Origin of the sequence: Amphibacillus xylanus NBRC 15112 (genome assembly GCF_000307165.1) — a bacterium.
GTDB classification, from domain to species: Bacteria; Bacillota; Bacilli; order Bacillales; family Amphibacillaceae; genus Amphibacillus; species Amphibacillus xylanus.
This window is the reverse complement of the sequence record NC_018704.1, coordinates 2,076,171-2,133,841: the sequence shown is the minus strand read 5'-3', so window position 1 is coordinate 2,133,841 and position 57,671 is coordinate 2,076,171. Positions and strand designations below refer to the sequence as shown.

The 57,671-nt window shown below is 34.4% G+C and carries 50 protein-coding genes and 1 riboswitch (2 of these 51 cut by a window edge); of the genes, 39 read left to right on the top strand and 11 right to left on the bottom strand.

Annotated features, from left to right (window positions below; translation table 11 throughout):
• The 4 genes from AXY_RS12655 to AXY_RS10270 all read left to right on the top strand — a co-directional run.
• Positions 1-85 carry the end of an O-antigen ligase family protein gene (locus AXY_RS12655; RefSeq protein ID WP_015010751.1) on the top strand. The gene continues 2,198 nt to the left of window position 1, outside the view, so the window shows 85 of its 2,283 coding nt (coding positions 2,199-2,283); the start codon falls outside the window, past its left edge; the stop codon is at positions 83-85.
• Entirely contained in the window at positions 82-552 is a 471-nt protein-coding gene (pssD, locus tag AXY_RS10280) for a PssD/Cps14F family polysaccharide biosynthesis glycosyltransferase (RefSeq protein WP_015010750.1), read from the top strand. Before AXY_RS12655 ends, pssD begins: the two co-directional genes overlap by 4 nt.
• Positions 549-1,028, top strand: a complete 480-nt coding sequence (gene pssE, locus AXY_RS10275; RefSeq protein ID WP_015010749.1) for a PssE/Cps14G family polysaccharide biosynthesis glycosyltransferase — start codon at positions 549-551, stop codon at positions 1,026-1,028. Before pssD ends, pssE begins: the two co-directional genes overlap by 4 nt.
• Before the next feature lie 172 nt (positions 1,029-1,200).
• A complete protein-coding gene (locus AXY_RS10270; protein ID WP_015010748.1) occupies positions 1,201-2,241 on the top strand; it encodes a glycosyltransferase family 4 protein in 1,041 nt (346 codons plus the stop codon).
• Between the two features lie 44 nt (positions 2,242-2,285).
• Here the strand turns inward: AXY_RS10270 and AXY_RS10265 are convergent, their stop codons facing one another.
• The gene (locus AXY_RS10265) at positions 2,286-3,443 is read right to left on the bottom strand and encodes a CDP-glycerol glycerophosphotransferase family protein (protein WP_015010747.1); all 1,158 of its coding nucleotides are present in this window, start codon (positions 3,441-3,443) and stop codon (positions 2,286-2,288) included.
• Positions 3,436-3,834, bottom strand: coding sequence for a glycerol-3-phosphate cytidylyltransferase (gene tagD / locus AXY_RS10260; protein WP_015010746.1), 399 nt, complete (start codon positions 3,832-3,834; stop codon positions 3,436-3,438). The genes AXY_RS10265 and tagD overlap by 8 nt, the downstream gene beginning before the upstream one ends.
• Before the next feature lie 1,021 nt (positions 3,835-4,855).
• Between tagD and AXY_RS12335 the strand changes: the two genes are divergently transcribed.
• From AXY_RS12335 to AXY_RS10250, 3 genes are all read left to right on the top strand, one after another.
• Positions 4,856-8,482, top strand: a complete 3,627-nt coding sequence (locus tag AXY_RS12335) for an N-acetylglucosaminidase (protein WP_015010745.1) — start codon at positions 4,856-4,858, stop codon at positions 8,480-8,482.
• Between the two features lie 708 nt (positions 8,483-9,190).
• Positions 9,191-9,379, top strand: coding sequence for an IS3 family transposase (locus AXY_RS13210; protein WP_172635011.1), 189 nt, complete (start codon positions 9,191-9,193; stop codon positions 9,377-9,379).
• A 461-nt stretch (positions 9,380-9,840) separates the two neighbouring features.
• Positions 9,841-12,327 (top strand): glycosyltransferase, encoded by a 2,487-nt coding sequence (locus AXY_RS10250; RefSeq protein WP_015010744.1) that lies wholly within the window; start codon positions 9,841-9,843, stop codon positions 12,325-12,327.
• Positions 12,328-12,375: 48 nt separating this feature from the next.
• Here the strand turns inward: AXY_RS10250 and AXY_RS10245 are convergent, their stop codons facing one another.
• The 3 genes from AXY_RS10245 to AXY_RS12835 all read right to left on the bottom strand — a co-directional run bounded on the left by AXY_RS10245 (position 12,376) and on the right by AXY_RS12835 (position 14,498).
• On the bottom strand, positions 12,376-13,503 hold the full coding sequence (locus AXY_RS10245) for a CDP-glycerol glycerophosphotransferase family protein (RefSeq protein ID WP_015010743.1): 1,128 nt from the start codon (positions 13,501-13,503) through the stop codon (positions 12,376-12,378).
• A gap of 243 nt (positions 13,504-13,746) precedes the next feature.
• Complete coding sequence (locus AXY_RS10240) at positions 13,747-13,989, bottom strand: hypothetical protein (RefSeq protein WP_015010742.1); 243 nt, start codon at positions 13,987-13,989, stop codon at positions 13,747-13,749.
• 305 nt (positions 13,990-14,294) lie between these two features.
• Entirely contained in the window at positions 14,295-14,498 is a 204-nt protein-coding gene (locus AXY_RS12835; protein ID WP_155835496.1) for a hypothetical protein, read from the bottom strand.
• A 222-nt stretch (positions 14,499-14,720) separates the two neighbouring features.
• On the opposite strand from AXY_RS12835, the gene AXY_RS10235 reads away from it, so the two are divergent.
• From AXY_RS10235 to wecB, 5 genes are all read left to right on the top strand, one after another.
• A complete protein-coding gene (locus AXY_RS10235) occupies positions 14,721-15,551 on the top strand; it encodes an ABC transporter permease (protein WP_015010741.1) in 831 nt (276 codons plus the stop codon).
• Positions 15,552-15,567: 16 nt separating this feature from the next.
• Positions 15,568-16,350 (top strand): teichoic acids export ABC transporter ATP-binding subunit TagH, encoded by a 783-nt coding sequence (gene tagH / locus AXY_RS10230; protein WP_015010740.1) that lies wholly within the window; start codon positions 15,568-15,570, stop codon positions 16,348-16,350.
• Between the two features lie 901 nt (positions 16,351-17,251).
• A complete protein-coding gene (locus AXY_RS10225; protein ID WP_231841346.1) occupies positions 17,252-18,448 on the top strand; it encodes a CDP-glycerol glycerophosphotransferase family protein in 1,197 nt (398 codons plus the stop codon).
• A gap of 89 nt (positions 18,449-18,537) precedes the next feature.
• Positions 18,538-19,233, top strand: a complete 696-nt coding sequence (locus AXY_RS10220; RefSeq protein WP_231841345.1) for a WecB/TagA/CpsF family glycosyltransferase — start codon at positions 18,538-18,540, stop codon at positions 19,231-19,233.
• A gap of 134 nt (positions 19,234-19,367) precedes the next feature.
• On the top strand, positions 19,368-20,492 hold the full coding sequence (wecB, locus tag AXY_RS10215) for a non-hydrolyzing UDP-N-acetylglucosamine 2-epimerase (RefSeq protein ID WP_015010737.1): 1,125 nt from the start codon (positions 19,368-19,370) through the stop codon (positions 20,490-20,492).
• A gap of 109 nt (positions 20,493-20,601) precedes the next feature.
• Here wecB and AXY_RS10210 read toward each other — a convergent pair whose 3' ends face one another.
• Positions 20,602-21,639: an LCP family protein gene (locus AXY_RS10210; protein ID WP_015010736.1), complete on the bottom strand. Its 1,038-nt coding sequence runs from the start codon at positions 21,637-21,639 to the stop codon at positions 20,602-20,604.
• Between the two features lie 484 nt (positions 21,640-22,123).
• Here AXY_RS10210 and AXY_RS10205 point away from each other — a divergent pair, with 484 nt between their 5' ends.
• Entirely contained in the window at positions 22,124-23,080 is a 957-nt protein-coding gene (locus tag AXY_RS10205; protein ID WP_015010735.1) for a nuclease-related domain-containing protein, read from the top strand.
• A gap of 311 nt (positions 23,081-23,391) precedes the next feature.
• Here the strand turns inward: AXY_RS10205 and AXY_RS10200 are convergent, their stop codons facing one another.
• On the bottom strand, positions 23,392-24,225 hold the full coding sequence (locus AXY_RS10200; protein ID WP_041450174.1) for a zinc ribbon domain-containing protein: 834 nt from the start codon (positions 24,223-24,225) through the stop codon (positions 23,392-23,394).
• A 71-nt stretch (positions 24,226-24,296) separates the two neighbouring features.
• On the bottom strand, positions 24,297-25,022 hold the full coding sequence (locus AXY_RS10195) for an EAL domain-containing protein (protein ID WP_015010733.1): 726 nt from the start codon (positions 25,020-25,022) through the stop codon (positions 24,297-24,299).
• A gap of 257 nt (positions 25,023-25,279) precedes the next feature.
• On the opposite strand from AXY_RS10195, the gene AXY_RS10190 reads away from it, so the two are divergent.
• The 19 genes from AXY_RS10190 (at position 25,280) to AXY_RS10095 (ending at position 45,987) form a co-directional block, all read left to right on the top strand.
• Entirely contained in the window at positions 25,280-26,026 is a 747-nt protein-coding gene (locus AXY_RS10190; RefSeq protein WP_015010732.1) for a YveK family protein, read from the top strand.
• Positions 26,019-26,708 carry a CpsD/CapB family tyrosine-protein kinase gene (locus AXY_RS10185; protein ID WP_015010731.1) on the top strand — a complete coding sequence of 230 codons (690 nt, stop codon included), beginning with the start codon at positions 26,019-26,021 and terminating at the stop codon, positions 26,706-26,708. Before AXY_RS10190 ends, AXY_RS10185 begins: the two co-directional genes overlap by 8 nt.
• Positions 26,709-27,078: 370 nt before the next feature.
• Positions 27,079-27,186, top strand: a riboswitch (TPP riboswitch).
• A gap of 148 nt (positions 27,187-27,334) precedes the next feature.
• Complete coding sequence (gene thiT / locus AXY_RS10175; RefSeq protein WP_015010730.1) at positions 27,335-27,910, top strand: energy-coupled thiamine transporter ThiT; 576 nt, start codon at positions 27,335-27,337, stop codon at positions 27,908-27,910.
• A gap of 375 nt (positions 27,911-28,285) precedes the next feature.
• Positions 28,286-29,053 (top strand): tyrosine-protein phosphatase, encoded by a 768-nt coding sequence (locus AXY_RS10170; RefSeq protein ID WP_015010729.1) that lies wholly within the window; start codon positions 28,286-28,288, stop codon positions 29,051-29,053.
• Positions 29,054-29,152: 99 nt separating this feature from the next.
• Positions 29,153-30,040 (top strand): UTP--glucose-1-phosphate uridylyltransferase GalU, encoded by an 888-nt coding sequence (gene galU, locus AXY_RS10165; protein ID WP_015010728.1) that lies wholly within the window; start codon positions 29,153-29,155, stop codon positions 30,038-30,040.
• A 70-nt stretch (positions 30,041-30,110) separates the two neighbouring features.
• Positions 30,111-31,937: a polysaccharide biosynthesis protein gene (locus AXY_RS10160; RefSeq protein ID WP_015010727.1), complete on the top strand. Its 1,827-nt coding sequence runs from the start codon at positions 30,111-30,113 to the stop codon at positions 31,935-31,937.
• A 105-nt stretch (positions 31,938-32,042) separates the two neighbouring features.
• The gene (locus AXY_RS10155) at positions 32,043-32,696 is read left to right on the top strand and encodes a sugar transferase (protein WP_015010726.1); all 654 of its coding nucleotides are present in this window, start codon (positions 32,043-32,045) and stop codon (positions 32,694-32,696) included.
• Positions 32,693-33,562, top strand: coding sequence for an NAD-dependent epimerase/dehydratase family protein (locus tag AXY_RS10150; protein ID WP_015010725.1), 870 nt, complete (start codon positions 32,693-32,695; stop codon positions 33,560-33,562). The genes AXY_RS10155 and AXY_RS10150 overlap by 4 nt, the downstream gene beginning before the upstream one ends.
• Positions 33,562-34,734 carry a glycosyltransferase family 4 protein gene (locus tag AXY_RS10145; RefSeq protein ID WP_015010724.1) on the top strand — a complete coding sequence of 391 codons (1,173 nt, stop codon included), beginning with the start codon at positions 33,562-33,564 and terminating at the stop codon, positions 34,732-34,734. The genes AXY_RS10150 and AXY_RS10145 overlap by 1 nt, the downstream gene beginning before the upstream one ends.
• Complete coding sequence (locus AXY_RS10140; RefSeq protein WP_015010723.1) at positions 34,731-35,921, top strand: glycosyltransferase; 1,191 nt, start codon at positions 34,731-34,733, stop codon at positions 35,919-35,921. Before AXY_RS10145 ends, AXY_RS10140 begins: the two co-directional genes overlap by 4 nt.
• A gap of 206 nt (positions 35,922-36,127) precedes the next feature.
• Positions 36,128-37,240 (top strand): EpsG family protein, encoded by a 1,113-nt coding sequence (locus AXY_RS10135; RefSeq protein WP_015010722.1) that lies wholly within the window; start codon positions 36,128-36,130, stop codon positions 37,238-37,240.
• A 48-nt stretch (positions 37,241-37,288) separates the two neighbouring features.
• Positions 37,289-38,368, top strand: a complete 1,080-nt coding sequence (locus tag AXY_RS10130) for a glycosyltransferase family 1 protein (protein ID WP_269447597.1) — start codon at positions 37,289-37,291, stop codon at positions 38,366-38,368.
• 17 nt (positions 38,369-38,385) lie between these two features.
• Positions 38,386-39,102: a polysaccharide pyruvyl transferase family protein gene (locus AXY_RS10125; RefSeq protein WP_015010720.1), complete on the top strand. Its 717-nt coding sequence runs from the start codon at positions 38,386-38,388 to the stop codon at positions 39,100-39,102.
• Between the two features lie 80 nt (positions 39,103-39,182).
• Positions 39,183-39,548 (top strand): polysaccharide pyruvyl transferase family protein, encoded by a 366-nt coding sequence (locus tag AXY_RS12645; RefSeq protein ID WP_172635009.1) that lies wholly within the window; start codon positions 39,183-39,185, stop codon positions 39,546-39,548.
• On the top strand, positions 39,545-40,954 hold the full coding sequence (locus tag AXY_RS10115; RefSeq protein WP_015010718.1) for a lipopolysaccharide biosynthesis protein: 1,410 nt from the start codon (positions 39,545-39,547) through the stop codon (positions 40,952-40,954). Before AXY_RS12645 ends, AXY_RS10115 begins: the two co-directional genes overlap by 4 nt.
• Before the next feature lie 43 nt (positions 40,955-40,997).
• A complete protein-coding gene (locus AXY_RS10110) occupies positions 40,998-42,008 on the top strand; it encodes an NAD-dependent epimerase (RefSeq protein ID WP_015010717.1) in 1,011 nt (336 codons plus the stop codon).
• A 238-nt stretch (positions 42,009-42,246) separates the two neighbouring features.
• Positions 42,247-43,170 (top strand): LysR family transcriptional regulator, encoded by a 924-nt coding sequence (locus AXY_RS10105; protein ID WP_015010716.1) that lies wholly within the window; start codon positions 42,247-42,249, stop codon positions 43,168-43,170.
• A 118-nt stretch (positions 43,171-43,288) separates the two neighbouring features.
• Positions 43,289-44,449: a cobalamin-independent methionine synthase II family protein gene (locus AXY_RS10100; protein ID WP_015010715.1), complete on the top strand. Its 1,161-nt coding sequence runs from the start codon at positions 43,289-43,291 to the stop codon at positions 44,447-44,449.
• A gap of 1,091 nt (positions 44,450-45,540) precedes the next feature.
• The gene (locus tag AXY_RS10095; RefSeq protein WP_015010714.1) at positions 45,541-45,987 is read left to right on the top strand and encodes a VanZ family protein; all 447 of its coding nucleotides are present in this window, start codon (positions 45,541-45,543) and stop codon (positions 45,985-45,987) included.
• A gap of 22 nt (positions 45,988-46,009) precedes the next feature.
• Here AXY_RS10095 and eutH read toward each other — a convergent pair whose 3' ends face one another.
• Positions 46,010-47,083 carry an ethanolamine utilization protein EutH gene (gene eutH, locus AXY_RS10090; protein WP_015010713.1) on the bottom strand — a complete coding sequence of 358 codons (1,074 nt, stop codon included), beginning with the start codon at positions 47,081-47,083 and terminating at the stop codon, positions 46,010-46,012.
• Positions 47,084-47,215: 132 nt separating this feature from the next.
• Positions 47,216-47,884 (bottom strand): hypothetical protein, encoded by a 669-nt coding sequence (locus tag AXY_RS10085; RefSeq protein WP_051007537.1) that lies wholly within the window; start codon positions 47,882-47,884, stop codon positions 47,216-47,218.
• Between the two features lie 196 nt (positions 47,885-48,080).
• Here AXY_RS10085 and AXY_RS10080 point away from each other — a divergent pair, with 196 nt between their 5' ends.
• From AXY_RS10080 to AXY_RS10060, 5 genes are all read left to right on the top strand, one after another.
• Positions 48,081-48,761: a hypothetical protein gene (locus AXY_RS10080; RefSeq protein WP_015010711.1), complete on the top strand. Its 681-nt coding sequence runs from the start codon at positions 48,081-48,083 to the stop codon at positions 48,759-48,761.
• Positions 48,762-48,960: 199 nt separating this feature from the next.
• Complete coding sequence (locus AXY_RS10075) at positions 48,961-49,944, top strand: ATP-grasp domain-containing protein (RefSeq protein WP_015010710.1); 984 nt, start codon at positions 48,961-48,963, stop codon at positions 49,942-49,944.
• A gap of 182 nt (positions 49,945-50,126) precedes the next feature.
• On the top strand, positions 50,127-50,615 hold the full coding sequence (locus AXY_RS10070) for a GIY-YIG nuclease family protein (RefSeq protein WP_231841344.1): 489 nt from the start codon (positions 50,127-50,129) through the stop codon (positions 50,613-50,615).
• 219 nt (positions 50,616-50,834) lie between these two features.
• A complete protein-coding gene (locus tag AXY_RS10065) occupies positions 50,835-51,311 on the top strand; it encodes a hypothetical protein (RefSeq protein ID WP_015010708.1) in 477 nt (158 codons plus the stop codon).
• Entirely contained in the window at positions 51,298-52,311 is a 1,014-nt protein-coding gene (locus tag AXY_RS10060) for a type II TA system antitoxin MqsA family protein (RefSeq protein ID WP_015010707.1), read from the top strand. The genes AXY_RS10065 and AXY_RS10060 overlap by 14 nt, the downstream gene beginning before the upstream one ends.
• Positions 52,312-52,422: 111 nt before the next feature.
• On the opposite strand, the gene AXY_RS10055 is transcribed toward AXY_RS10060, so the two are convergent.
• Positions 52,423-54,291 carry a beta-L-arabinofuranosidase domain-containing protein gene (locus AXY_RS10055; protein WP_015010706.1) on the bottom strand — a complete coding sequence of 623 codons (1,869 nt, stop codon included), beginning with the start codon at positions 54,289-54,291 and terminating at the stop codon, positions 52,423-52,425.
• A 547-nt stretch (positions 54,292-54,838) separates the two neighbouring features.
• Here AXY_RS10055 and AXY_RS10050 point away from each other — a divergent pair.
• Both AXY_RS10050 and AXY_RS10045 read left to right on the top strand, forming a co-directional pair.
• The gene (locus AXY_RS10050) at positions 54,839-56,005 is read left to right on the top strand and encodes a nucleotide sugar dehydrogenase (RefSeq protein ID WP_015010705.1); all 1,167 of its coding nucleotides are present in this window, start codon (positions 54,839-54,841) and stop codon (positions 56,003-56,005) included.
• Positions 56,006-56,582: 577 nt separating this feature from the next.
• Positions 56,583-57,671, top strand: the 5' portion of a protein-coding gene (locus AXY_RS10045) for a sugar-transfer associated ATP-grasp domain-containing protein (protein ID WP_015010704.1). The gene runs 57 nt beyond the window's last position; the window shows 1,089 of its 1,146 coding nt (coding positions 1-1,089); the start codon lies at positions 56,583-56,585; its stop codon lies off the right edge, out of view.

Genomic DNA, 57,671 nt, shown 5'->3' with positions numbered 1-57,671 from the left:
AGAAGAGAAAGCAAATCAATATGATCAAGATAAAGTGATTGCAAAACTGATACAACTATATGGCTACAAGGAGTTAGTAAAATGAAACAAAAGAAAATCCTTTTAATTGCTTCAATTGGTGGACATCTCACTCAATTATTGCAATTGGAGTCACTATTCAAAAACTACAAATATCATATTGTAACAGAACGCTCTGTTATCGCTAAGGAACTGCAAAAGCAATATCCTATCTCAACGTTATTACATGGTGGACGTAATTATCCGATCCGTTACGTCTTTAAATTTATTTATAACATCTGTAAGACAATTGTTATATTTTTAATTAATCGCCCAGATGTCGTCATTACAACAGGTGCACATACAGCTGTACCTATGTGCTATGTTGCAAAGCTTTTCCGTAGAAAAGTAATCTTTATTGAAAGCTATGCTAAATCATCAAGTCCAACATTGTCAGGTCGTCTTGTTTATCCAATTTCAGATTTATTTATCGTACAGTGGGAATCAATGAAAGAAATTTATCCAAAAGCAGTATACGGGGGGTGCGTCTATTGATATTTGTCGTACTTGGTACTCATGAACTCTCATTTAAACGGTTGTTAATTGAAGTTGAATCACTAATTAAAAACAAAACAATTACTGATAAAGTAATTGTCCAAGCAGGTCATACACGCTATGATTCACCATTAATGGAAATCCATAGTTTTGTTTCGTATCAACAAATGGATAAATGGTTTGAAGAAGCGGACTATGTCATTTCTCACGCAGGAACAGGATCGGTTCTGGGTGGACTAAAAAAGGGTAAGACGGTCATAGCAGTTCCAAGACTGAAAAAATATCATGAACATAATGATGACCATCAACTGCAACTGCTAGATATGTTAGGTAGCAAAGGACACATTATTCCATGTCATGATCTAAAGAACTTAAAAAAAGCAGTTGAAGCTGTTCAACTGTTTAAGCCGAAACCATTTGTTTCAGGTAGAGAAAAAATCTGTTCACTATTAGAAACGTATATTGAACAAGCATAGTAACTGCTTTTTAATGATAATTACACACATTTTCCATGATATATTTATCGAAATATGATATAGTTATTTGATGAAATGACTTTACAAAATGTTTACTGTAACTTAATATTTAATATCACGACTAATACTACGGACGAATGAATAACAGACAAATTAAGAAAGGAAGGGGAAAATGACTTATATTTACGCTGTATTGATTTGCTTTGGCTTATCTTTAATACTGACCCCTTTAGTAAAAAAATTAGCATTTAGGATTGGTGCAGTTGACCATCCAAATAAGCGGAAAGTTCATCAAACAATTATGCCACGATTAGGTGGCTTAGCTATATTCTTTAGTTTTGTAATTGGAATATTATTTTTTCAACCAGACGGTCAGTATGAATTACCAATTGCGCTAGGTGCGATCTTAATTATGATAGTTGGTATTATTGATGATAAATATCAAATCAAAGCAAGATATAAATTTATCGTACAGCTAATTGCAGCATTGATTATTGTATTATCAGGATTAGAAATCACTTACATTAACTTTCCTTTTGGACATGTGATTGAATTTGGCTATTTAAGTACACCGATTACGATCCTATGGATTGTAGGCATTACGAATGCGATAAACCTAATCGATGGGTTAGACGGATTAGCAGGTGGTGTCTCGACAATTGCATTACTTACAATTGGCGGCTTAGCCATCTCGTTAGGAGATATATTCGTTGCTTTAATTAGCTTTTTATTAGTAGGAAGTACACTCGGATTTTTAGTCTTTAATTTCTATCCGGCAAAGATATTTATGGGCGATACAGGGGCGCTATTTTTAGGGTATATGATTGGCGTTCTGTCGATCTTAGGATTTAAAAATGCTACATTATTCTCATTAATTGTTCCAATTGCAATCTTAGGCGTTCCTATTTTAGATACACTTTTAGCAATCATTAGACGAGCGGTTCATAAAAAACCATTATACTCACCCGATAAAATGCATTTACACCATTGCCTGCTTAATTTGGGCTTTGGTCATCGACAAACAGTTATTTTAATCTATTGCATTAGTGCGTTATTTAGTTTAGCTGCGATTATCTTTAATCAGTCTACAATGTGGGGAACGACGATCACGTTCTTTGCGATGGCAATCTTAATCGAGCTAATGATCGAATTAACAGGAATTATTAGCGTCAACTATCGACCATTACTAAATTTTTTAAATAAAAGAAGATAAAAAAAGAACTTAAGTGCTTTTCAACTAAATAGCACCTAAGTTCTTTATTTATTATAAATGGCATTAATCAGTGATTCTGCTGATTGTCCAGTAGAGTATGTATTCCATTCATCAGCAAATTTTTTCACCTTTAATAAATCAAAATCATCATTTACGATACATGTCACGATCTCATCAGTTGTTAAAGCAACCGGACCAGGCATGTTTTCTTTATAATTAACCCAAAAGCCACGCTCATCAACATAATCATCGATATCATAACTATAAAAGATCATCGGCCTATTCAATAATGCAAATTCAAATGGAATTGACGAATAATCTGAAATTAAATAATCAGTAACAGTCAGTAATTCATTGATGTTAGGATAACTAGAAGCATCAATAACAAAATCAGCAAATCCCTCAAGTGAAAACCCACTTCTAACGACAGGATGTAGACGTAAGAGAACGACATGAGTATCCTTTAGCTTTGTCGATAGCATCTCAATGTCTAAATGTAAATCAGCCTTACCGATCTCAGCATCTCTAAAAGTTGGTGCATAAAGGATGACCTTTTTATTATTAATTTGCGGGTATGCCGACAACACCTTCTGAGCTGCTTCATTTACACGCTTTTCATCAAAGAAGAAGTCAGTACGTGGAATCCCCGTTTTTAATAACTGATTGTCGGACAAATCAAAGGCTTGTTTAAATATCTCACCCATATGATCAGATCCGATAACAACATGTGTAAACCTTTGATAAACAGCTTTAAACCGTTTATGAGCACGTGGTGAACGATTCTTTATCGTAGGGTCATGTAAACCAAACTTTTTAATCGCTCCAGCCGCATGCCAAAGCTGAATAACTTTAACACCTTCATTAAACTCAGTTACAGCCAAAAAGCCAAAATAATTATCTACAAAAATAACCTTAGCAGTTGCCAGGTGATAAATCGATTGAATGAATTGAACTAAATGAATCGTCTCAAATTTTAAAACACTTTCACGATCAGAATCAGCAAAATCAATCCTGCAACTTCGTGTCGTGAGAATAACGATATCATGATCTGTCTCGGCTAGACACTTTTTACGCACATGATTGATATTATCACCAAAAGATGCGATTAGTACGGTTTTGTTTTGAGTAGGATAGCGCTTAAACAAAGAAAAAAAGATGTTGAATAAGAACAAATAGCTAGAGATAAGAAATTCTCTAGCCATTTTTTATTGCCTGCATATCTTTCTTTATTTGAGTGGTAGAGATACCCTCAGTACGTGGAAGATAGACTACTTCACAATAATCTTTTAAAAAGTCAAATTTACCTTCCCAATCATCACCCATGACAAAGACATCGATATTATGTTCTTGAACATCTCTTATCTTTTGATCCCACTCATGTTCTGGAATTACTTTATCAACATAGCGAATGGCTTCTAGAATCATTTTTCGTGTTTCATATGGATAATAGGCTTTCTTTCCTTTAATTGCGTTGAATTCATCTGATGAAATCGCAACTGTTAAATGATCGCCTAATTCTTTAGCACGTCGTAATATATTTATATGACCATGGTGTAATAAATCGAATGTGCCGTATGTTAGAACCTTTTTCATTTATATCCTCCTAGATTATGTGTAACATCGAAATTACATATATATATATATTAATTATATCTAAATATTTATTATAAAGTCTATTTAATCTTATATCAAGTTAAAGTTAAATTGAGACTGAATCAAGTTTTCTGACCTAATAAAAAGGCAACTGTAGAATGCATTGACTTGATGGATCAATAGCTAAATGTCCTTTATAGCCATATAAGAAAATGATTTTACCACCTTTCTTTTATTCGCATCCCATTGGGTCTTTTGAAAAACTTTAGTGCGCAATTCAGTCAAAGGTACATACAATTGAGCTTCTCTTTTCTATTCATAAATAGAAATACCGACTTCCTCTTCTACCTATTATTGTAGCCATCAATCTCTATCTGCTTTTGATTTAGGTCCTAGTTTTTTTGGGTTAGCTTTTAACTTTTCTTCTTGTGGTAGTGCTTGAATATGTGCTTTAAAATGGTTTTCGTTTATTGTGATGGTTTCGTCTACAATAAAACCTTAAACCATAATTGGAGTCACCTCAATTTATAGAATGTAGAAGTTAATAATCATAGCTGCATAAGATAGTTCTAATAGTGCATGAAGTCGAGTTTTTTTACTACACAATAAATTGTATCTTATTCTATCGCAAAAATAATCGACTCTTAACGTTGGAAATGTTCCAATTTAAATAGCTCTTGCGTGCCATGTAAACCTTGTGGACGTATAATGATTATAGAAATTGACCCTTCAATATTTTGGGAGATGCTTTCTTCTTTGTGCTTCAAAAACGTTTAAATACAGGGACAAGTAATTATGAAATTTACTCACTTATTTTAGTTTTATAGAATGAACCGATATAGATAATATATAGATTATTTTGGGTTGATAGATTATAATATTAATATTGTAATCTATTAATATCTAGGCTCGATTGATTGAGCAAAGGAGGGGTTAAAAACAAAAAAACAAAAAAATAATAAATAATACGTTTATGTAAACTTGTAAGATTCAATAAATCCTTATCGTTTGGAGGTAAGTAATGAGGAAAATTGCTACAATACTAGTTACGTTATTGATTCTTAGTTCAGTTACTCCTTATGGTGTGTTAGCAGAAAGTTTAGAAGCGAATGATATAGCCACGCCTGAGTTTAATCCGGAAAATGAGCAGTATGTTGTAGAAGGAAAAAATGCTACAGATGATTTGGATGAAACTGAGAATAGTATGAAGAATATAATTGATGAAGATAATAATGAAAAAGATCAAATAGTTGAAATAAAGACAGATAAACAAATTATCTCTGAAGAAATCAAAGAAAAAGCTTTTACGCTTCAAGCTGAGAGTGAAGAGATAGAAACTAACGTGAATGCTAAAGGTATAAACGAGTTGAAACATATGTCTATCCCTAATGCAACACCAACTAGTAGACTAGGTCATATTCGTAATGGTAATGTGAAAATATATGCAAGTTTAGAGAATGATTCATCTTTTGAAGTAGCTGGATCAAAATATACGAATGCAGTTTATTATATTAAACTGCAAAATACAGTGAATGGTAATCTCTATTATCTAATAAGCTATAATGCTAGTAGTACTAGAGGTGTAGTTGGTTGGGTAAAAGCAACGGATTTATCAACACATCCTCATGTAAGTGTGGATAAAAAAGCTAAAGACTTCTATATCAAAGGCACCGGAAATGCTTATGATACAGCTTGGGGAGGATCTAAAAATTTAGTATATGACTTATCAAATTACAAAGATCAGATCTTTAAGGTTCACCTTACTGAAAAAGTAGGAAATAATGTGTGGTATCGAGGAACATTAGATGGAAAAACAGTGTGGATACATTCTTCTGATTTGGTAAGTATTGGTGGCAGTCCCACAAGTCGACTTGGCCATATTCGTAACAGGAATGTAAAGATATTTTCTAGTTTAGAAAGTGATGCATCGTTTGAAGTGGCTGGAGCTCAATATACGAATGCAGTTTACTATATTAAGAGTCAATCCGAAATAAACGGTAAGATGTATTATCTGATAAGTACCAGGCCGAGTAATTCTAAAGGATTAGTAGGTTGGGTTCAAGCATCAGATTTATCTACCTACTCACATACGGGTGTAGATAAAGCATCTAAAACATTTTATATTAAAGGAAATGGAAAATCTTATGATAAGGCATGGGGAGGCTCTAAAAATTTAGTTCATGACTTATCAAAATTCAAAGATCACATCTTTAATGTTCATCTTACTGAAAAAGTAGGAAATGAAATATGGTATCGTGGAACCTTAGACGGTAAAACTGTATGGATACATTCATCCTATCTATCAAGTAACATAGGGAATCCTACTAGCAGACTCGGCCATATTCGCAACCAAAATGTAAAGATATATTCAAGTTTAGCAAATAATGCATCTTTTGAAGTAGCTGGATCAACGTATACGGATGCAGTTTACTATATTAAAAGTCAATCCGAAGCAAATGGGAATCTATATTATTTACTTAGTACCTCTCCAAGTATTTCAAAAGGGGTAGTAGGTTGGGTTCAAGAATCAGATTTATTTACTTATTCTCACGTGGGTGTAGATAAAATTTCTAAGACTTTTTATATTAAGGGAGCTGGGAATTCTTATGACAAAGCGTGGGGTGGTTCCCAAAATATTGTGTATGATTTATCTGAATATAAGGATCATGTATTTAATGTACATCTAACCGAAAAAGTAGGCAATGATATATGGTATCGAGGAACATTAAATGGAAAAACAGTGTGGATACATTCTTCTGATTTGGTAAGTAGTGGTGGCAGTCCTACAAGTCGACTTGGCCATATTCGTAATAGAAATGTGAAGATATATTCTAGTCTAGAAAGTAATGCATCGTTTGAAGTGGCTGGAGCTCAATATACGAATGCAGTTTACTACATTAAAAGCCAATCGAGTTTAAATGGACAATTGTATTATCTGATAAGTACGTCACCAAGTGATACTAGGGGACTAGTGGGTTGGGTCCAAGCATCGGATCTATCTACCTATTCTCATGTAGGAGTGGATAGGGATGCAAAAACACTTTACTTTAAGGGTACTGGAAAAGCTTACAGAAAAGCATGGGGTGGCTCCAAGGATTTGGTTTATGAGGACATGTCACAATATGCTTACCAGGAATTTAAAGTGAATTTGACAGAAAAAGTTGGGACCAATACTTGGTATCGAGGAGTACTTAATGGTAAGACAATATGGCTACATTCTAGTTATGTAACCACCAAAACAGAAAGTAGAACAAGCCGATTGGGTCATATTCGTAACAGAAGTGTTGAAATATATCCAACTATAGGGGACCCTTCTACAGCATTTATTGCTGGGGCTCAATATACAAACGCAGTATATTATATTAAAAAGCAGGCTGAAATACATGATCAAATATTTTATTTAATCAGTACGTCACCAAGCAGTACTAAAGGGACTGTTGGTTGGGTTAATGCAAAAGACCTGTCAACTTACTCGCATATTACTGTCGATAAAAAGGCGAAATTATTTTACATTAAAGGTAATGGAATCGCCTATTCTAAAGCTTGGGGCGGAGCGAAAGATATAGTATTTGAAAATATGGATATATATAAGAACGAAGAGTTTAAAGTAGATCTAACTGAGAAGGTTGGCAATAATACTTGGTATCGTGGAATGTTAAATGGTAAAAGAATCTGGCTACATTCAAGTTACGTAAATGTAGCTAGAGTGAGTGAGTACAACTTAACTTTAAGTGAAGCAGTAGAAATGCAAATGAAAGCTTCACCTCAGACAGATATGAAATATGCTTGGGTTTCTAAAGAATATATAGATAAAAACAATAAAGTAACAGCTACAAACCTTAATGTTAGACCAGAACCTAATACAAAAAAAGATCCAATAGGTTCACTTCCTAATGGTCACGTTGTTAAAGTATTAGAAGAGTACAATGGATGGTATGCAATAGAATACAGCTCTAATCATCAATGGAGACATGCTCATCCTGCTGATGTAATGTATTATCTCAATCCTTTAAATTTTATAAACGATGACAGACAACAATTCCAGTTTTTAGATTTATCACGGAATAGTTCTGCAAGTGTTACGGAACTCAACAAAGTATTAAATAATAATGGTGTGCTAACTGGTAAAGGGAGATATTTTATCGAAGCAGGTAATAAATATAAAATCAACGATATTTATCTAGTATCACACGCTAAATTAGAAACAGGAAACGGATCATCAGAGCTTGCTAATGGAATTAGTAAATGGACTCAGAGAGATAGTAAAGGTAATATTGTACGTGACGCAGACGGAAACCCTATTATTATAGATATTTCTCCTAAGAAAGTTTATAACGTATATGGGATAGGGGCTTTTGATAGGTGTGCAAGAGATTGCGGGGCTCAAAGAGCCTATGATAATGGATGGTTCTCAGTAGAAACAGCAATTGTTGAAGGTGCGCAATTTATAGGTAATGGCTATGTTAACGCTGGACAAAATACTTTATATAAAATGCGTTGGAATCCTGGGGCAATGGAAAAAGGAAATGTCACCCATCAATATGCAACAGATATCGGATGGGCTGCTAAACAAACTAGGACAATCTATAATCTGTATCAACAATTAGATTCATATACAATACACCTAGATATACCAGTTTATAAATAAAATTATTTAAACACATTATCCACATCGAAATGGATAATGTGTTTTTGTTCGCCCAGCATGGGCGAACGCTAACGGGTGAAAGTCTTAAATTTGAGCTTATAGCTGTAAGTATATAGCCAAAGGCATGGGTATCCATGTTAACGTAGAATCTGAAGCACTAGGCAAATCTCCGATCTGATGAGCAGAAGTCAACATATACGAGTGAAATTACGAAAGAAGTTAATGTCGTCTGATAGCTATTGCATGAGTATACATCGTATTGAATGGGTTACAATAAGTTGGACAGATATCTTGAGGTCAGTTAAGATTAAGTCACTAATCATTCTGAAGAGAAAAGTAATGACAACGAGTTAACGACAGACATTTTCTAAATCATTTAAAGATTAAATAGACCAATTATATTTATTGAGGAAGTAAAAGCTGTGATCATCAAAGAATACGAACTTACGTCGTCTGCCTTTGAATAATGGGTGCGCCAACATAACATAAAGAAAGTAGTCCATTTGAAGAAATTGATAAATTTATTTGATTGTGAAATTATAAGTCATAGTGATTCCCTCATAAAACAACCATATTAGTTGCACGGGCCTTTGCTTCTGTAAAATATAATCTATACCGACTCTAGTTATTTCATACAGATCCCAAAAGTGAGTTTATGAAAAAAGTATTGATTACGTTCTAGAGGCCTCGGCATTGTTTGTTCATTATGTGCCCAAGGTATGCCGTACTGAATCGACGTTTAAGACGCTTAAAACTGAATTTATACTGGATGAGCATTTTAAAACACAGTCAGAATTAGATTTGGCATTATACGATTATGTGAATTGTTACAACAATATCCGTTTCCTCAGATCATTCAGTTACTTGGAACGTAAAAAATATAAGCAATTAAAATGAATATTCAAAGCTTCATAAAGTGACGTGCACTTTACTTAGAGAGCGAGCATGCTAGCCTGTGTGGGAGAGTCTGTATAATTATTAGCTGTATTCTGAGTTTAAGTGCGAGCAAGCAAGCAAAGGGTCCAAGTCAATTGATAGTAGATTATCACTATATACATTAGAGTTTTCAAATAAATGAACGAGATGGACATCTTACACCTAATAAAAAATGTACAGTTTAGTTTTGACATACTACTAACAAAAGCAGGTTAACATATCTACCCAAACGGGACAATTTTCACAAAATTTCAACAAAACTATGAAATTGGTTTATTCTTTAAAAATTGATATAATCTAATATAATATACTGTTTTTTTATGTGGTTTTTATTATATACTATAGGATGATTGTGAAATATTAAATAAGGAAGTATTTTTTATAACTATCCATACTGACTTAATGTAGAAAGGGGCACATAGATGAATAAAGCTAGAATAAAAAGAATGTTAATTTTTTTACTTAATCCAATTGTATTATACTTAAAAAAGAATATTGAATATTTAAGGATGAAATACACTAAATACTTAGATAGACCAATCTATGATAAAACAATATTATTTGAAGCATACTCTGGACAAAGTGTAACGGGTAACTCTTTAGCTCTATTTGAGGAAATACATAATGATTCTCGATTCAAGGAGTATAGATTTATTTGGAGTTCTATAGAACCGAAAAAGGAGAGAAAGGCACTTTCTCAGTATAGAAATGTTAAACTTGTAAAAAAAGGTACTGTTGCATATGTTAAGTATTTAGCACGCGCTAAGTATTTAATTACAGACACAACCTTCCCGCACTATTTTAACAAAAGGGAAGAACAAAGTTATATTATGGCGTGGCATGGAACGCCTTATAAAACAATTGGGAAAGATGTGAAAAGCTCTAACTATGATTCGCATAAAAATGTAATGAAAAATATATTACATACTGATTATTTTATTTCACCATCAAAATATACTACTGATACAATACTGAATAGTCAAACCTCAAAAGATTTGTTTTCAGGTGAAGTTTTAGAGTTAGGAATGCCGAGAGTGGATTTAACTTATAATGTAAATGCTGAAGATTTAAAAATGAAAATGAATATTCCTCTTGAAAAAAAGGTTGTCTTATATGCGCCAACATGGAATGACTATAGTCAAGATATCAATCAGAGTGTTAGTGAGTTAGTTAGAGATGCTGAGCAATTACAGATGTTACTTGGTAATGATTATTTAGTAGCATTAAAGGTACATTACTACGAATATCAGGCCATCTCAAATATGAATACGGAATGCTATTTAGTTGATAACTCTATTGACACTAATAAAGTACTGCAAATCAGTGATTATTTAATTACAGATTATTCTAGCGTGTTTTTTGATTATCTTGGATTAAAGAGACCGATATATTTTTATTTTAAAAACTACGATGAATATAGCACCAAACGCGGTTTATACCTAGAAAAAGATGAATTACCTGGTCCAACTTGTTCGACTATCGATAAATTGGCTGAATTGATTAGTGAATCTACTGGTATTTTAGAGGATAAATACTTTCCAATGATAGAAAGATTTTCACCATATGATGATGGTAAAGTATCAAAAAGAGTTATCGATTATATTTTCTTTAATAAAAAACAAACATTGGGGTCTATCTATAAGACTGAAACAACTAAGGAAAAAATATTAATTTATGGTGGATACTTTAAAAATAATGGAATAACTGAGTCTTTAATTAGATTAACTAATCAATTTGATTATGAAAAATATAACTTAACAATAATTATTCCTAGTATTGTACCTAAAAACAGTGGAGTAGAAAAAGTCATTGACCGATTAGATCCAAAAATTAATTTGTTGTTTAATAATAATCGCATTAATCTTAAGTTTAATGAGGAGTATCAGTATAAGCTTTTTATGAATCGTGGATTAAACGGAATTGTAAAAAAACTAAATATTGACCATATAATGTATAGGGGATATAAACAAATCGTAGGTAATGTTAAATATGACAAAGTAATAGACTTTAGTGGTTATAATTCATTTTATGGTTCAGTCTTTGCTTTTAGTAATGTGAAAGAAAAAATAACATATCTTCACAGTGACATGAAGAAAGATAAAGAACGTGTAGTAAGAGGGAGACGGCCGAACAAATTACCGCTACAATTAATGTTTTCAATTTATAAGTACTTTGATAAAATACTTTCTGTATCTAAAACAAGTCACTTAACAAATTTATCCAAATTAGGTGAGCAATTAGGTATAACTAATAAGATGGACTATGTTGAGAATTACTTAGATGCCGAAAGAATAGAGAGGCTATCAGAAGAATACCAAGAATTCAATATTTTAAATCAGAAAGTCTTAATAGACAATGTAAATTTAGAAGATGGAGTATTAGAATTTAAGGGAATTTTAAAACCTTCTAAAAATAATAACAATTACGTTACCTTAGGTCGCCTTTCCCCAGAGAAGAATCAAGAGCTACTAATCAGAGCATTCAAAAGAGTTTTAAATGAAGAACCTAATAGTAGATTGTATATAATTGGTGAAGGTACACAAAGGAAAAAGTTGATGACCCTAATCCAAAATTTAGAAATTGAAGATAAAGTGATTTTAACAGGACATATGGATAATCCATATTATTTATTAAAAATGTGTGATGTCTTTGTCTTAAGCTCAAACTATGAGGGACAAGCGCTAGCTATACTTGAGGCATTAGCGGTAGGTCTTAAAGTGATATCTACAGATATTCCTGGACCAGATAATATCTTGAAGCAAGGGTATGGTGAGTTAGTAGAGGCAACTGAGATAGGATTGTCTAGAAAGATGATTTCAGTGATTAAACCGGAGAAAAAATATAAAAAATTTGATCCTTATCTTTATGATGAAAAAGTTAAGGAAAGAGTTAAATCCATACTAGAATAAAAAGAATAAAAAATCTCTGCCTCAACTATAAATAAGGCAGAGATTTTTTTAAGGTTTCATTATTTGTTCAACCACTCTCTTTGATGCATTTCCATCTTCTAAAGAAGAAAAGATTTTAACAAATTCTAAAGGTAACTTATAATTATCAATATTGTGAACAGCATCGATTAACTCATCTGTCGTTTGTACGATTGGACCAGGTGCTTCTTTTTCAAAATCGAAATAAAAGCCCCTCATATCATTTTTGTATTCATCTAAGTCATAGCAATAAAATATTATAGGACGTTGAAGGACGGCATAATCAAAGAAAACACTAGAATAATCGGTTACCAATATATCACTAATTAGATACAATTCATTAATATCGTTATAAGATGAAACGTTTTTAATGAAATCATCGTGCCCGATTAGTTCAGAGGTTTTAGTTACTAAATAATGCAGTCTTACAATAATAAAGTAGTCGTCACCAAGTGATTTTTTTAAATTTGTTATGCTTAAAGGCAAATCAAATGAAAAGCTATCCCGCCATGTAGGTGCATATAGTATCACTTTTTTATCTTCTGGGATTCCTATTTTAGATTTTATCCGAGCGATGTTTTCTGGAGTGTTATTATTAATTAAATAATCATTTCTAGGATATCCAGATTCAATTACTTCATTTTTAAAATCAAAGGCACGTTTAAAAATCTTTGTAGAATAACTATTTGGCGAGATTAAGTAATCCCATCTAGCTGATTCTGTTATAAAATCTGATTTATATAAGTGTGGGTTTTTCCAAGACGTATTTATTTTGTCCATATCTAAGGCAAGTTTTTTTAAAGGTGTTCCATGCCAGGTTTGTATATAAGTTGTACCTTTTGGCTTATATATCCATAAAGGGATTCGGCTATTAGAAATCCAGTATTTTGCTCTCATTGCAACAAACAACCACTTTAGTGTAAATCTTTTTATTATTTTTAAGTTTTCATCTTTAAATTTATTAATATGCTTTGGATCAACACTCCAATAACATATATAATCCTCTTTTTCTCTTTTTAAGTACTCATAAATCGCACGTGGATTATCACTATATTGGCGTCCCAAGAAACTTTCAAAAACTATTAACTTTTTATTTTTAGGGGTTATTACACTAATAAATTTACTTAATCTACGTATGAATGATGCTTTAAAATTCATTGAAAACTCCACCTCAAAATTTTTATTTATATGAATCGATTTTATGATTGCTTATTTTTAGAAGATAATAAATGCAATCTATTAAAGAATTAATTATGCATGGATGCGATCTGCGTTCAAATTTGCTGTATTACTAAGTAAAATTTACCATATCAAAGTGAATTTTGGCGCGTTTTCCAGTTCAACAACGAGCATAGTTAAAGCGAAATGTTTGTCAAAGCTATAAGATCACTTTCGGTTTTTTTAATGTAACAGTGTTAGATTGATGACTATTCGATGAACTTGTTGATAAGGAACATCATAATCGCAGACATCGTTTTCACTCTGCTTTGGATTTACATCCGCGTTTATTTGGTTTAGCTTTGGCTTTTCTTCTTGTAGCAGTGATCGATTATGTGCTTTAAAATGAGTAGCGTTTATTGTTATGATTTCGTCTACAATAAAACCTTCAGCTTTTTGGATAATCCCACCAACTACAATTATCAAGAGTTTTGGGAGTACACCCTTTTTTGTCTCTCAAACAAATTGGGAGACAAGGCCTAAAAATCATAAATACCATCAAGGATTTTGCTTAACTTATTAGTTATCGACATATTGAATCTCCTTTGTAATTTATAAATATTAATATGTACATTATCAACAATAATTAACCGGATTAATGTAATTGAATAGATGAGAATCAGTATAAACCATAAATGCAATATATCATAAAATTATGTAGTTTTAGATCTATACTTTAATATATTTGCATCAAAAATTAGAATATCATAAAAGCGGTAATATTTGAACCTCTAACCTATTTTGAATTTATCCATTTTACATAGGTTGAGATTATTTGGTTGATAAAACAACAAGAATGAATAATTAATAACATAATTTAAAAATATTGATGCTGGCATGCCAAGTAGAATATCATACACTCGTACTTGAGCTAAAATAAGCTGTGTATGGTCTGTCATACTTCGCTCAATAATGAATAGTGACCAATATTGCAATTGAGAAGCTTAGAAAGAATACGCATCGAGCTGAGTGATTTGGCTTGAATTTTCTCTAACTTAAATTCTTGCTTCAGAGTACAAAATAACTCTTTAATTCACGTATAGAACAATACAGAGTCACTTCTGTAGTTGTAGAATTAATTGACTAAGATTAGAATAAAGAATATAATAACTTCACCATATCATTTAGTTATAGCATTTAGTAAGAGAGGAACTGTTATGAAATCTTTATATTTAGTATTAAAAGAACAGATTGTGAATTTTTATTTAATTCGACGTCTATCTTTTTATGAACTTAAGAGCGCCAATAATAGTAATTACCTAGGTATCGCATGGGAATTCTTAAATCCACTTATACAAATTTTAATTTATTGGTTTGTTTTTGGATATGGCATAAGAGCAAGAGGCGATGTTGAAATCAGTACTGGTGAATTGGTACCATTCTTACCTTGGATGGTTACTGGTTTTATTGTTTATACATTGTTTTACCAATCAACAATACAGGGGTCAAAATCTATCTATACTCGCCTTAAAATGCTTTCTAAAATGAATTTTCCGTTAAGTATTATTCCAAATATAGTTATATTTTCTCAACTATACATTCACATTTTTATGATATTTTTATCATTGGTCATAATTTATACGTTTGGTTACGGTATCAATATATATTTCATTCAAGTATTTTATTTCTTGTTTTCGACAGTAATACTTTCATATTCACTGGCATTAATTACATCAACATTATCAACAATTATCAGAGACATACACATGCTCCTAAATTCTTCTTTACGTCTGTTACTATATATTTCACCTGTCCTTTGGAGTTTAGAAGACTCGGGAAGAATGTCAGGTTCAATTAAAGGACTACTACGATATAATCCTTTATATTACTTAATTGAGGGCTATCGGGCAAGTTTCTTTGGTACGGGTTGGTACTTTATCGAGAATATCAAATTGACAATTTGCTTTTGGATATTAACCCTCTTTATTCTCTTACTAGGTTCGATCATTCATGTCAGATTTAGAAGACATCTTATTGATTTTGTTTAAATTAGGAAGGTATAAAATGAATAAAAGAATTGTATTGAAAAACATCTCAAAAAAGTATAAGTTATATAAAAATCAAAAAGAAAGAGTTTTAGACTTGATTTTGCCGAGAGAATACGGCGAAGATTTTTGGGCTCTAAATAATATTGACTTTGAAGCGGATGAGGGAGATGTGGTTGGTTTCGTTGGGATTAATGGATCTGGAAAATCAACTTTGTCTAACATAATCGCAGGTATTGTTCCTGCCACAACTGGGACTATAGAAGTAAATGGACAAGTATCTTTAATCGCTGTTTCTTCTGGTTTGAAAGCTGAATTGAGTGGACGGGATAACATTGAACTCAAATGTCTAATGCTTGGTTTTTCGAAGAAAGAAATAAAAGCTATGGAAGATGATATTATTGAATTTGCCGAATTAGAACAATTCATTGATCAACCGATAAAGTCATATTCCAGTGGTATGAGAGCTCGCTTGGGCTTTGCTATATCGGTTACAGTTGATCCTGACATCTTAATTGTCGATGAAGCTTTATCTGTTGGTGATAAAGCCTTTTCTGAAAAATCTTTAGCGAAAATGCAAGAGTTTAAAAACAGAGGAAAAACTATGATTTTTGTTAGTCATTCTATAGCTCAAATGAGACAGTTTTGTGATAAAATTCTTTGGCTTGAATATGGGAAGATTAAAGAGTACGGAGAAGCTGATAAGGTCTTAAAAAATTATGAAGCCTTTTTAAAAGAATTTAAAAATCTAAATAAACAACAAAGAGAAGAGTACAGAAAAAAAGCTTTAGGCTTAAAATAAACTTTATGACTGTAATATTATAAGTAGATAAGAGTCTTTCATCGCTAATAGTTTACTTAAATTTCAAGTTTAAGTTAGTCATCTAGATAAGGTATTGTAGTGATTTCAAAAGTTATATTGTATGCGATGACATAAGTCATTGTTTAATATGGATGTATCTAATTGGACTTAAGTCCAATTAGATACATCACACTTTCGCGTATATACCAGGTCAATCAATTGCTTAGACTACGAGATTGAACTCTAATTTCTCTAAGTTTAAGACAAATGCTTGATGTGGTGTTTTGTAATTTCGGTTCCGAAGTGGCTAGTCATTCATCCATTATTGAACCCTATCTGCTCTTCGATCAACCTACACAAGAAGGCCAATGAATTTGATTAGCATGATGCCACTACCAATCCAATTAAAAAGAGTCTATGTACTCGGAAAGATCTATTAATGAAACCAGTCCTCTATCTTTGCTTTATTAACGATAACATCCGGTGACCATTTCCTTTCAAGCATCTTTTTATATACCCACTCGATAAAATTTCGTCCATCAATTTATTTAGGATGGTAGCTGCAATTCGATCGGTATTTTTCATAGGTTTTAAGGTAGACATCAGCGAATTATACTTCTTTCTCATAAAAGTAGACCTTGCCATTTTGCATCTACTTACCCACCTGTAGTATGGTTGTTTAGAGTCACCATTTATGGTTGAGGGCTAAGTTCAAGTAACCATTTTATTTCACGATGTGATAGGATATAATTGGGTCATGTGAATTCATTTTTTATATTATTTGGTGGTACTTGCAATATAACGTGAAATGTATATGGGCTTTTATTTAGATAATAAATTTGATAATTCAATTCTCCAGTTCTAACAAGATCCTAAATTTATAAATAAAGGAGTTTTTTCATTGAAGCAGTTTGTAATGTATGCTTTGAGGACAATTGCCCCTATAATATATCGTATCGCATTTAGAGTTGCCTCATTATTACCGCAAAATGAAAATACAATCGTATTTGAGAGCTTTTTGGGAAATCAGTATAGTGACAATCCTAAAGCAATATTTCTGTATATCAAGGAAAATCATCCGGAATTCAAACTATATTGGAGTTTAAATAAAGAAGTCATACCCTCATTTCTAAATGAGGACATTCAAATAATTAAGCGACTTTCTTTGAAATGGGTTCTGACGATGGCTAGAGCAAAGTACTGGGTCACTAATACTAGATTACCACTTTGGATCCCAAAACGAACTAATACAGTTTATCTTCAAACGTGGCACGGCACTCCCTTGAAGAAGTTGGGGGTTGATATTGAAGAAGTCCGGATGCCCGGTACGACAACAGAAAAATACAGACGCAATTTTATTAATGAAGCAGTCAAATGGGATTATTTGGTATCACCTAACCCGTATTCTACGGAAATTTTCAAAAGAGCTTTTCAATTTCAAGGTAAAGTGATTGAATCTGGATACCCTAGAAATGATGTCTTACAAAAGGGATTAACCAGTAGAGAAGATATACTTAAAGAAATGAATCTTCCTTTAAATAAAAAAATTATTTTATACGCCCCTACATGGAGAGACAATCAATTCTATACTGTAGGTAAATATAAATTAAATCTTCATCTGGACCTAGAGTTATTTAAAAAGGAATTTGGAGATAATTTTATCATTTTGTTAAGATCACACTATTTAATTTCAGAGAACATAAATATTGAAAACTATAGCGGATTTGTTTATGATTTTTCATCGTATAAGGATATAAGTGATCTTTATTTAGTATCTGATGTTTTAATTACTGATTATTCATCAGTATTCTTTGATTATGCAATCTTAGGCCGACCAATTTTATTTTTTGTGTATGATATTGAAGAGTACCGAGACCAATTACGAGGTTTCTATTTTGATATGGAGAATTATGCTCCTGGGCCATTATTAAAAACAAATGATCAATTAATAGAGGCATTAAAAAAATTGGATCTAGATAATTTTAAACCAGATCAAAACTATCAATCCTTTATAAAGAAATTTTGCAGTCTGGAAGATGGGAATGCTACCAAAAGAGTAGTTGATACATTATTAGAAAGTGAAAATCATACTTTATAATTCAGTAGTGAAAATATTGCTAAAGTTTAAAGCAAATATATTCTAAGGAAATTTGGATGGTGAGAGATGTGTCAGAGCTTATAAATATTATGGGGATACCTTTTAATAATCTCTCCAAGCAAGATTTAATTGATAATATAACAGCTTCAGATACAGGGAAAAATTTTATCGTCACAGCCAATCCCGAAATTGTGATGGAAGCTCGTAATAATTTGGCGTATAAGAACAGTATCACAAAATCTGATTATATCATCGCTGATGGAATTGGGATTATTATCGCGTCTAAATTGCTAAAGCAGCCTTTATCTGAAAGAATACCAGGCTATGAATTAATGATGACAATGATTGAATATGCATCTAAGAATCAAAAAAGTTGCTACTTTCTTGGTGCGAGTGAAGAAGTTAATCAAGCTGCTGTCAGAAAGCTTAAAGAGAAATTCCCTGAATTAATTATAGCAGGTCATCATCACGGATTTTTCAAATTGGATGATGAGAGCATTGTAAATGACGTTAGAAAGACACAACCTGATTTCGTTTTCGTTGCACTTGGAATGCCAAGGCAGGAACAGTGGATCGCAAATAATATTGATTCTTTTTCAAAGGGCGTTTTCATGGGTGTTGGTGGTAGTTTTGATGTCGTTGCAGGAGAAGTCCAAAGAGCACCAGAGATTTGGATAAAGCTTAATCTTGAGTGGTTATATCGATTAATTAAGCAGCCCTCACGATTTAAACGTATTTTAAAAGTTTTTGAATTTATTTTTAGGATGATAATTAGAAAGTATTAAAATAAAGTAAACGTCAATTTATCTAATTTTTATGAATGGATAGTTGACGTTATTTTTTATTTTCAAAGATCATCTGCTATAATAAATCACTGGAAGGATTATCGTGAAGATTAGATAACAAGGGGTGAATTTGAATGGAAAAAATAAAAGTAATGGTTGTATTCGGTACAAGACCAGAAGCAATTAAAATGGCACCACTTGTTCGTGAATTACAAGAACGCTCATCAGAGTTTGAATTAATTGTGACGGTAACAGCACAGCATCGCGAAATGCTAGATCAAGTACTGGATGTTTTTGGAGTAAAGCCAAATTACGATTTAAATATCATGAAAAAGAAACAGACATTAGCAGAGATAACGACTCGTGCGTTAAATGGCTTGAATGATATTATTGAGGAGACAAGCCCTGATATTGTCCTTGTTCATGGTGATACAACGACGACATTTGCTGCATCATTGGCAAGTTATTATCAACAAGTAGCTGTCGGCCATGTCGAAGCGGGATTAAGAACGTGGAATAAGCACTCACCTTTTCCTGAAGAGATTAATCGTCAATTGACAAGTGTGATAGCTGACATTCATTTTGCGCCGACTGAAAAGTCAAAACAAAACTTAATCAGTGAAAATATTGCACAAGATCATATTTATGTAACCGGAAATACTGCCATTGATGCATTAAAAACAACAGTATCTGATACATATTCCCATCCTATTTTAGACGAGATTGGTGACAAGCGATTAGTCTTATTAACAGCTCACAGAAGAGAAAATCTTGGTGGAAATATGGAACAGATGTTTCGAGCTATAAAACGACTAGTTGAAGCGCATCGTGATATTTATGTGGTCTATCCAGTTCATTTAAATCCAGTTGTTCAACAAACGGCAGCTGATATTTTAGCTGATTCAGATCGTATTCAGTTAATTGAACCATTGGGTGTAATTGATTTTCATAATTTTGCTGCTCGATCACATTTGATTTTAACTGATTCAGGCGGAGTTCAAGAAGAGGCTCCATCATTAGGTGTGCCTGTTTTAGTGTTACGTGATACGACTGAACGTCCAGAGGGAATTGATGCAGGTACATTAAAATTAGCGGGTACAGATGAAGACACGATCTTCAATTTAGCAAATCAACTATTAACAGATCAAGAAGAATATGACCGTATGGCACAAGCCAAAAACCCTTACGGTGATGGTGAAGCATCAAGAAGAATTGCAGATGCAATATTGGCGTACTTTAATGTGGAAAAGGATAAGTAAGCGTCAGAATAAAGTTAAAGAGATGTAAAAGCCTCCATCTAGGTGATGAACCGAAAAGCTAGATTGTTGTCTAACTTCTGGTTGCACCACCGAGTTGGAGGCTTAGTTTTTATAGATTATCATCACTGTCTTCAGTTGAATAGGCTGAGGCAGGACTTGTTAATCCGAGATGTTCTTGAAGAATTTGTTTCGTTTCAGCTAAACTCTGTTCATCAATTTGGAAGTAATATGCATCAGTCCATAAATCGCTACCTTCTAAATTTAATGACTCAATTTGCAGGTTGCCTTTTAGACCGTAGTTTGTAAAGCTGACGATATCTTTAAAATTCATACTTGTACTCATATTGTCACCGACTGCAGTCATTAGAGCATCAATATTAAATATTGTATTAATTGATACAGCTCGATCGACCATTGCGCTAATCAGTTGTTGCTGTCTCTTTCCACGTTCAATATCATTATCCTTTTTACGTGTACGGGCAAATGCTAATGCTTCCTCGCCATTTAACCATTGTTCACCTGGTAATAAATGAATCGCTCCTTTAGTATCGTTTGAATCCATCTCTTTAATTTCATAAGGAACATCAACTTTAACGCCATTGAGTGTGTCGACAATATCTATAAATGCATCAAAATTGATTCTGACGAAATAATCAATCGGTACTTCTAAGAGATTTTCAACTGTCTCGATTGTCGCTTTAGCACCACCATATGAATGGGCATGATTTATTTTCGTATAACGATCGCGTTCAGGTACATAGACGTATGAATCACGCGGGATACTTAATAGTTTTACTGAATTCTCTTCTTTGTTCAATGTGGCTAGAATTAATGCATCTGATAGACCGTGACCAGAATTACCTCTCGTTCCACCTTGATCAACCCCAATAAACAGAATTGACACATTATCAACATTCGGATCAATCTCATCTTCCCTTAGTTCAGAACCACCATCTCGTCCATCACTTTCAAATGAATTATCAACAACTTGTTGAGCTTTAAAAAATACACTAACGCCATATGAAATGATTAATAAAAATAGTAGTACAATAGGTACGACAAGAAATATAATTAATTTTTTATTTCGTTGCTTTTTTTTCACTTCTCGTTTAACGAGTCGTGAAGGTGCTTGATTATCTTTTTTCATCTTTATCCCCTTACAAAATGTAAAATGCGCTAAATTTAATTGTACTATTAAAGACCTAAAAGGTAAATTAAATTATTAATTTTACGTAAATTTGTAACCATAATGTAATGATTCATATATTAGACGAATTAATTTTGAAAAAGTGACACAGCCCTAGAAAATTTTTTGTCAGTTTATTTAGATTCCCCCAAAAGAATAAATCAAGTAGTTAATTGTTATAAAAAAGTAATTTGTTATAATAAAACATATAATCTAGTTGACTTCCCCTTCAATATTTATCCAATTCGGGTGCGTTCGCACTTGAAATAGAAAATTCGCACTATCTCGTAGTGCGATCGCACCCAATCCTCATAATTCGCACCATATCGTAGTGCGATCGCACCCAATCCTCATAATTCGCACCATATCGTAGTGCGTTCGCACTCAAATTTTTTAATTCCCACTACATTAATTTTTCTGGAAAAGTAAAAGGAGTGATTTATGAATGAAAATTGTTTTACCATTGTCAAAAACTGAATTACATCAACAATCGGAGATCTTGTTAAAGCGGTATCCTAGAAGAGATAAAATTTTAGATGAGCTACAGGATATTTACCGGAGAGAAGAAGCGGGATATCAAGGTGAAAAGCAGCTAGATTATTATTTAAACTTGTCTGATTTAGCAGGTGCGTATAGTTTGGCAGGATTAAGATTAAAAGGTGATAAACACTATTTTCAAATCGATCGAATGATTTTAACACAGTCAGTCTGCATCATTATTGAGTCTAAAAATCTTAAAGGTCAGTTATTATTAAACGAAGAAGATCAACTGATCCAGCAAACCTCAGATAGTCAAAAAATTTATGAAAATCCCTACACACAAGTAAAACTTCAAGCAAAACAACTCCGCCAGGTTTTGAATCAACTTGGCTATTCAGACTTACCTATTCATCCACTTGTTGTCTTCACAAATAAAAATGCAATATTAAATCTAGGAGGAACGCCAGATCTAATTGCGTTACACAGACTTACTTTCCGAATCGACGAAATCCTAAATTTTTATCAAAGAATTCAAAATCCAAAGATGATCCAAAATCTAGCTTATAGATTGTTGAGCAAACACACGGTGAGGAGGGAGAATATTCTTGAAAAATTTAATTTAAATATTTACTCAATCCGTACTGGAGTGTTGTGTTCCGATTGTGAACGGGGAAAGATGGTGCGTGTTCATGGTACGTGGATTTGTGAATTTTGTAAACAGCAGAATCAACAGGCACATATCTCAGCACTTAGTGATTATGCAAAAATAGTAAATCCCCTTATTACAAATAAGACAGCTCGATATTTTTTGGAGGTTGAATCGCGTTTTACAGTGTACCGAATATTTAAAGATTTAAATCTACCGATTAGTGGGAATAGAAATTCAACTCACTATGATTTATCAAAAATAATTCCGGTATAATGAGGTAATTATAACCAAATTGGGTGCGTTCGCACTCGAAAAAGTAATTTCGCACTATATCGTAGTGCGTTCGCACCCGAAATTGAAAATTCGCACCACATCATAGTGCGTTCGCACCCAAAAATAGAATTTCGCACCACCACTATATAATACTCCCACTCCCAGCCTCCAAGCAGTCAGAATTGGCATACGCCAATTCTCACATCATCCAAATCAAAAGGAAGGAACTGGCCCAAGCCAGTTCCAACACCCCTCCAAAAATAAAAAGTAGGTTCTGACCTGAGTCAGAACCTACTAAAGTCCAATAAAATTTACCACATCATCTGATTGATTAACTGTCCGATAAGTGCGTCACTGAATAATAGCAACACGATCGTCATGATTAAGAAATGAATAATAATCACGTAAGTAACATCTAATCCACCTGGTTTTTCTTTTGTATCTTTAATCGTAAAGATCGTTGCAATACTTGCTAAGAACATAGTTAAAAATACTAACGACATTAAAATAGTACTAAACAAGTATGCGTTGAAAATACTTACGACAAAAGATAATAAAGCGAGTCCAGCTGGAATAATCATAAACGTCATGAAACGTGTAAAGACTTGTAAGAAGTCAATTTTAGAATTCATTAGTCGTGCGACTGCAAACAGAACTGCTACCGTAATTGCAATAAATAAAATAAACAAGAAAAACGGAATAACAACAGTTCTAATGAAAGACGGACGTCCCCATCCAGCCATCAACATCGTACCTGATAGATAAACAGATAACGGAAGGAAAGCAGAAAAGATAATTAAAGTAATTAGTCCATTAATTAAATCAGCTTGCTTAGCACCAACTTCCTTACTTGCTTGATAAGGTGCCTTCAAACCATTAAGTAAGTAATTCCAAAAACTTTGGCCAATCTCTTTTGCCATTTCAATTGTTGGATCTGGCTCCATCGGACGCTTAGGTGGCTGAACGCTTTCCGCCCCAGCAGCACTAGTCGGATTTTCATCAGTCGCCTGCGTAGCAGTAGCTTCAACCTTCACCTCTGGCTCATTTTCAACTGGATTTTGCTTTAAATGATCAATTTGTTTTCCACAATTGATACAAAATTTTGCATCATCGTTATTGATTGTTTGGCATTTTCCACAGATCATCATTTATCACTCCTTTATGTATACTATATTTAAGTTTAAACGATATATTCTATAAGTCAAAGGAACAAACTTTACAAAAATGCACGCACTTCTTCAATTGCTTTTGGACGACCGAGAAAATAACCTTGCGCAACCTCAACACCTAATTGCATAGCAAAAAGATACTCCTGCCGCGTCTCCAATCCTTCTAACACAAGCTGGATCTGCTGATCCCTACAATAATCGCGAAATAGCTGAACTAGAGCTTTTTTCTTACTTGAAAGATGAAGCTGCGTACTAAACAAGCGATCAAGTTTTATATACTTAAACGGAAATTCAATGATAACATCAAAATTGGAATAACCCTTACCGACATCATCAAGTGCAAATTGGAAACCATAATCAACAAGATCATGAATCATATGAAAGGAATCGAGCAATTGATCCATCTGTTCTGACTCGGAAATTTCCAAAACGATTTGATCCGCTCGTAATTGATTGGTGTGTAAAGTGTGATAAATAAACGTAGAAAAATTAGGATTGATTAAAGTAGAAGGGAGCACATTAATAAATAAGACCGCATCACCATCAGAAAGACGAGAATCCCGAAAAGAGCGCATCACTAATTCAATCGATGCAGTATCGAGATCATACAAGCGCCCAGCCCGCTTAGCCGCCTCAAACGCTAACTCAGGATTTGGAAAATCAAACGGCCTCATTAGCGCTTCAAATCCAAGACACTGATGACTGTTTAAGTGATAGATGGGCTGAAAATTATGTGTAAAAAGTCTTTTTTCGATAAAATGATCGATCAACATATGAAAGCCCCCATAAAATGAATTCGCTTACAAACTCTATTATATCAAATATTACAAATAAGCCAATAAAGTGTTAATAAAAAAGAACAATTTTCCTAATATTCTGAAAAAATATTATACCAATTGCTAAAAGTAATGACGTAAAATCATTATATTAAATTAATTTACCAATTTTATAAAAAAATATGCTATAATGTTTTTTGTATATTTTTGTCCAATTCAGGACTACTCAACTAAACATTGGAGGATCAAACTAAATGGAGGAAACAATTACACTAAAAGAGATCGCTCAGATAATTAAAAAGAGACTAGGATTAATCATTGTCCTAACAATAGGATCAGCGATTATAAGCGGTATATTTACATACTTTTTTATCACACCAATTTATCGAGCTAATTCACAATTTCTTGTGAATCAAAATCAACCCAACGCAACAGTAGAATTAAATGAAATTCGAACAAACGTTGAATTAATCAATACCTATAGCGTAATTATCAGAAGTAACCGGATTCTTGATGAAGTGATTGATGAACTTCAATTGACAATCTCACCATCAGCACTTGCTGAAAAAATTTCCGTCACAAATGAGAATGGATCACAAGTGGTAACCGTCTCGGCTACAGATCCCGATCCAAAGATGGCAGTTGATCTTGCCAATGTGACCGTTGAAGTTTTCCAAGATCAAATAGACGAATTAATGAATGTTGATAACGTAAATATATTAAATCCTGCAGTTCTACCAGCAAACCCGACACCAGTGAGTCCAAATCTCACACTAAATATTGCTATCGCCTTTGTCTTAGGTGGTATGGTTGGTGTTGGTTTAGCATTCTTATTTGAATACTTAGATACAACTGTAAAAACAGAAACTGACGTTGAAAAAATTGTTGGTCTCCCTGTCATTGGTGTTGTGGCAAAAGTTCAAGAAACTGACCTCGTGCACATACAACAACATGCAAATAGACGTCAAGCTAGAGAAAGGGGAGTAACATATAATGGCTAAACATAAAAGACCAGTTAAACAAGCAGCTAGACATTTAATTACTAAACTGAATCCACGCTCACCAATCTCTGAGCAATTCCGTACGATTCGAACAAATTTACAGTTTACTGCGGTAGACGATACACTTGAAACGATGCTCGTGACATCAGCTAACCCGTCAGAAGGTAAATCACTTACGATTGCCAACCTAGCGATCGTTTTTGCCCAACAAGAAAAGAAGGTGCTTTTAGTTGACGCCGACATGCGTAAACCAACTGTTCACTATACATTTAGAATCGACAACCGCCGTGGTTTAAGTAGTTTACTCGTTGGTGAGTATGAGCTTAACGAAGCAGCAATTAAATCTGATGTCCCAAATCTAGACATTTTACCATCTGGTCCAATTCCGCCGAATCCATCAGAATTACTCGGCTCGAATAAGATGCGTCGCTTAATTGACGAGGCAAAAGACCAGTATGATCTAGTTATTTTTGATACACCACCTGTTCTTGCAGTAACAGATGCTCAGTTACTTGCCAACTTTGTTGATGGCTCACTACTCGTTATTCGTAGTAAGCAAACAGACCAGGAATCTGCGATTAAAGCAAAAGAACTGCTTGAACCAGCCAAAGCAAAATTACTTGGAGCCGTACTAAACGACGTCCAAACATCAAAAGATCAGTATTATTATTACGGAGAATAGAACTTGCGCGTTATTGCGCAAGTTTTTTTATGAAAAAATTCACGCTCCATTTTCCCGATAATCCCAATTCGGGTGCGAACGCACTCAATTCCCGGATTTCGCACTCCTTGATAGTGCGAACGCACCCAATCAAGAAAAATCGCACCACTTGATAGTGCGAACGCACCCAAATTCAAAATATCGCACATAAACAGTGTGCGAACGCACCCAATCAAGAAAATTCGCACCACACCATAGTGCGAACGCACCCAAATCAAAATTCTAACATCCTCAATCATCCGGTTCTATCTTATTCTCCTAAAATCATTCCTCTTGAATTCTGAATTTAAATCCTTTATACTAATACCTAGTAATAAAAAAGTAAATAGCACAAGCCTACAGGGGGAGCTGATTGAGTCGGCTGAGATTGAACACGCATTGTTCTGACCCTATGAACCTGTTAGATAATTCTAGCGTAGGGATGGTGGCTTTTTTGATGGTATTTTTGCATAAAGTAACAAGCAATGTGAGCGGGTTCCCCATCAGGAAGCATCCCCTTGGCACATTGCTTTTTTATTGTTAAAAAGATTGGAGGAATATTCCACAAATCCAATCAATAAAACCCAAAAATATAAGGGGGAAGAAGTATGCAATCTAAACGTACACTATTTTTCATTGAGGTGGCTATCTTTACAGCACTAGCACTTATTTTAGACATCATTCCATTTCTGTCATTTAAAATCTGGGCACAAGGTGGTTCAATCTCATTTGCGATGATCCCAGTCTTTATCGTTGCATTTCGTTGGGGCTTAAAAGGAGGCCTACTGTCTGGCTTACTTTTTGGGATTCTCCAAGTTGCAACAGGAACAGCATGGATTGGTCACCCGATACAGGGTATTCTCGACTATCCAATCGCATTTATGGTATTAGGATTTGCGGGACTACTCGCACCAGCTGTTCAAGCAGCATTAAAAAATAACAATACCAAACGATTCGTCGGCATGGTGACAGTTGGTGTATTAATTGGTATCACACTTAGATTTATCACACACTATGTTGCAGGAGTTGTCTTCTTTGAATCATTAATCGAAGGGATGAATATTTGGGTCTACTCACTCGTTTATAACAGCTCGTACCTCATCCCATCATTTGTAATAAATGTTGCTGCCGTAAGCTTTCTATTTAATAAACGCCCACACCTTGTAGCTGCGACAACAAAATAACCCAAATTCAAACTGGAACCTAGCTCACATATCCAGAAACAAATCCGTACATCGACATAAGATGTGCGGATTTTTTAGTCACAACCCAACAAATAGTTAAAAATGTGAATTTCTAGTGACAAATCCTCATTTTTCCCTATCACAAAAAACAATTTCCAAATCAAAACCTGAAAAATCACACAAAAACTGTCATATCAAGCGCTCCAATAGGACAAATGACCCAAAAATTAGATAAAATCACAGTTAATATAAGCTAATATGCCTAAAAATTTTGCTGAAATTATGGAAAAGAGTCACAAAATTGGTTCCATTCTATGAAAAAAACTGTTATAATATTATTGCTGTACAAAAATTACAGATGAGGAGGTTGTCAATATGATAGATATACATTGTCATATACTACCCGGTGTAGACGACGGAGCAAAACATCTAGAAGACAGCGTAGCCATGGCAAGACTAGCCGTCGCAGAAGGCATTCATACGATAATAGCAACCCCACATCATAAAAATGGGCGTTACAATAATCCGAAAAAATCAGTACTTTCCGATTTAACTAGATTAAATGATCGAATCCAACAAGAGGAGATCCCATTGACAATTTTGCCTGGGCAAGAAGTAAGAGTTCATGGTGAACTGATTGAAGGTTACGAAGCCGACGAAATTCTAACCTTAAACGGAGCAAGTCGCTATATTTTTATTGAGCTACCAACAGAACATATTCCACGATATACAGAACAGCTGTTATTTGACATTCAGATGAAGGACTTAATCCCAATCATCGTTCACCCAGAAAGAAACACAGTCTTACGGGAACAACCAGGACAGCTCTACCACTTCGTTAGAAACGGTGCATTAACACAAATTACTGCCGCAAGCCTAGTAGGCAAATTCGGTACAAAAATAAAAAAATTCACACATGAATTAATTGAACATAATTTAACACACTTTATCGCATCAGACGCACATAACACGAAGTCAAGAGGCTTCTATATGCGTGAAGCAAACCAAATAATCACAGAACAATACGGGCAGCACACTCTATTCACATTTATGGACAACGCCCAACAGATCGTCGATAATAAGATGGTCTACATTGATGAGCCAATAATGATTAAACGGAAGAAATTCCTCGGTCTATTTTAAGGGAAAAACTCACCATTCCCAAATGGTGGGTTAATATAACTCAAATGGCTAATCAATTTGGCACATACTAATAGATCAATAAAAAGGAGCATGTTTCATATGGCGAAAGTAAAAAAAGCAATTATCCCAGCAGCCGGTCTAGGGACTCGGTTTTTACCAGTGACAAAGGCGATGCCGAAAGAAATGTTACCAATTGTTGATAAACCGACAATTCAATACATCGTCGAGGAAGCAGTTGCTTCGGGCATCGAAGATATTATTATCGTAACCGGAAAAGGTAAACGTGCGATTGAGGATCACTTTGATTTCGCACCAGAGCTTGAGCAAAATCTAAAGGCTAAAAACAAACTAGATTTGTTACATAAAGTTGAGCAATCTACAAATTTAGCGGATATTCACTATATTCGTCAAAAAGAACCAAAAGGTCTTGGACATGCAGTTTGGTGTGCTCGTAAATTTATCGGTGATGAGCCATTTGCGGTGCTACTCGGTGATGATATTGTTGAAAGTGACGTACCATGCTTAAAACAATTGATTAATCAATTTGAAGATAAACAATCATCAGTGATTGGTGTTCAACAAGTGCCAGAAGCATTAACTGAACGCTACGGAATCGTAGATCCAGGTGCAAAGGTGAATGGTCGACTCTATGAAGTGGATCATTTTGTTGAGAAGCCACCACTAGGTACTGCACCATCAAATCTAGCGATTATGGGACGCTACGTGTTTACACCTGAAATTTTCCGATTCTTAGAGCGTCATCAAATCGGTGCAGGTGGAGAAATTCAATTAACAGACGCAATCCAAATGTTAAATGAAATTCAGAAAGTATACGCCTATGACTTCCAAGGACGTCGCTACGATGTAGGGGAACAACTCGGTTTCATTGAAACGACGATTGAATTCGCACTGAAAAATAAAGAAATCGGCGAAGATGTTAAAAAGCTCCTGTTTGATTTAACAGATCAACTAAGAGCAGAAGAATAAACTGATCGGTGGCAAGCTCCACCGTACGATTTTCAATTACCTGAATTTTCGAAAAAAGGGGCAAGTAATCATGTCATATCGCAAGCGACTTATCTCACTTATATTGCTTGACTCACTTATGATTGCAACAGCTATATTCCTAGCGGCATGGGTTGTTTATCCTGCACGATCAGATTGGGATACTAATATCGTATGCTTTAGCGCAATCGGACTATTAATCTTTCATTTTATCTATGCTTTAATTTTTAAACTCTATCATAAGATTTGGGCATATGCGAGTGTTAAAGAATTAAAAGCGATTATCTACTCTGTTACATTAGCGAATCTATCAACAGCAGTTTTCCAGTACTTCATTAATGATTTTAAGATTTATCGCCGGGCAATGCTCGTTACGTGGCTCATTCATTTAACTGTGATCGGTGGTTCACGCTTTATTTGGCGGGTTTTCCGAGATCACTATATTAATCCAAATCCAAATCGAAAGCGTACATTAATTATTGGTGCAGGTGATGCGGGAGCGATGATCGCCAGACAACTTACAAACGGGCAAACAGACGTAGACTTAAACCCAATTGGATTTGTTGATGATGATCCGATGAAGCAAAAAATGCACGTCTTTAATCTACCTGTCCTAGGTACGACTGAAGAAATCGAAGCAATCGTTGAAGCCAAGCAAATTGAACATATAATTATTGCCATACCATCAATTCGAAATGGTGAACTTAAGGCAATTATTAATCGTTGTAATAACACAGCGAAGAAGGTACAAATTTTGCCGAAACTTGAAGACCTTGCGACTGGTCGTGTATCGGTTAAAATGTTAAGAAATATCGACGTGGAGGATGTCCTCGGACGTCCACCGGTAGAGCTTGATATCGATGCAATCTCAACATATGTGACTGACAATACCGTTATGGTAACAGGTGCAGGAGGATCGATCGGGTCGGAGATTTGCCGTCAGCTGATGCGCTTTAATCCGTCAAGAATTCTATTAGTCGGCCATGGTGAGTTTAGTATTTATACAATCGAAAAAGAATTACAGAAGACATACGGACATACGACTACTGAAATTATTCCACTTATAGCTGATGTCCAAGACCGTGACCGAATCTTTAATATTGTAAAACAATATCAACCGTGGATTATCTATCATGCAGCTGCACATAAGCATGTGCCACTCATGGAATATAATCCACATGAAGCGATTAAAAACAATGTCATCGGAACGAAAAATGTTGCAGAAGCAGCCGATGTATTCAATGTTCATACATTTGTTTTAGTCTCAACGGATAAAGCCGTTAACCCAACTAACGTTATGGGCGGTACAAAACGTATTGCAGAAATGATCATCCAAGACCTTGCGACACGAAGTAAAACGAAATTCGTTGCCGTCCGTTTTGGTAATGTACTAGGTAGCCGTGGCTCAGTTATCCCACTATTTAAAGAACAAATAGCAGAAGGTGGACCAGTTACAGTCACACACCCAGAGATGACACGTTATTTTATGACGATACCAGAAGCGACAAGACTTGTGATTCAAGCAGGCACACTTGCAAATGGTGGAGAAATTTTCGTCCTCGATATGGGCGAGCCTGTTAAAATTGTTGACCTGGCAAAAAATATGATCAACCTATCAGGCTATTCAACTGATGACATTGAAATTAAATTCACTGGTATTCGACCAGGTGAGAAAATGTACGAAGAACTACTTAATAAGGATGAAATTCATCCAAGAGAAGTATACGAGAAGATATATATCGGCAAAACAGACCAAGTTGACATTAATCCAGTCTTACAGCTAATCGACACATTTGAGCAATTTGATAATGTTCAAGTTAAAGACGCCATTATGGACATCGTTTTTGCCGAACAAAAGATCAAAACTAGCATTTCTTAACCAAACTGTAATCTTAATTGATAGTAACTTTAACAAATTTAAGGTAAGATAAACTTAAATAACGAACGTTACAGACAAGCAACCAGACACAGGGGGAAGATTATTATGAATTACATGACTACCAAGAGATTAATTGACATCATACTATCATTATTAGGTCTAATTTTACTATCCCCTATTTTTCTAATTCTTATTATTGCCATAAAAATTGACTCGCGAGGACCCGTGCTTTTCAAACAAAAGCGCATCGGCATCCACAAGAGTCATTTTCATATTCTGAAGTTCAGAACAATGAGAATTGACACACCTAAAGACACACCAACACATCTACTCGACAACCCAGATCAATGGATTACTAGAGTAGGCAAGTTTTTAAGAAAAACAAGCTTAGATGAATTACCACAAATTATTAACATCGTAAAAGGTGAAATGAGCATTATTGGCCCAAGACCCGCACTATGGAATCAATTCGATTTGATTGCTGAAAGGGATAAATACGGTGCTAATGATGTTCCGGTCGGACTCACAGGTTGGGCGCAAATTAACGGACGAGATGAATTGCCGATCGAAATCAAAGCGAAGCTAGATGGTGAATATGTTGATCGGATTGGTTTTATTATGGATGTGAAATGCTTTTTCGGTACGATTGTTAGTGTGTTTAAGAGTGATGGAGTTGTTGAAGGTGGGACTGGGGTTAAAGCTAAAGCAGCTGAAGAAAACTCTAATAATTCTAAAGCTGAGGAGACAGTGGCAAAATGAAAAATATATTAATCACTGGAAAAAACAGTTACATAGGTACATCTCTTCAGAATTGGCTCATGAGAGAACCTGATAAATATAAAGTAGATACGGTTGATATGAAAGATGGATCATGGAAAGAGAAAGACTTCGGTTCATATGATGTTGTGTTTCATGTGGCAGGGATTGCGCACGTATCATCTGATCCTAAGATGGAAGACCTCTACTATAAAGTAAATAGAGACCTAACGATTGAGACTGCTAAGAAGGCCAAGGCAGAAGGTGTAAAGCAGTTCATTTTTATGAGCAGCATCATAGTTTATGGCGATAGCAGCAGTACTAAAAGAGTTATTGATAGAAATACTGTTCCAACACCAAGTAATTTCTATGGAAATAGTAAGCTACAGGCTGAAGAAGGCATCAAACATTTAGAGTCTGATGATTTTAAGATTGTGGTGGTTAGGCCACCAATGATTTATGGAAAAGGGTCTAAAGGGAACTATCCAAGGCTTGCAAACATGGCAAAGAAGATACCAGTATTTCCTGACATCGATAATGAGCGCAGTATGCTTCATATAGATAATCTTTGTGAGTTCATTAAGGTGATGATCGATCATGAAGAGACAGGTCTTTACTTCCCACAGAACAAAGAGTATGTGAAGACAAGTGAGTTGGTTAGATTGATTGGTGAAGTTCATGGGAAGAAGATAGTGATGACTAAGCTGTTTAATCCGGTCTTGAGGTTGATGTTTGGGATTGGAATAGTGAATAAGGTATTCGGCAATTTGGTTTATGAGAAGTCTATGAGTAACTATGATAAGGCGAATTACCGAATAAAAGATTTCAAAGATTCTATTGAGTTGACTGAATTGGAGAGTGGACAGTGATGAATGAAAATGGAGTAGACATATTACTGATGGGTGACAATGGTCTGGACACTGTTGGAGGAGAACAAGAATCAACTAAGATTATAATTAATGGTTCAAAAGATAAGTATTCATTAGGTGTAATTCAGCCAGGAAAAGTTAGTAAACCCAAACCTGGTGTTGAATATTTCGATTTAACAGAACATACGAGAATTAAGCATTTAGTAAAGAATCCTCTTGATTTCATTAGATATATATTGAAGGTAAGAAAAATAATCAATGATAAAAAGCCTAAGGTTATTCACACTCAGGCACAAGTCAGTTTCTTTATAGTTGCATTACTTAAGAAATTTAGATTGATTTCAAAAGATAATCATCTGATTCATACGGAACGAGGTCTCTATACGAAATACAACAAGCCTTTTAAGCAATTATTTTTCTTTTTTATGAAAGAGCTAAATACACTTGTCACAACTACTGAGTTCAACATGAAGTATTGGCGAGAGGCTTTAGAGGTAAAAAGATTTTCATTAGACTATAAGATAATTGAGAATACTGCAGGTGATTTGTTTGAAGCTTATGATGAAGTAGTAGGAAAAGCAGATGAGGGTATCTTAACTGTTGGATTTGCTGGAAGATATACCGCCTGGAAGAACTGGCCGCTAGCAGTAGAGATATCTGAGAAACTTGATAAAGTTCTTGGAGATAGCTTGCATGTGAAAATGGCTATAGGTTGTTTGGATGAAAAAGCACTAGAAGAAACGAAAGCAATGTATGGCAAATTAGAGCAAACCTTCGGAAGTAGATTTGACGGCAAAATTAATATCAATTTAGAAGAAATGGATAAGTTTTATTATGATATTGATGTGTTTATTTTGACTTCTAATCATAATACTGAATCGTTTGGTAGAACATTAGTTGAAGCTATGAGTAGAAAGACTATAGTGTTGACAACTGATGCCGGAGGTTCAGTTGAGGTGGTTGGAAATAAGAATAATGTACATAAAACTGCAGATGAGTTTGTAGATAAAGTCATGGAATTTTTTAAAAATAAAAATGAGATGGCTGAAGAGAAAGAGAGAAATATGAGAAGAGTAAGAGAAGTCTACTCTTTGGAGAATAACTTAAGTAAGCATTTAGAAATGTATGAAGAGATAATCGGTGACGTTTATAGCGAGGATGTGAAGATATGAGATTAGCTTTTGCACATGATCATTTATTTCAAGAAGATGAACAGGGCAATTTGTATACAGGCGGGAGTTTTAATAACCAAGCCTGGAAGAGGTATCTAAATCACTTTGATGAGATTATTGTATTAGCAAGAAAAGAAAAGTTAGACAATAAGTATAATAATAAGACTTATAATAATTTTGATTTAAAAGAGACGAAATTAGAGCCTGTACCTTCAATAAGTGGACCAATAAAGCAATTTTCAAATAAAAAAGAAGCAGAAGATATTATAAGAAAAACATTGATTGATTCAGATGCATTGATAGCTCGACTACCAAGTGAAACTGGTAATTTAGCTATTAGAATTGCAAAGAAATTAAATAAACCATATGCAGTAGAAGTTGTTGCCTGCGTATGGGATGCTTTGTGGAATCATGGAAGTCTGATGGGTAAAATCTATGCACCAATAGCGATGCATAAAATGAAAAAAAAAGTTTATGAATCTCCATATACACTATATGTGACAAATGAATTTTTACAAAAAAGATATCCCACCAAAGGAAAAACTACAAATGTTTCTAATGTGGAAATAAGCAGTGTATTTGAAAAGGCATACGAAATAAGAAATAGTCGTTTAGAAGGCAAGACGATATATAAGATTGGCATGATTGGTAGCTTAAAAAATAGGATTAAGGGATGGGATGTTGCATTAAATGCTTTAAGTATTCTTAAGTCTAACGGGATTGATTTTGAATTCCATATACTTGGAGACGGTGAAGTTGAACAATGGGCAAATTTAGCTGACAAACTTGGAATTAGAGATAAAGTGAAGTTTTGTGGAGTTTTGCCTGGTGGAGAACCAGTTTTAAATTGGTTAGATGAAATGGATTTATATATACAGCCTAGTTTTCAAGAAGGACTACCTCGGGCAGTAATTGAGGCTATGAGCAGAGGGTGCCCTGTTGTAGGTTCAAATGCAGGAGGAATTCCTGAATTGATTGACCTAAATTGTATCCATAAGGCTGGAGAATATAAAGACTTAGCCGCTAGCATTGAAAAGGCAATCTCAAATAAAGAATACTCTATGATGCTAACAAAGCAAAATATAGAGGCATCTAAACAATATGAGAAGAGTGAATTAGATAAAAAGCGTAATGAGTTTTGGGCAAGTTTTATTAATGAGATAGACCGATTAAATAAAGTAAAATAAAGGAAACAAATATTAAGAATACTGATGAAATATGTCAGGTACTAAAGTCTTTTGATAAAGAAACCATGACTAAGCAAGCTACAAGGAATTATGAAGAGTCAAAGAAGTACGATAAAAACGTTATCGAAGAGAGAAGAAGAGAGTTTTTTGAAGAGTTTAGGAATTCGTTAGAATGATCAAATTTAATTGGAAGTCGGGAGATGTTAATGTTTAGTTCATATACAGTCTATATAGCTACTGTGCTATTGTCGAGTGTGTTTGCCAGCCTAGCTCAAAAGTATTCAAGAACAAATAAAAAAGGTATAAGGATTCCTAATAAGTTTTTTTGGTTTATCTCGATGGCAATTCTTATATTTATTATGGGTTTTAGAGAATATACTATAGGCGTTGATGGTGCTAATTATATAAGAGGCTACGATATTGCGAATAGCATGAGTTTTATTGATTATTATTCAACTTTCACTACTGAGCCGGGTTTTTATCTTTTGTACAGATTAGTATATTTCATTTTTAATGATTATCAATGGTTATTTATTATAACGGCAGCTATAACTATAGCGTGTTTTTATAAAGCTTTCAGTTATGAGATTGATAATATATCTTTAGGCCTTGCTGTATTTATTTTTGCTTCGACTCAATACTTTTATTATTTTGGAATTATGAGAATGGGTGTAGCGGTATCCATTATTGCTGTTGCTTATAGATATATTCTCCAAAACGAAAAAAAGAAATATATCTGGATGGTTTTAATTGCTACTTTGTTTCATTACTCAGCTCCATTTGCATTAGCAGCACTGTTTATTAAACCTAATCAAATTACTAATAGGTTTAAAAATAGCACTCTGATTAAAATTATGATTCTAATTCCTTTGGGATTCTATGGGGTGAGATATTTAATATATCCTTTTATTTCTGCAAGTAGATATCAAGGATATATTGACTCAACAGGAACAATCAGCTTAGGTTTTTTGACTTCTTCACTGCCGTTTCTGATTCTCTTTTCATTTTTTTATAACATGCTTGTAGCCAAAAATAAAAGCTATCAATTTTATTTCTTCCTATTTATTATTAAGTTGTTTACAGAGATTTTCGCGCCAGTAATTGGAATAGGTAGGATGGTTTGGTATGTAAATATTAGTATCTGTTTTTTATTACCAGCAAGTATTAGAGTTAATAGAGACCATATGATAAAACTACTCGTATTAGTATTTATAATTCTGTACTCAGCAGTGTACAGTTACAATGCTTACTTTGGAGATTCGTTTAGAGGTGGATATATGCTGCCATATGAAAATGTATTTTTTAAACTTGTAAATTGATGAGAGAAGGTGATTGAAATTTTAAGGATACTACATGTTGTTAATAAGATGGATAGGGGCGGCATCGAGACCTTGCTCATGAGTATTTATAGAAATATTGATAAAACTAAAATACAATTTGATTTTTTAGTTTCAAAGCATGAGGAAGGAGAGTATGATGAAGAAATTCTTCGACTAGGCGGTAAAATTTATAGGGTAAGATCGAGAAGAGAAGGATTTCTTAAGAATAAATCAGATCTTAATCAATTTTTTAGAGAACATGATTACCAAATAGTTCATGTACATGTCAGTTCAATGACAAATATCCAATCAATTAAATCCGCTAAAAAGAATAAAGTTAGTACACGAATTATACATTGTCATAACACACAAGGACCGAAAGGATTAATGCATGAATTTATGCATCGATATAATCGTTTAATAATTGATAGATATTGCACTGATAAGTTTGCTTGCTCTGCGGATGCAGCTATGTGGGGATTTGGCAAAAAGAAAACTAATAAAGGGAAAGTTAATATATTCAATAATGCTATAAATACCACAAAATTTGTATATAAGGATGAAGTTAGAAAAGAAAAAAGGAAAGAGTTAGGTGTAGAAGACAGCTTTGTAATAGGACATGTTGGGAGATTTGTTGAGCAGAAAAACCATGGTTTTATTATAAATATTTTCAATGAGCTGATAAAAATTGAAAAGAAAGCAAAACTTCTATTAGTTGGAGTAGGCAGACTTGAGGAAGATATAAAAAGACAAATTGAAGAGTTAGGAATTGAAAAATCAGTATTCATGTTGGGTTCACGGGCAGATGTTAATGAACTAATGCAGGCAATGGATGTTTTTTTATTTCCTTCTCTGTTCGAAGGTTTAGGGATTGTTGCAATAGAAGCTCAAGCAGCTGATTTGCACGTGTTTGCATCTGATGTTGTTCCAAAAGAAGCCAATATCAGTGAATTATTTCACTCCTTAAGTTTAAATGATGAGCCTCTTAAATGGGCTGAGGAGATTCTAAAATACTCAAAGAATAAAGCTAGAATTGATAGAACTGAAGATATCATTAAGAGCAATTATGACATAAAAGCGAATACTGAATGGATTACAAATTTCTATTTGGATCACGCTAAGAATTAACCGTTAGGATGGTGTTTATGAAAATATTAATTGTCGGAGAGCGATATTCAACAAACTTAGGTGACCCTATTATATGTGAATCTGTTGAATACTTGATAAAAGAAGCAAATCAGAATGCTGAGGTTAGTTTTTTAGACTTATCTGGTAAAAAGGAGTTTGAGGACTGGAGTAGTTCTGGAAAATTAATATATTCAGGAAGAATTTCTGCTTTTAAAAAGAAAGCTAGTATTTGTTTAACAAACATTGGTATTGATACCGAATATCTTAAATTTAAAAAGAGTCACAAAAGGAAAACAGGATATTTTCGCGACTATTTAGACGATGCTGACTTTGATATTGCAATTTTTGCTGGTGGTCAGATGTTTAAGGACACGTTTATATTTCCAATTAGCACAGTAGTTAAATATTTGAATGATAGAGATATTCCTGTCATATTTAACGCCTGTGGATATGGTGAAATAACAAGTAAAAAAATGCGAACTGTTTTAGGGAAAGCACTTAATTCTAATAATGTGAAGATGATTAGTTCCCGTGATGACATCGAATCCATAAATTCCCTTTTAGATAAAGAGAGTATAAAAGTAATAAGAACTTTTGATCCAGCACTGTGGACGAAGGATGTTTATAATGTTTTCAAAAAAGAATCTGATGTTATTGGACTTGGTGTTATGTTTGCACATAACATGAGATATAAAGAGATGTTAAATTTCTGGAAGAAACAATTGATGAACTAAACGAAAGAAACATTAAATGGAAAATGTTTTGTAATGGACCTGCAAAAGATTATGAGTTTGCAAAGCATATTTTGTATAGCATGAACTATAAAGAAGAGGATTTAAGCAGGTATATAGTGCAAGCCCCAAAACGACCTAAAGAGCTAGTCGATATTATTTCAAGTTTCAGAGGGATCATATCCTTCCGTTTGCACAGTCACATCGTTGCTTGTTCGTTAGGTGTACCTGGAGTTTCAATTATGTGGGATAAAAAAGTTAAATACTTTTACGAAAATATACAGAAGCCTGAGAGAGTTTTTGAGCTGCACTCTGATTCTGCAAAGGTTATTACTGAATTAATTGATGCAATAAACAATAGCTATGATGAAGGAATTATAAGAGAACAGAAGGATTTTTTGAAGAAATTAATTGTTGATAGCAGCGTTAAAAATTGGAGAAAAGAATGAGTAGAGAGAAAAAGCTGATATTAAACACAATAATTTTAGGCTTTGGAACAGTTTTACCTAAAATAGCTACATTTCTAATATTACCAATATTAACAAGCTATTTAACAAAGATAGAATACGGAACTTATGATCTAGTTATTACAAGTTTGTCCTTCATTTTACCAATAATAACTTTGCAAATTGAACAAGCAACTTTTAGATTTTTAATTGATATTGATACAATTAAAGAAAAAGCTAAGATAGTAACTACTTCATCAGTCTACGTGATTATTGTTTCATTAATTATGTATTTAATAGGGTCAATAGCCTTGAATGGCTTCAGCTTTTGGTCAAAACAATTGATATTAATATTTGCAGTGACTAACTTATTGTATAAATTCATTTTGCAGATTAATAGAGGTTTGAAGCAATTAAGAATTTATTCAACAATGACATTAATTAATTCACTATTGAATGTTCTTATGATTATATTGTTTGTATGGAAGTTAAGATTAGGATTCATGGGACTGCTAATATCATTGAATATTTCAATTGTCCTTGCAATTGTTTTTGGACTTTTATATGGAGGAATACAAAAGTACTTACTTATATCATCATTCAACAAATACAGTTTAAAAGAAATGCTAGTTTATTCTATTCCTTTACTTCCAAATTCCATATCTTGGTGGATAGTTGGACTTTCAGATAGATGGATAATTACTACGTTCCTAGGATTAGAGTATAATGCCTTATACGCAATCTCTAATAAAATACCAAATCTATTTAACCTCGTATATAATAATTTTAATTTAGCGTGGCAGGAATCAGCCTCTGTATCAATTAAAGATGACGATATTAATGAGTACTATTCTTCAATATTTGAGGCACTTTATAATTTTTTAGTAGGTGCTATTTTACTTTTGATTACTGTATCACCAGTAATATTTAACGTGTTCATTGATAGTAGTTATGAAAGAGCATATTATCAGATGCCTATTTTATTTTCGGGAGTGTTTTTCCATAGTTTAGGTTCTTTTTTTGGAGGGATTTACGTAGCATTTAAAAAAAGTAGTAAAGTTGGAAAATCCGCCTTTTTAGGAGCATTTATAAATATAGTTGTAAACATAATATTCGTTAAAAAAATAGGCCTTTACGCAGCATCATTGTCCACTTTAGCATCATATTTTGTAATAGTAGTGTATAGGATATGGGATGTGCGTAAATTTGTGACTATTAAATACAATCGACTAACTATTGCGATTAGTATTTTACTGATAATAACTGTAAGTGCAATTAATTATATAAATATCACAAAACTTAACATCATGAATTTTACCATAGCTTTGATTATTGCATTGATCATAAACAAAAAAATGATAAGGAACATTTTAAAGAGTTTGAAAGCGAAGAGAAATAGTGATAACTAATAATAAAAATGAACCTTTTTGTTAGAAAGCGAGGAAATAGTAAATGAAAATACTAATAACTGGTGCAGCTGGATTTATAGGCTTTCACCTTTCAAAGAAATTACTAGATGATTCCTATCAGATAATAGGAATTGATAACTTGAATGACTATTATGATCCAAGCCTAAAACAGTCTAGGCTTGAAATCCTAGGAAAATATAATAACTTTAATTTTCATAAAGTAGATTTAAAAGACAAGGCTGCAGTGGATAATATCTTCGAAACCTACCAGCCTACTCATGTCATAAATTTAGCGGCTCAAGCAGGAGTGCGGTACTCCATTGAGAATCCTTATGCGTATGTGGATTCTAACCTGACTGGATTTATGAATATCTTGGAGGCTTGTAGAAACTACCCAGTAGAACATCTACTTTATGCTTCTTCTAGCTCTGTCTATGGTGGCAATAAAGTAGCACCATTCTCTACAAATCATAATGTGGATCACCCGGTGTCTCTTTACGCAGCAACGAAGAAGTCAAATGAGCTAATGGCTCATACTTATAGTCATCTATATGGTATCCCAACAACTGGACTTAGATTCTTCACAGTTTACGGACCATATGGAAGACCCGACATGGCTTACTTCTCCTTCACGAAAGACATTCTAGCTGGAAAGCCTATCAAAGTCTTTAATCATGGGAAGATGGAAAGAGACTTCACTTATATTGATGACATTGTAGAAGGCATTGTGAAGCTAATTGATAAAGCTCCTGTTGCTAATAAAGATTGGGATGAAAGTAAAGACGATTTAAGTACAAGCTTTGCACCTTATAAAATTTATAATATTGGTAACAACAATCCGGTGCAACTTATGAGATTCATAAATGCTTTAGAGTCTGCTCTTGGAAAAGAGGCTGAGAAAGTATATATGGATATGCAGCCAGGAGATGTTCTTAGAACTTATGCTGACGTGAGTGATTTAGAAAGAGACATTAACTTCAAGCCATCTACGAGTATTGAAGATGGACTTGCTAAGTTTGTGGATTGGTATGTGGGATATTATCATAACAACTAAACAAGTGAGCGGTTATAAAATAAATCATAAACAATTCAATTTTGTGAGCCTACAAATCTGAATTGTTTATTTTTTTATAGAATAATTATCTTAATATTCACAATAGTGTTAAACTATAAGAAACATTATTTTCCTAGCGTAGATCTGAGAGGTCAATAAATCATTCGCTATCAGTCATAGTTACTTAATTTTGCTTGCGTTGCTGATTGAACTATTTTTAAGAAGGATGTGTAAATCGATGACTTTGCAACAATTAAGGTACTTTATCGAAACGGTCAAACATGGGTCAATTAACAAAGCGGCGGAGAATTTGTTTATTTCCCAGCCGAGCTTATCGATAGCGCTTAAAGAATTGGAAGCTGAAATCGGTTTGGATTTGTTAATCCGAACACCTCGCGGGATTACTTTAACGATTGATGGTACTGAGTTTTTAGGTTATGCGAGGCAAGTGGTCGAACAACACGATTTACTCGAGCGGCGTTGGTTGAATAAAACACCGTCACGTAGACTGTGTACGATTTCAATGCAACATTATGCTTTTGCGGTTAATGCTTTTGTAAATATGGTGAAAAAAACTGACGCACTAGAATATGAGTATACATTGAGAGAAGCGCGGACGTTTGAGATTGTTGAAGATGTCAAAAATTTGCGGAGTGAGTTAGGGATTTTGTATAAGAGTAATTTTAATCAACAGGTCATCGATAAGTTACTGAAAGAAAATCACTTACGATTTCATCCGCTCTTTACTGCTAAGCCGCATGTATTTGTTAGTTCGACGAATCCACTGAGCCAGCAGGAAATTGTGACATTGGAAGATTTAGAGGACTATCCAAGACTTTCATATGAACAGGGCGAGTTTAATTCGTTTTATTTCTCAGAGGAAATTCTGAGTACAGAGTATGCGAAGAAGGATATTAAAGTCGGTGACAGGGCAACAATTTTTAATCTAATGATTGGATTAAACGGTTATACGATCTCTACAGGTATTGTGAGTGCTGATTTAAATGGTGATAATATCGTCGCCGTTCCACTTGATGTTGATGATGATATAACAGTAGGCTATATCACGCATAAAGATATTCAACTTACCCAACAGGCAAAACTGTATGTGAGAGAACTAATTGATGTCATTAAAGCATACGATGTCAAATTAAATGTCTAGTTATAGTTAAAAGCTATAGCTAGGCATATTTTTTATGTCTTAGTAATAATCCCAATGATGTGCTTTAATAATTAACATACGATTCAAATAAATATCAAAAAACAGAGGAGCATTTATCATGAGCGAAAGATTTCAGATTGTCGGTAGTTTATTGAGACCAAAGGGATTATTAGATTATAAAGAAAAGATTGAGCATCGGGATGATATTACATATCCATTTTATGCTGATTTTTCAGGTTATGAAGCATGTGAAGCTGAAGCGATTAAAGCTGTCGTGCAAAAACAAATTGACCACGGACTAACGGTCATTAGTGACGGCGAATTTTCTAAATCATTATGGCACTTAGATTTCGTCTGGGGATTCCAAGGTATTGAACGCTATATCGCAGACCACGGCTATTTCTTCTGTGACCTCGATGGCACTGGAAAATATGAAACACGAAGAGACATCGGATTAAGAATTACAGCTGAATTAGACGCGCAAAACCATCATTTTATTAAAATTTTCAAGCAACTCAAACAAGCAGCCGGAGATCATCCACTGAAACTATGTGTTCCATCACCATCACATATCTATGGTGAGTTATCTTGGTCTGACAACATCGGTGGTAAAGAATCCATCTACCAAGACACACAGGCATTAAAACAAGACTTAATCAAAGCTTACAAAACATTTGTCGCAGATTATGTTAAAGCAGGCGGAAAGATCTTGCAGTTTGATGACTGCCTATGGTCAATTTTTGCCGACGATAACCCAAACTCGCCATACACGGGTGAGCAGATTAACCAAGAAGAAGTAAAAGCACTTGCAGCTGATTTCATTGAACTAAATAATACGATTATTGATTATGGTCACAGCCTAGGTTTAAAAATGTGGACACATAACTGCCGTGGAAACTATGACTCTCGTAATATGGGTGGCGGTTCTTACAAAAAAATTGCCCATCTATTCTTAAAACAACTTAAATATGATCGTTTCTTCTTAGAATGGGACGATGAACGCGCCGGTTCCATTGAAGCATTGGAAGTATTTAAAGATAAACCAACAACAGAAATTGTCTTAGGTCTTTTATCATCAAAAACGAACACGCTAGATGACGAAACACGCGCGCTAAACTTACTAGAAAAGGCAGCAACGATTATTGATAAAGATCGTCTATACCTCTCACATCAATGCGGATTTGCCTCATGTGACGGAGGAAATGAACTGACAGAACAAGAGCAATGGGCAAAAATTGATCAAGGCCAACGCCTGGCGAAACAATTTTTCGGTGAGTGAGATTGGTGTTAAATCATAAAGAATGATCGTGAAGTAAGTTGAGCACCTGGTGGACTTTAATTCGCAGATGCTTATCATAACACCAAGGTAACAGTGCTACGCTATTAAGGCTAGAGAGCGAAAGCAATGAACAATCGCTCAAAAAGGTGAGACAATTTTTCACGAAGGAATCCTTTAAAACGACACAAGCGTGAGAGGACTTCGCAACATCGGCTCACCTCTTAGCCCAATGAGCAAGGTCGGTACAAAGAATCGAATGGGCCTGCAGGGGGTTCTATCAGACTTTTTGTGAGAGGATAGTATTGGCAGAATTAACAACAGACAATTAAATTCAAACACGCAAAATTTTTGAGCTTTAAGCAAAAGTAATCCCCATCTGAATATCAGGTGGGGATTTTTTGATGCTCTAAAAGTCTATCAAATATCGAGATAAAAAATTCAATAAAAAGCAGGATAATGAATATAGTCTAGCGAAATTGAATAATAGCTTTCGATGTAATTAGAATGGCAAATTGATATTCAAGCATTTACCAATAAAAAAATAATTTTTATTCTAGCAAACTTACTTTTACTTCTGAATGGTGAAAAACAATCCTCATAGCTTAGCGGTCAAGAATCTTGTCCCTCACTCATATGCTTAATAAGACATGAAAACATAGCTAGCATTTGCATAAACGTGTACTTAGTAATTTTTTATAAAGTGTATGTACTGCATGAAAGCTAAATTAATTGCCTTAAACATGGTTGATATGCAATGGAGCCGCATAGATCTGCCAATTAGTTGCTGGATAAGTGCGGATGACATTTTTGAGGTTTGTAGCTAGAAAATATTTAAGCTAAGCCTCACAAATTGAAACTAGGGAGGTTACATTATCTTGACAGTGATCTATATAATTAGCCATATTCAAGGATTTTATCGAGAAATGATCGATAGTTTGCATGATCTTTTATAGCAATAGCTATGATAGAATGATTGGGGAACGGTTCCTTGTTACACAGAGTAAATAATCAGTGAAACAGAGAATCCTCCCCTGCATTATCATAATGTAGTTGTAAAATTCAAGTAATTAAAGAATAGGTGTGTTTAGTCCATGACAAGAAAAGTAGTATCGTGGTTGCTGGTCATTTTGTGGATGGGAGTTATTTTTTATCTATCTCACCAGCCAGCTGCCGAGTCAAGTAGTTTAAGTACAGGAATTACAGAAAGAATATTAGCCGTTATCGAAAGCATCGCGTCAAGCGTAGATATAGATGTTGAGAAATTTAATCATATTGTTCGAAAGGGTGCACACTTTTTCTCATATCTAATCTTAGGAATATTAGTGACCAATGCTTTAAAGAATAACGGCATGAAAACATATACACTATTCTTAATCTCATTAGTGATCTGTATTGTTTATGCTATCTCAGATGAATTTCATCAGCTATTTGTTCCGGGTAGAGCTGGACAAGTAAAAGATGTCATGATTGATAGTGCAGGTGCTATAACTGGAATAAGTGGATACATAGCATTAGTAAAACTATTTACCCGATTTTAAAAAACATCAAGAACGTAATCTACTAGATTTTTTGCTTTCGATAGATAAATAATGATAAGAAAATAGCACTAATCCCACTTAATAGTTTCGCAATAATCATCGGGAACGCCATCTCTTGATTGATTCCAGCTACAAAGCCTAGATGACTACCGAAAGTGAAGGCCGCACTTACTGAAAAAGCAATATTGACGACTTTACCACGAGGGTCCATATCTTTTACCAAAGCAAGCATTGGGATGGCATGGGCAAGTGTTGCGATTAGTCCAGCAGTGGCTATTTCGTTAATACCAAGATTGGATCCAAGTCTTTTAAGTGGTTGCTTTAATATTTTTGAAATAAATAATACCATTGGAAATGCCCCAGCGAGAAAGAGTGCAATCATGCCAACTACTTTTATCCCTTCTTCTATCGATGTTAGATTTGGAATCACAATCAATCCTGTCGTTGTTTCAATCATAATGGCGACAAGACCGACAATCGCCACAAGTTCAATGAATTTACCGAAGTAAGTAAAGCCTTTAATCATTGCATTAGGTTTTATCCATAAACCAATGCCAATTAAGAGAGAAATAATTATTGTTGGGATGAGGTTTCTCAGCATCATCTCGATACTAAATCCTGCAACGAGCCCACCAACAAAGATACTAAATGGAATAGTCATTAGCCCAATTAGAACGCCTTGGGCAAAATAGCAATGGTCTTCTTTTTTAATAATGCCTAATGCTACTGGAATCGTAAAAACAATAGTCGTTCCAATCGTTGTTCCAAGGAACACCCAAGCGAACAGACCTGCTTCTTGCGACTTGGCCATTGTTTCAGCGAGGGCATAACCACCCATATCAATAGCTAAAATGGTATTAACAAATGTTGCTGGATCTGCTCCAACGAGATCATAAACAGGGCTAATAATCGGAAGCAAAATATCTGCAATCACTGGTGCTAGTGAGATGATACCAAGCATGGCAAGCGCTAATGACCCCATCGTCATAAATCCCGCTTTAAATCTTTCCCCAAAGCCAAATCGATTACCGATAATATGATCGACCGCTCCAATTATAAAAAAGAGTATAACGATACAAATAATTACTTGATTCATTGCTACTTCAGACTCCGTTTCATCTATTTCTAATTAAACTTTATGCTTTTTTAAAAACGACAACAAATCAGCTTAGTACAGAGTTTTCACTGACTAAGCTGATGTTTATGTCTATTTTAACCATACAAACCATCATTCAACTACTGCTATATTCTTAATTAGTTCAATCACAGCATCGTCGTCGCCTGGTTCAATATAGGCTAATTTTGTATTATTAATCAAGTCTTCTCTATCTGCAATTAGATCATCAATGGCTAAATCTTCAGGGCGCGTCATCCCACCATACCAACGAGCAGGAATGTTGTATATATTAATTGTTCCGTCTCCATTACCGCTATAAGTAATCACTCCGTCTACGTGTCGAGAGCCTCTAATTTGGATTACATCTTCAGGATATTTAACGTTAATATCCGTCTCTTCAGGATTGAGTAATGTACCTGCAGGGATATGAACAACGTATAATGATTCCACATCTTGATTAGCGCCAAAATTCAACCATACACGAGCATATTCAATTTCTTGGGTAGAGTACTCACTTAATTTATTGACCGATTTTTGTTCAGTCGAGTGGTCTTCTTGCTCTGACTCAGAAACTTGCTCATCTGCTGTTTGGTTTGATTCTTCATCAATGTTTTGCTCTTCATCTTTTGCTGCGGAATTATTTTCTTCCTCAGTAACGTGATCTTCTGTTTGGTTATTTGTAGCGTTCTCCATATCAGTTTCTTTAGAACAACCTACTAGTAAGACACTTATGATAAGGAGAATAATAGTTATATAATACAGTGTTGCTGCTTTTTTCAATCTCCACAATCCTTCCACAGTTAGGTTTTGAATTCGTTTTATACCAATTGGTATTATAGCTGATGAGAAGACAGAAGTATACAAATAGTTGAACGAGTATACAATTATAGACAATCTATTGGTAAAAATCCTTTAATTTTATCCAAAAATGCTATATAATTGAAGTGTATGTCGTAGTATTTTTAAATAAATTATTATGGAAAAAGGTGATGAGATGAACAAATTAACGAAGTACATTTATGCTTTAACAAATCTAAATGGGATGATTGATAAGCAGCTTGTTATGAACATCTACAATCATCTAAATGACGAAAAAATTACGCTTAAAGACATAAATGTCTATTTTAACAGGGACGAGGAGAAAATTCCTAATACAGAGGTTTACACGTATGGTACATATTTTATGCATGAAATTAATTATCAGTTTGATCATTATCTTAAGTTCCTTCAGGCGAAGGAATATGATTTCTATTACGTACCAAATGAAGAACAACTATTAAAGTATACTGATTTTTTCTACCTAGATAATCGAGAGACTTATAATAAATTGTACGATTATGTGTATAGGAATATCTTTGACCATGATCAAGAGCGGTCTGAGTATTTTACTTATCACGTCTATCGAGCGTTGAAGTTTGAACTAGAGATAGATGCATTAATGGCAATTGAATTTGAACGTTTGGATGTTAAACTGGCTGATACGTTACAAACAAAAATCATGCGTGGCTTACTCGAAGATCTCAATGTCAACGTAAGAAAGTGGTTAAACAACGGTTTCACAGATCGTGAGCTTTCAGCGATTCTGAACAAATCAGATTCGAGCGAAGTTGATTTAAGTAATGTGATTACCTTTAGACGAAAAAAAGAAGCGAAGTAATTGACTGTGCTGTAAAGTGCCGGGATCTTGGAAAGAAATGAGATTGTAAAAATACTATAGATTTTGAGAAGAAAATTTTTTATAAAAAAAACTATTTAATTTGGTTTATTTGTCTATGTGCTGATTCATATCAATTAATTTGATTCGTAAAATGTGATAGAATACGGATAATAAATTATGTTGTGAAAGAAGGATATAGATGAGTAGACGATATATTGAAGCTGTTGGTAGAGAGTTAAGTTTGGGTAATCAATTGCTTGTGAAGGAAGCGATTAGTCGCGGGATTAAGATTGATGTATTACCTGATGGCGTTTTTACGATGTCTGATGGAAAGAAAAGTTACACGATTTATGATGGTAAAGTGACGCTTTCATATAATACTCGTTTGGCGACGATGACGATGGATATGAAGGAAGTAACAAGCCGATTACTGAAGAGTAATGGGTTTAATACGCCTGAGAATACGGTGTTTGCGAAAACGGATCTAGAGCGTGCTTGGCAATGGGCTGAGCCGATTTTACCTGTTGTACTTAAGCCTTATGATGGTATGATGGGTGAATTAGTTTTCGTAAATATTGATAATTATGATGAGTTTAAAGCGTGCTTTGAAAAGATCGCTTTGACTAATGATGAGGTTTTAGTTGAGAAGTTTCTGGCTGGTAAGGAGTATCGCTTTACTTATGTCAATGAAGAGATTGTTGGAATTGTTAATCGTGTGCCAGCGAATGTTGTTGGTGATGGCGTGCATCATGTTAAGGATTTAATTAAGCTGAAAAATCAGGAACGTATCGATGTTGGTAATCCGATTCATAAGCAGCTGGAGATGGATGAGGAGACTGAGCGTGTGCTGAGAAAGCATGGCTACACGTATGATTCAGTTCCGGAAAAGGATGTAGTTGTTAATCTGCGTGATAATTCAAATATCTCGACAGGTGGCGATGCGATTGATGTGACGAATCAAATCGATCCAGAGATCAAGGAGTATATTAGACAGGCGATGCTCTCAATTCCTGGTGTTACAGCAGCTGGAGTCGATGTGTTAATCAATGGGGATGAGGTTAATATTATTGAAGTGAACACATATCCAATGATCACATTGCATCACTTCCCATGGGTTGGCGGGACAATTGATGTTGCCGCAAAAGTGATTGATGGCATGTTTCCCGGAACAGTGAAAAATTAACGTGATTTTCTATAGTAATTGAAGCGAACCACGAGCAGAGTAGTGCGGAACTACTTTGTGCGTGGTTTTTTTGTTTCGGCTAAATTGAATAATTAGTCTGAAGTAGTCCAATAATGGGACAGTGGTGTGGGGCGTTATTGGAGCGGTGGACGTTTGGAATGATTTACGAGAGGTTGAATATTGTGAGTAGCGTGATCGATTTATTAATTTTTATATTTGTTCCGTTGATGGCTTATGCTGTTGGTAGCTATTGGACTAAAGTACAAGAGCAGAAAAGAATTCGTGAGCAAATGACAAATCTAGCAAATAACACGTTAGAAATGTCGACAGCTGATTTTTTCAAAATGAGACGAAAAAGCTTTGGCGGTCGAGGAAATCCTCAATATGCTAATCAATTTAATTTTTCAGGTGTGTACATCTTACATAATAAGACGAAGGATTTATATTATGTCGGACAGGCCAGGCAGGTGCTAACTCGTGTGAATAATCATTTCACTGGTAAAGGTAATGGTGACGTTTATGCAGATTATAAGCATGGAGACGAGTGGACGATTAGGCTGATCGCACTTGAAAACAGTGGATTTAAAACTTTAAATGAGCTTGAGCGTCATATAATTAATACCTCCGACTCCGTTCGCAATGGATATAATAAGACACGGGGGAATAGCTGAGGGGATGACTAGTTTTAGTTTGGTATTTTACTGGACTAAGGCTGGTCATTTTTTATTTTAATTACAATAAGTATTACAAATACAAATGTACATTATTTTGTAAATTTATGTAGAAAAAGGACGTACAGTCATGTAAAATAGTTATATAGCGTTTTGTTATTTTGGTATCAATTGATACCGAAAATATTGACTATATTTTTGGGGAGTGCTAAAATAAGGATGAGACAAGAAGCGGAAATTAAGAGAATTGAATCTGAACTTGAGGTACAGACTTATTTAGATAGACTAAAATATGTGTTACAAAGCAACTCGGTAAGAATTAATTTTCAAAAAAATAGATTTGTTGATCGCAATAGATCTAAGAAATTTACAAACAGATATACTATGGCCACATTATTTCCTGATGAAGATGAGGTAGAAGTACTAAAAAGAGAGCTTGCGAACTTAACAGTTGAAGATTATCTTGAATCAGTAAAGGATATTCAATTTCCTAAAAAGAGTGAATTGAGAGTTTTTGGGAAAAAATATTCAGGAGAAGATGTGTATATTAAAATTAGAGTAGAGTTACTTGATACTGTAGCGGCAAGCGGAAGTAGTTTTGTATTTGTCATGTCTTTTCATTTTGCTGAGAAGAAGTTTAATGTTGGTGATTTCCCATATATGAAAGATAGAGGTGAGACAAATGGAAGAAATTAAAGTTGAGAAGAAGCTATGTATTTTATGTATGGAGGAACACGGAATTAGAACCGTTAAAATGAGTGAAACAGAAGAATTTAAAGGAACAAGTGTTGAGTTTGAAGCGGTTTATGAATATTGTGATCAAACGGATGAACTACTTGAAACAGAAGAATATATTAAATCTAACAGTTTAGCAATGAAAGATGCATATCGAAGGAAAGTCGGTTTATTAACTTCTGATGAGATTATTGCAATTAGAGAAAAGTATAAGCTTAGTCAAAAGAATTTTTCCGAAGTGCTTGATTGGGGAAGAGCAACTATTACAAGATATGAAAATCATCAAGTTCAAGATCGTGCCCATGATGATGTATTAAGAAAAATTAATTCAGACCCAAAATGGATGCTTCAAATGCTTGATCGAGCAAGAGATAAAATTCCATCAAGTGCTTTAAATAGTAGCCTTTTAGTTGCGAAAGAAGAATTTAGTAAAATGCATAATCAGTATTTAATTGATTCGATCCAATCTATTTATGCAAATTTACATGATGAAGATATGACTGGTGGTGTACAACTTAATCTTAATAAAGTCGTAGAAATCATAAATTATTTTGCAACTAAGATTAAATCTCTCCATAAGGTAAAATTAATGAAGATGCTTTGGTATGCCGATTATTTAAATTATAAAAGACACGAAAAATCAATAACCGGTCTAGTGTATGGTGCACTACCAATGGGAGCTGTTCCTAAAGGATCAGAGGTAATTATTGATTTAGATGGGATTAAATATGAAGAGGTTTTATATGATCATGTTGCTTATCGATTTTTACCTGTAGAAGGTATTGAATTTAACTCATTAACCAATGAAGAAGTTGATACATTAGAAACTGTTATAGCAGAAGTAGGAGATTTAAATACCCAAGATATTATCAAAAAAATGCATAGTGAAGAAGCATATAAATGTACATCTGCTAATGAGATTATATCATTTAAATATGCCGATCAACTTTCAATAGATTAGACTGAACAGTCGATTTTTAGTTTTTTATACTGTGCTAATAGGGAAAATTTGTGATAAATAAACCACGATCAAGATAGCTATTACTTTGATCGTGGTTTTGTTTGCTTATGATTACTTATTAATTTTTTTCACTGTAAAGTAAACCTGATATGGGTCATAGCCAATATCTCGGATGCGGTTAAATTGGATTGCTGGGTCTTGGTTGGTTGTTTTGAAGAAATAGCGCCAGCTTCCCCATTCCCTTTCATTTTCTTGCTCAAGCTCAGTCGTAGGATCATCGCCTTCGATATAGAGTATCCGTTCATGTTCAGTGATACCAGCTAATACATCTGGGCCATATCGGAACGCTCCAGTGTTTAGATCATCTGGAAGCTGAATAAATCTTATGCCAATAGGGAAGGTAATGCTAACCTTGTCGCCATCAGACCATTCACGCGTGAGCTTGTAAAAGGCGCTGCTGTCATTTGTTTTGCCAATTAATTCTCCATTTAGATAAATACTTGCATCTTTCATGATCCATTCAGGAATTCTAAGTCCGAGTGTAAAAGTTTTTTTCTGATCAAGCTGAATTGTGAAATCATACTTTTTGAAGTCAGGTGTGTTTTCATGTATTGATGTTATCTCACTTAACCTCTGCTGACCTGCTATGCTTGATGAATCTAGTAAACTACCACTCATGATATCTTGTGATTGTTTAATTCGGACGCGGTCAGAACCAATCGTAGTCTCTAATTCTGAATTGAAATATTGTGACACATAGATTTGATCCTGATCCTGATAATAGATACCTCTGTTTAATGTAGCATTTGCCTGAACCATTGTCCCGTGACAGCAGAAGAAGCTATTTGTTTCACTGCTCCATTCTTTATAAAGGCCTGCCTTCATTGGTAGGAAATAAGTTAGTAGGCCAGTCCACGGATGGTTTTTCCCAGTTCCAGCTACGTGATATGACTGATAGTAAGCCTGCGCCATAATACCGTTATAGAGATTGTATTCGATATATTGACCGTATGCAGGGTCCTTTGTTTGCTGGAAAAGGAAGTCTGCTAAACGAATCATATTATAGACAGTACAATGTTCTTGGTTTTTGTCACCTAAGCGTGCTTTGATTTTCATTTTTGGCATCCAGACCTCGCCTGATGTGTTGCCTCCGGTTGCTAGTGTGCCACGTTCAGTCACAGCGCAATTCCAGTACGCCTTAACGATATCAAGCCATCTGTTATCCCCAGTCACTTCATATGCACGGGCACAGCCAAGCACTTCAGGAATGGTTGTGTTTGCATGCATATTTGTCAGTGGATCCTTCCCTTCCAATAGTGGTTGGAATAATCTTTGGCGATAATAGCGATCTAGTAAGAATTTATACTTGTCGTGTCCAGTGATCTCAAGTAAATCTGCCCATACCTCAAGCATACCTCCAGTTTCTACATCTAAGATGTCGTCGAATTGCTCTCGGGTAAACTTTCCGCTCCATTTAACAAACCAATCAGCAAAATTATCAGCAATATCCAGTGCTTGTTGATTGCCTGTGTATGAATACATATCAATCAAGCCCATGAACAGCTTATGTAGATTATATTGGGGTGCCCAGATGTTTTTTCCTTCAGCAATCCAATGTAAATATTTTTCTGGAATTGGCCCAACCCACTGACCACCGTTATCCTTCTGACATTCAGCTAATTCACTAACAATCAGATCTGCCTTAACTTTTAGCTCAAGGTCGCCAGATTGATGATAATGTAGTGCTGCTGCCGATAACCAATGACCTAGAAAATGACCACGGATTTGACAAACAGGTGTCTCCCACCCACCATGTGCATCTTTCGGAATCTCACGGCCATGGAATCTCCCAGCCTCGACGCGATAATTAAATAGGAGATTATCATTTGTTAAGCTCATTAAGTAGCTTTTATTAGCCGCTTCACGACGCTTCAAGTCACCATCGTGAACTGTGACATTTTTCCCTTTTAATACTATCATTTTGAGTGTCCTCCTCATATAAGTGTATGCGCTTTCAATTATGGACTTTAATGAGATAGAATTCAAGTTTATAAAGTAATAAGATCGAGCATAAACTTAATAGTTTCACGCATAAATTAATTCTTTCGAGTATTTAAATAAAAAGTCGAGCACAAATTTAGATTTCCGAGCATAGACTTCATTTTTTTAACAAAACCCGTAGATCAAGGGCTAAATTCCTAATAAATTCCCTTTTTAATACTAGTTTCGGTATAAAAGTTATGTTAAAATATAGTTTGTTAGTAAAATGTCACCTGTTAATGAATGGGAAAATCGGGTGTTTGACGATATTTTAAAGGCTGATTTTTAGAATATAAGACTTAAATTAAAATGATAAAAACTGAATGTTTATATTCATCCGTAATTTATGGACGAATGGTCAATTTTGGTGATCTTATCGACAAGTGTTTGTATGTGTTTGGAGATTGATAGATTTTGATAATAGCGTGATCTGGGTAATTCTCTGATCATTATTAATAAACAATACATACATTAGGAAGGTGTACATATGAAAATTGCAGTAGCAGGAACAGGTTATGTTGGATTATCGAATGCGGTTTTACTGGCGCAAAATCATCAGGTTTATGCGTTGGATGTAATTGAGGAAAAGGTAGATCTAATTAATAAGCGCGTGTCGCCGATTGGTGATGCTGAGATTGAGCGTTTTTTTGCTGAGAAAAAGTTAGATTTAACAGCGACTTTAAGTCCTGAAGAAGCGATTAGTGGTGCTGAGTTTGTTGTGATTTCAACACCGACAAATTATGATGAAGAGAAGCACTATTTTGATACAAGTTCTGTTGAAGATGTGATCGAAAAAGTACTTAAGATTAATCCAAATACGACAATGATAATAAAATCAACGGTTCCAGTTGGATATACATTAAAGATCAGAGAAAAATATGGTGTTGATAACATTATTTTTTCTCCTGAGTTTTTACGTGAAGGTAAGGCGTTATATGATAATCTGTATCCGTCGCGAATTATTTTAGGTGAGGATTCAGCGCGAGCTCGTCAGTTTGCTGATTTACTTGTTGAAGGTGCTGAAAAAGACAATATTGATGTGCTTTTCACGGATTCAACTGAGGCTGAGGCAATTAAGTTGTTTGCCAATACCTATCTTGCTTTACGTGTTGCATTCTTTAATGAGCTAGATACATATGCAGAATTACGTGAATTAAATACGAAGCAAATTATCGAAGGAGTTGGCCTGGATCCCCGAATAGGTTCACATTATAATAATCCATCGTTTGGTTATGGAGGGTATTGCTTGCCTAAAGACACGAAACAATTACTAGCTAATTATGAGGATGTGCCAAATAATATAATTCGTGCAATTGTTGAATCTAACACGACTCGTAAAGATCATATCGCTGACAGTGTATTAGCAAAAAAACCTGAGGTTGTTGGTATATATCGATTAACAATGAAGACAGGATCGGATAACTTCAGAGCTTCAGCTATTCAGGGTGTGATGAAAAGAATTATAGCTAAAGGTGTCGAGGTAATTATCTATGAACCAGTATTAGAGAGTGATAGTTTTTACAATTCAAGAGTTGTTAAAGATCTAGAGGAGTTTAAACAGTTATCTGATGTGATCATTGCCAATCGGTTAACGGATGAAATTAGTGATGCTAAGGATAAAGTATACACAAGAGACTTATTTAGTAGAGATTAATGAAGTCTGGATTTTAATTTAAACAGTTGAATGTTCGAGTTTTGAACGTTCAGCTGTTTTTTTGTGCACATTATGCAAATTTGTGAAAACTGTGCTATAATAGAAAAGAACAACAAAATTTCTACACAAATATTATATTTTACATTTCTTTTTATGAATACCAAAGGAATCAGCGCTATCCTCAGCAATTTTTCTTGGTATTTTTTATAACGTGTCCATTAGTTTTAATGGACATTCATTACAAAATTATCGTTTGGTTTCTATCTGTAATACAACAGATGTTTCTGAATTATTTCCTTCACACTTATCAGTCAGAAAAATTCCTAATTAAAACTGGATGATTTTATCCGAACAAAGTCGTGTTTTGCACGGCTATTTACTTGGCCCTAAAACGTAGATAAATTGACGCTTTGTCGAAAAATTCATGGTTATGGATTTTTAAGTTTAGGGCGCAATTTTTTTGTGAGCGTTAAAATTTTCACATGATATCAAGACCTAAATGAGCTGACCAGTTTTGTGGTCGGTAAGTTTTGGTTGATGAATATATTGATTAAGTACAAAGGAAGGTGGGATATGATTGAAGGTAAAATTGAATCAAGCAGGGCGCTGGGAGCGGATTAATCGCTCGATTTACCAAAAAGTTGATTTACATATGGAGGCTAGAAAAGCTAGGAAAGCCTGCCGCAAACAGCTTGGTACGATTAATGGTGGTTTAAATGGTGACATGGCATTATTCCGTTCACAGGTTGCGCCATTTTGGCAAAAATATGGGATCAAGCCGAAGAAAATGTGGTATGACCTTTATGGTTATAAAGATGGTCATTATGATCCGCGCTACATACCGGAAGATTTATATTGGACAAAAATATATCCAGCAATGAATCGGATTAATTTTCGTCAGGCTTATACTGACAAGGCTTATTACCCACACTTATTCCCTGAATTAAGGCAACCACGAATGATTTTGAAAAATAGTAATGGTTGTTTTTTTGATGAATTAGGGAACATGATTGATCGTTCTCATGCGATTTCGATTCTGAAGGCGGAGAAGAGTTTTGTCGTAAAACCAGCTATTCACAGTGGTGAAGGTGTAGACATCTACTTTTATGACCGGGATCAGCATGGGATTATCGATTATCAGAGACTACTTGATGAGTATCGTTCTGATTTTGTTGTTCAAGAGGTAGTTAAGCAGCATCATGTATTGTCATCGATTCATGAGCATTCACTTAATACAATTCGAGTTATTTCCTTTTTATTTAATCAAGAAGTTCATATTTCTTCTGCGATTTTACGAATGGGTGTTGGGGGATCGCGGTTAGATAATGTGTCTTCAGGAGGGCTGGCATGTCCAATCCAACCTGATGGTAGACTTCAAGAAAAGGCGTTAAATCGTGCTTCAGAGTGGGTGACAGAGCATCCTGGTGGTGTAAGATTTGCTGATGTTGTCGTACCTAGCTATGATCGCGTGCTTGAACTGGTTAGACAAACACACCAGAAGCTGCCTCATTTTAGAGTAATAGGTTGGGATTTTGCTATTGATGAGGATGGTGTACCAGTTTTTATTGAGTATAATGGTGGGCCGTCATTGAATCAAGTCAGCTGTGGACCGTTATTTGGTGAGCTGACTGAAAGCATATTAGATACAATTTTCTTAAATCAAGAT

What these genes read in the sequence shown, in the direction of transcription:
- AXY_RS10110 (WP_015010717.1), top strand. Translation starts at nt 40,998, where the DNA reads ATGAAAATACTAATAACTGGTGCAGCTGGATTTATAGGCTTTCACCTT.
- AXY_RS10050 (WP_015010705.1), top strand. Translation starts at nt 54,839, where the DNA reads ATGAAAATTGCAGTAGCAGGAACAGGTTATGTTGGATTATCGAATGCG.
- AXY_RS10205 (WP_015010735.1), top strand. Translation starts at nt 22,124, where the DNA reads ATGAAAATTGTTTTACCATTGTCAAAAACTGAATTACATCAACAATCG.
- AXY_RS10065 (WP_015010708.1), top strand. Translation starts at nt 50,835, where the DNA reads ATGAGACAAGAAGCGGAAATTAAGAGAATTGAATCTGAACTTGAGGTA.
- AXY_RS10095 (WP_015010714.1), top strand. Translation starts at nt 45,541, where the DNA reads ATGACAAGAAAAGTAGTATCGTGGTTGCTGGTCATTTTGTGGATGGGA.
- AXY_RS10200 (WP_041450174.1), bottom strand. Translation starts at nt 24,225, where the DNA reads ATGATCTGTGGAAAATGCCAAACAATCAATAACGATGATGCAAAATTT.
- AXY_RS10250 (WP_015010744.1), top strand. Translation starts at nt 9,841, where the DNA reads ATGAATAAAGCTAGAATAAAAAGAATGTTAATTTTTTTACTTAATCCA.
- AXY_RS10220 (WP_231841345.1), top strand. Translation starts at nt 18,538, where the DNA reads ATGGGGATACCTTTTAATAATCTCTCCAAGCAAGATTTAATTGATAAT.
- AXY_RS10100 (WP_015010715.1), top strand. Translation starts at nt 43,289, where the DNA reads ATGAGCGAAAGATTTCAGATTGTCGGTAGTTTATTGAGACCAAAGGGA.
- AXY_RS10105 (WP_015010716.1), top strand. Translation starts at nt 42,247, where the DNA reads ATGACTTTGCAACAATTAAGGTACTTTATCGAAACGGTCAAACATGGG.
- wecB (WP_015010737.1), top strand. Translation starts at nt 19,368, where the DNA reads ATGGAAAAAATAAAAGTAATGGTTGTATTCGGTACAAGACCAGAAGCA.
- AXY_RS10265 (WP_015010747.1), bottom strand. Translation starts at nt 3,443, where the DNA reads ATGGCTAGAGAATTTCTTATCTCTAGCTATTTGTTCTTATTCAACATC.
- AXY_RS10135 (WP_015010722.1), top strand. Translation starts at nt 36,128, where the DNA reads ATGTTTAGTTCATATACAGTCTATATAGCTACTGTGCTATTGTCGAGT.
- AXY_RS10115 (WP_015010718.1), top strand. Translation starts at nt 39,545, where the DNA reads ATGAGTAGAGAGAAAAAGCTGATATTAAACACAATAATTTTAGGCTTT.
- AXY_RS10270 (WP_015010748.1), top strand. Translation starts at nt 1,201, where the DNA reads ATGACTTATATTTACGCTGTATTGATTTGCTTTGGCTTATCTTTAATA.
- AXY_RS10235 (WP_015010741.1), top strand. Translation starts at nt 14,721, where the DNA reads ATGAAATCTTTATATTTAGTATTAAAAGAACAGATTGTGAATTTTTAT.
- AXY_RS10170 (WP_015010729.1), top strand. Translation starts at nt 28,286, where the DNA reads ATGATAGATATACATTGTCATATACTACCCGGTGTAGACGACGGAGCA.
- tagH (WP_015010740.1), top strand. Translation starts at nt 15,568, where the DNA reads ATGAATAAAAGAATTGTATTGAAAAACATCTCAAAAAAGTATAAGTTA.
- eutH (WP_015010713.1), bottom strand. Translation starts at nt 47,083, where the DNA reads ATGAATCAAGTAATTATTTGTATCGTTATACTCTTTTTTATAATTGGA.
- thiT (WP_015010730.1), top strand. Translation starts at nt 27,335, where the DNA reads ATGCAATCTAAACGTACACTATTTTTCATTGAGGTGGCTATCTTTACA.
- pssD (WP_015010750.1), top strand. Translation starts at nt 82, where the DNA reads ATGAAACAAAAGAAAATCCTTTTAATTGCTTCAATTGGTGGACATCTC.
- AXY_RS10190 (WP_015010732.1), top strand. Translation starts at nt 25,280, where the DNA reads ATGGAGGAAACAATTACACTAAAAGAGATCGCTCAGATAATTAAAAAG.
- AXY_RS10185 (WP_015010731.1), top strand. Translation starts at nt 26,019, where the DNA reads ATGGCTAAACATAAAAGACCAGTTAAACAAGCAGCTAGACATTTAATT.
- AXY_RS10130 (WP_269447597.1), top strand. Translation starts at nt 37,289, where the DNA reads ATGGATAGGGGCGGCATCGAGACCTTGCTCATGAGTATTTATAGAAAT.
- AXY_RS10145 (WP_015010724.1), top strand. Translation starts at nt 33,562, where the DNA reads ATGAATGAAAATGGAGTAGACATATTACTGATGGGTGACAATGGTCTG.
- AXY_RS10245 (WP_015010743.1), bottom strand. Translation starts at nt 13,503, where the DNA reads ATGAATTTTAAAGCATCATTCATACGTAGATTAAGTAAATTTATTAGT.
- AXY_RS10160 (WP_015010727.1), top strand. Translation starts at nt 30,111, where the DNA reads ATGTCATATCGCAAGCGACTTATCTCACTTATATTGCTTGACTCACTT.
- AXY_RS10210 (WP_015010736.1), bottom strand. Translation starts at nt 21,639, where the DNA reads ATGAAAAAAGATAATCAAGCACCTTCACGACTCGTTAAACGAGAAGTG.
- AXY_RS10150 (WP_015010725.1), top strand. Translation starts at nt 32,693, where the DNA reads ATGAAAAATATATTAATCACTGGAAAAAACAGTTACATAGGTACATCT.
- AXY_RS10060 (WP_015010707.1), top strand. Translation starts at nt 51,298, where the DNA reads ATGGAAGAAATTAAAGTTGAGAAGAAGCTATGTATTTTATGTATGGAG.
- AXY_RS12335 (WP_015010745.1), top strand. Translation starts at nt 4,856, where the DNA reads ATGAGGAAAATTGCTACAATACTAGTTACGTTATTGATTCTTAGTTCA.
- AXY_RS10125 (WP_015010720.1), top strand. Translation starts at nt 38,386, where the DNA reads ATGAAAATATTAATTGTCGGAGAGCGATATTCAACAAACTTAGGTGAC.
- galU (WP_015010728.1), top strand. Translation starts at nt 29,153, where the DNA reads ATGGCGAAAGTAAAAAAAGCAATTATCCCAGCAGCCGGTCTAGGGACT.
- AXY_RS10140 (WP_015010723.1), top strand. Translation starts at nt 34,731, where the DNA reads ATGAGATTAGCTTTTGCACATGATCATTTATTTCAAGAAGATGAACAG.
- AXY_RS12645 (WP_172635009.1), top strand. Translation starts at nt 39,183, where the DNA reads ATGAACTATAAAGAAGAGGATTTAAGCAGGTATATAGTGCAAGCCCCA.
- AXY_RS10155 (WP_015010726.1), top strand. Translation starts at nt 32,043, where the DNA reads ATGAATTACATGACTACCAAGAGATTAATTGACATCATACTATCATTA.
- AXY_RS10080 (WP_015010711.1), top strand. Translation starts at nt 48,081, where the DNA reads ATGGAAAAAGGTGATGAGATGAACAAATTAACGAAGTACATTTATGCT.
- AXY_RS10055 (WP_015010706.1), bottom strand. Translation starts at nt 54,291, where the DNA reads ATGATAGTATTAAAAGGGAAAAATGTCACAGTTCACGATGGTGACTTG.
- AXY_RS10075 (WP_015010710.1), top strand. Translation starts at nt 48,961, where the DNA reads ATGAGTAGACGATATATTGAAGCTGTTGGTAGAGAGTTAAGTTTGGGT.
- AXY_RS10195 (WP_015010733.1), bottom strand. Translation starts at nt 25,022, where the DNA reads ATGTTGATCGATCATTTTATCGAAAAAAGACTTTTTACACATAATTTT.
- tagD (WP_015010746.1), bottom strand. Translation starts at nt 3,834, where the DNA reads ATGAAAAAGGTTCTAACATACGGCACATTCGATTTATTACACCATGGT.